This is a genomic window from Acidovorax sp. SUPP1855, from assembly GCF_030158955.1.
Taxonomy (GTDB): Bacteria; Pseudomonadota; Gammaproteobacteria; order Burkholderiales; family Burkholderiaceae_C; genus Paracidovorax.
This window is the reverse complement of the sequence record NZ_BQXI01000007.1, coordinates 55,640-112,124: the sequence shown is the minus strand read 5'-3', so window position 1 is coordinate 112,124 and position 56,485 is coordinate 55,640. Positions and strand designations below refer to the sequence as shown.

Annotated in this window: 50 protein-coding genes (2 of these 50 cut by a window edge); 42 read left to right on the top strand and 8 right to left on the bottom strand. The window is 65.7% G+C overall.

The genetic code is table 11. The annotated features are described in order from the left end of the window. On the top strand, positions 1–1,165 hold the 3' portion of the coding sequence (fabB, locus tag AVMA1855_RS08395) for a beta-ketoacyl-ACP synthase I (protein WP_284425358.1). It extends 62 nt beyond the left edge of the window; 1,165 of the gene's 1,227 nt are visible here — the last part of the coding sequence; the start codon falls outside the window, past its left edge; its stop codon occupies positions 1,163–1,165. A 96-nt stretch (positions 1,166–1,261) separates the two neighbouring features. Here fabB and AVMA1855_RS08390 read toward each other — a convergent pair whose 3' ends face one another. Further along, positions 1,262–2,284, bottom strand: a complete 1,023-nt coding sequence (locus AVMA1855_RS08390; protein WP_284425357.1) for a c-type cytochrome — start codon at positions 2,282–2,284, stop codon at positions 1,262–1,264. A gap of 377 nt (positions 2,285–2,661) precedes the next feature. On the opposite strand from AVMA1855_RS08390, the gene glyQ reads away from it, so the two are divergent. The 6 genes from glyQ (at position 2,662) to AVMA1855_RS08360 (ending at position 8,955) form a co-directional block, all read left to right on the top strand. After that, positions 2,662–3,600: a glycine--tRNA ligase subunit alpha gene (gene glyQ, locus AVMA1855_RS08385; protein ID WP_284425356.1), complete on the top strand. Its 939-nt coding sequence runs from the start codon at positions 2,662–2,664 to the stop codon at positions 3,598–3,600. Positions 3,601–3,636: 36 nt separating this feature from the next. Beyond that, complete coding sequence (glyS, locus tag AVMA1855_RS08380; RefSeq protein WP_284425355.1) at positions 3,637–5,940, top strand: glycine--tRNA ligase subunit beta; 2,304 nt, start codon at positions 3,637–3,639, stop codon at positions 5,938–5,940. A 58-nt stretch (positions 5,941–5,998) separates the two neighbouring features. After that, a complete protein-coding gene (gene gmhB, locus AVMA1855_RS08375) occupies positions 5,999–6,595 on the top strand; it encodes a D-glycero-beta-D-manno-heptose 1,7-bisphosphate 7-phosphatase (RefSeq protein ID WP_284425354.1) in 597 nt (198 codons plus the stop codon). Between the two features lie 79 nt (positions 6,596–6,674). Further along, complete coding sequence (locus AVMA1855_RS08370; RefSeq protein ID WP_284425353.1) at positions 6,675–7,421, top strand: lysophospholipid acyltransferase family protein; 747 nt, start codon at positions 6,675–6,677, stop codon at positions 7,419–7,421. Further along, positions 7,421–8,425 carry a M48 family metallopeptidase gene (locus AVMA1855_RS08365; RefSeq protein ID WP_284425352.1) on the top strand — a complete coding sequence of 335 codons (1,005 nt, stop codon included), beginning with the start codon at positions 7,421–7,423 and terminating at the stop codon, positions 8,423–8,425. Before AVMA1855_RS08370 ends, AVMA1855_RS08365 begins: the two co-directional genes overlap by 1 nt. 74 nt (positions 8,426–8,499) lie before the next feature. Beyond that, positions 8,500–8,955, top strand: coding sequence for a rhodanese-like domain-containing protein (locus tag AVMA1855_RS08360; RefSeq protein ID WP_284425351.1), 456 nt, complete (start codon positions 8,500–8,502; stop codon positions 8,953–8,955). Between the two features lie 10 nt (positions 8,956–8,965). Here the strand turns inward: AVMA1855_RS08360 and AVMA1855_RS08355 are convergent, their stop codons facing one another. Continuing rightward, a complete protein-coding gene (locus AVMA1855_RS08355) occupies positions 8,966–11,074 on the bottom strand; it encodes an OmpA family protein (RefSeq protein ID WP_284425350.1) in 2,109 nt (702 codons plus the stop codon). A 151-nt stretch (positions 11,075–11,225) separates the two neighbouring features. Then, the gene (gene lysM, locus AVMA1855_RS08350) at positions 11,226–11,708 is read right to left on the bottom strand and encodes a peptidoglycan-binding protein LysM (protein WP_284425349.1); all 483 of its coding nucleotides are present in this window, start codon (positions 11,706–11,708) and stop codon (positions 11,226–11,228) included. 214 nt (positions 11,709–11,922) lie between these two features. On the opposite strand from lysM, the gene AVMA1855_RS08345 reads away from it, so the two are divergent. Next, positions 11,923–12,726, top strand: a complete 804-nt coding sequence (locus AVMA1855_RS08345) for a type III pantothenate kinase (protein WP_284425348.1) — start codon at positions 11,923–11,925, stop codon at positions 12,724–12,726. Positions 12,727–12,735: 9 nt separating this feature from the next. Here AVMA1855_RS08345 and AVMA1855_RS08340 read toward each other — a convergent pair whose 3' ends face one another. The 3 genes from AVMA1855_RS08340 to AVMA1855_RS08330 all read right to left on the bottom strand — a co-directional run bounded on the left by AVMA1855_RS08340 (position 12,736) and on the right by AVMA1855_RS08330 (position 14,916). Continuing rightward, on the bottom strand, positions 12,736–13,512 hold the full coding sequence (locus tag AVMA1855_RS08340) for a tetratricopeptide repeat protein (protein WP_272565187.1): 777 nt from the start codon (positions 13,510–13,512) through the stop codon (positions 12,736–12,738). A 33-nt stretch (positions 13,513–13,545) separates the two neighbouring features. Further along, positions 13,546–14,214, bottom strand: coding sequence for a TetR/AcrR family transcriptional regulator (locus tag AVMA1855_RS08335; RefSeq protein WP_272565186.1), 669 nt, complete (start codon positions 14,212–14,214; stop codon positions 13,546–13,548). 150 nt (positions 14,215–14,364) lie between these two features. Continuing rightward, positions 14,365–14,916, bottom strand: a complete 552-nt coding sequence (locus tag AVMA1855_RS08330; protein ID WP_284425347.1) for a phasin family protein — start codon at positions 14,914–14,916, stop codon at positions 14,365–14,367. Positions 14,917–15,136: 220 nt separating this feature from the next. Here AVMA1855_RS08330 and rfbB point away from each other — a divergent pair, with 220 nt between their 5' ends. The 4 genes from rfbB (at position 15,137) to rfbC (ending at position 18,692) form a co-directional block, all read left to right on the top strand. Beyond that, on the top strand, positions 15,137–16,243 hold the full coding sequence (gene rfbB, locus AVMA1855_RS08325; protein ID WP_284425346.1) for a dTDP-glucose 4,6-dehydratase: 1,107 nt from the start codon (positions 15,137–15,139) through the stop codon (positions 16,241–16,243). Beyond that, entirely contained in the window at positions 16,240–17,130 is an 891-nt protein-coding gene (gene rfbD, locus AVMA1855_RS08320; RefSeq protein ID WP_284425345.1) for a dTDP-4-dehydrorhamnose reductase, read from the top strand. The genes rfbB and rfbD overlap by 4 nt, the downstream gene beginning before the upstream one ends. 24 nt (positions 17,131–17,154) lie before the next feature. After that, positions 17,155–18,039 (top strand): glucose-1-phosphate thymidylyltransferase RfbA, encoded by an 885-nt coding sequence (rfbA, locus tag AVMA1855_RS08315; RefSeq protein WP_272565182.1) that lies wholly within the window; start codon positions 17,155–17,157, stop codon positions 18,037–18,039. 107 nt (positions 18,040–18,146) lie between these two features. Next, complete coding sequence (gene rfbC, locus AVMA1855_RS08310; protein ID WP_284425344.1) at positions 18,147–18,692, top strand: dTDP-4-dehydrorhamnose 3,5-epimerase; 546 nt, start codon at positions 18,147–18,149, stop codon at positions 18,690–18,692. A 48-nt stretch (positions 18,693–18,740) separates the two neighbouring features. On the opposite strand, the gene AVMA1855_RS08305 is transcribed toward rfbC, so the two are convergent. After that, the gene (locus AVMA1855_RS08305; protein ID WP_284425343.1) at positions 18,741–20,585 is read right to left on the bottom strand and encodes a hypothetical protein; all 1,845 of its coding nucleotides are present in this window, start codon (positions 20,583–20,585) and stop codon (positions 18,741–18,743) included. A 235-nt stretch (positions 20,586–20,820) separates the two neighbouring features. Here AVMA1855_RS08305 and AVMA1855_RS08300 point away from each other — a divergent pair, with 235 nt between their 5' ends. From AVMA1855_RS08300 to AVMA1855_RS08215, 18 genes are all read left to right on the top strand, one after another. Then, positions 20,821–22,563, top strand: coding sequence for a GspE/PulE family protein (locus tag AVMA1855_RS08300; protein ID WP_284413851.1), 1,743 nt, complete (start codon positions 20,821–20,823; stop codon positions 22,561–22,563). Further along, the gene (locus tag AVMA1855_RS08295; protein ID WP_284425342.1) at positions 22,556–23,830 is read left to right on the top strand and encodes a type II secretion system F family protein; all 1,275 of its coding nucleotides are present in this window, start codon (positions 22,556–22,558) and stop codon (positions 23,828–23,830) included. The genes AVMA1855_RS08300 and AVMA1855_RS08295 overlap by 8 nt, the downstream gene beginning before the upstream one ends. Positions 23,831–23,858: 28 nt before the next feature. Continuing rightward, entirely contained in the window at positions 23,859–24,314 is a 456-nt protein-coding gene (gspG, locus tag AVMA1855_RS08290; protein ID WP_092745333.1) for a type II secretion system major pseudopilin GspG, read from the top strand. Between the two features lie 26 nt (positions 24,315–24,340). Continuing rightward, positions 24,341–24,787, top strand: a complete 447-nt coding sequence (locus tag AVMA1855_RS08285) for a GspH/FimT family pseudopilin (RefSeq protein ID WP_284425341.1) — start codon at positions 24,341–24,343, stop codon at positions 24,785–24,787. Beyond that, the gene (locus AVMA1855_RS08280) at positions 24,784–25,194 is read left to right on the top strand and encodes a PulJ/GspJ family protein (protein WP_349817097.1); all 411 of its coding nucleotides are present in this window, start codon (positions 24,784–24,786) and stop codon (positions 25,192–25,194) included. The genes AVMA1855_RS08285 and AVMA1855_RS08280 overlap by 4 nt, the downstream gene beginning before the upstream one ends. After that, positions 25,191–25,871, top strand: coding sequence for a prepilin-type N-terminal cleavage/methylation domain-containing protein (locus AVMA1855_RS08275; protein WP_284425340.1), 681 nt, complete (start codon positions 25,191–25,193; stop codon positions 25,869–25,871). Before AVMA1855_RS08280 ends, AVMA1855_RS08275 begins: the two co-directional genes overlap by 4 nt. A 47-nt stretch (positions 25,872–25,918) precedes the next feature. Beyond that, a complete protein-coding gene (locus AVMA1855_RS08270; RefSeq protein WP_284425339.1) occupies positions 25,919–26,728 on the top strand; it encodes a type II secretion system minor pseudopilin in 810 nt (269 codons plus the stop codon). Between the two features lie 14 nt (positions 26,729–26,742). Next, positions 26,743–28,077 carry a PilN domain-containing protein gene (locus AVMA1855_RS08265; RefSeq protein WP_284425338.1) on the top strand — a complete coding sequence of 445 codons (1,335 nt, stop codon included), beginning with the start codon at positions 26,743–26,745 and terminating at the stop codon, positions 28,075–28,077. Then, the gene (gene gspM / locus AVMA1855_RS08260; protein ID WP_284425337.1) at positions 28,074–28,631 is read left to right on the top strand and encodes a type II secretion system protein GspM; all 558 of its coding nucleotides are present in this window, start codon (positions 28,074–28,076) and stop codon (positions 28,629–28,631) included. Before AVMA1855_RS08265 ends, gspM begins: the two co-directional genes overlap by 4 nt. After that, entirely contained in the window at positions 28,628–29,239 is a 612-nt protein-coding gene (locus AVMA1855_RS08255) for a hypothetical protein (RefSeq protein WP_284425336.1), read from the top strand. The genes gspM and AVMA1855_RS08255 overlap by 4 nt, the downstream gene beginning before the upstream one ends. A 47-nt stretch (positions 29,240–29,286) precedes the next feature. Further along, positions 29,287–31,722 (top strand): type II secretion system secretin GspD, encoded by a 2,436-nt coding sequence (gspD, locus tag AVMA1855_RS08250; protein ID WP_284425335.1) that lies wholly within the window; start codon positions 29,287–29,289, stop codon positions 31,720–31,722. 37 nt (positions 31,723–31,759) lie between these two features. Further along, positions 31,760–32,176 (top strand): hypothetical protein, encoded by a 417-nt coding sequence (locus AVMA1855_RS08245; RefSeq protein ID WP_284425334.1) that lies wholly within the window; start codon positions 31,760–31,762, stop codon positions 32,174–32,176. A gap of 205 nt (positions 32,177–32,381) precedes the next feature. After that, positions 32,382–34,097 carry a cell surface protein gene (locus tag AVMA1855_RS08240; RefSeq protein WP_284425333.1) on the top strand — a complete coding sequence of 572 codons (1,716 nt, stop codon included), beginning with the start codon at positions 32,382–32,384 and terminating at the stop codon, positions 34,095–34,097. 85 nt (positions 34,098–34,182) lie between these two features. Continuing rightward, complete coding sequence (locus tag AVMA1855_RS08235) at positions 34,183–35,115, top strand: peptidylprolyl isomerase (protein ID WP_284425332.1); 933 nt, start codon at positions 34,183–34,185, stop codon at positions 35,113–35,115. Positions 35,116–35,222: 107 nt separating this feature from the next. Next, on the top strand, positions 35,223–36,023 hold the full coding sequence (locus AVMA1855_RS08230) for an ABC transporter permease (protein WP_284425331.1): 801 nt from the start codon (positions 35,223–35,225) through the stop codon (positions 36,021–36,023). Next, positions 36,020–37,378, top strand: a complete 1,359-nt coding sequence (locus AVMA1855_RS08225; RefSeq protein WP_284425330.1) for an ABC transporter ATP-binding protein — start codon at positions 36,020–36,022, stop codon at positions 37,376–37,378. Before AVMA1855_RS08230 ends, AVMA1855_RS08225 begins: the two co-directional genes overlap by 4 nt. 182 nt (positions 37,379–37,560) lie before the next feature. Beyond that, on the top strand, positions 37,561–38,451 hold the full coding sequence (locus tag AVMA1855_RS08220) for a class I SAM-dependent methyltransferase (RefSeq protein ID WP_284425329.1): 891 nt from the start codon (positions 37,561–37,563) through the stop codon (positions 38,449–38,451). A gap of 82 nt (positions 38,452–38,533) precedes the next feature. Continuing rightward, complete coding sequence (locus tag AVMA1855_RS08215; protein ID WP_284425328.1) at positions 38,534–39,391, top strand: SAM-dependent methyltransferase; 858 nt, start codon at positions 38,534–38,536, stop codon at positions 39,389–39,391. A 123-nt stretch (positions 39,392–39,514) separates the two neighbouring features. Here AVMA1855_RS08215 and AVMA1855_RS08210 read toward each other — a convergent pair whose 3' ends face one another. Continuing rightward, on the bottom strand, positions 39,515–43,408 hold the full coding sequence (locus AVMA1855_RS08210) for a methyltransferase domain-containing protein (protein ID WP_284425327.1): 3,894 nt from the start codon (positions 43,406–43,408) through the stop codon (positions 39,515–39,517). 76 nt (positions 43,409–43,484) lie between these two features. Here AVMA1855_RS08210 and AVMA1855_RS08205 point away from each other — a divergent pair, with 76 nt between their 5' ends. From AVMA1855_RS08205 to AVMA1855_RS08150, 12 genes are all read left to right on the top strand, one after another. Beyond that, positions 43,485–44,270, top strand: coding sequence for a glycosyltransferase family protein (locus tag AVMA1855_RS08205; protein WP_284425326.1), 786 nt, complete (start codon positions 43,485–43,487; stop codon positions 44,268–44,270). Beyond that, positions 44,267–45,370 carry a glycosyltransferase family 4 protein gene (locus AVMA1855_RS08200; RefSeq protein ID WP_284398141.1) on the top strand — a complete coding sequence of 368 codons (1,104 nt, stop codon included), beginning with the start codon at positions 44,267–44,269 and terminating at the stop codon, positions 45,368–45,370. The genes AVMA1855_RS08205 and AVMA1855_RS08200 overlap by 4 nt, the downstream gene beginning before the upstream one ends. A gap of 150 nt (positions 45,371–45,520) precedes the next feature. Beyond that, positions 45,521–46,414 carry an acetylglutamate kinase gene (gene argB, locus AVMA1855_RS08195; protein WP_092745378.1) on the top strand — a complete coding sequence of 298 codons (894 nt, stop codon included), beginning with the start codon at positions 45,521–45,523 and terminating at the stop codon, positions 46,412–46,414. Positions 46,415–46,499: 85 nt separating this feature from the next. After that, on the top strand, positions 46,500–47,207 hold the full coding sequence (locus AVMA1855_RS08190) for a response regulator transcription factor (RefSeq protein WP_272565155.1): 708 nt from the start codon (positions 46,500–46,502) through the stop codon (positions 47,205–47,207). Between the two features lie 57 nt (positions 47,208–47,264). Beyond that, complete coding sequence (locus tag AVMA1855_RS08185) at positions 47,265–48,707, top strand: ATP-binding protein (protein WP_284425325.1); 1,443 nt, start codon at positions 47,265–47,267, stop codon at positions 48,705–48,707. Positions 48,708–48,830: 123 nt separating this feature from the next. Next, positions 48,831–49,487 carry a nucleoid occlusion factor SlmA gene (gene slmA, locus AVMA1855_RS08180; protein ID WP_272565153.1) on the top strand — a complete coding sequence of 219 codons (657 nt, stop codon included), beginning with the start codon at positions 48,831–48,833 and terminating at the stop codon, positions 49,485–49,487. Between the two features lie 329 nt (positions 49,488–49,816). Continuing rightward, positions 49,817–50,485, top strand: coding sequence for a TetR/AcrR family transcriptional regulator (locus AVMA1855_RS08175; protein WP_284425324.1), 669 nt, complete (start codon positions 49,817–49,819; stop codon positions 50,483–50,485). 74 nt (positions 50,486–50,559) lie between these two features. Further along, on the top strand, positions 50,560–52,365 hold the full coding sequence (locus AVMA1855_RS08170; protein ID WP_284425323.1) for an acyl-CoA dehydrogenase C-terminal domain-containing protein: 1,806 nt from the start codon (positions 50,560–50,562) through the stop codon (positions 52,363–52,365). 46 nt (positions 52,366–52,411) lie between these two features. Further along, positions 52,412–52,846, top strand: a complete 435-nt coding sequence (locus AVMA1855_RS08165; RefSeq protein WP_284425322.1) for a DUF2147 domain-containing protein — start codon at positions 52,412–52,414, stop codon at positions 52,844–52,846. A gap of 21 nt (positions 52,847–52,867) precedes the next feature. Further along, positions 52,868–55,288, top strand: a complete 2,421-nt coding sequence (locus AVMA1855_RS08160; protein ID WP_284425321.1) for a 3-hydroxyacyl-CoA dehydrogenase/enoyl-CoA hydratase family protein — start codon at positions 52,868–52,870, stop codon at positions 55,286–55,288. Positions 55,289–55,307: 19 nt separating this feature from the next. Continuing rightward, entirely contained in the window at positions 55,308–55,826 is a 519-nt protein-coding gene (locus AVMA1855_RS08155) for a DUF4442 domain-containing protein (RefSeq protein ID WP_272565149.1), read from the top strand. Between the two features lie 49 nt (positions 55,827–55,875). Next, positions 55,876–56,485, top strand: the 5' portion of a protein-coding gene (locus AVMA1855_RS08150) for an acetyl-CoA C-acyltransferase (protein ID WP_284425320.1). 590 nt of this gene lie beyond the right edge of the window; only the first 610 of its 1,200 coding nucleotides appear in the window; it begins with the start codon at positions 55,876–55,878; its stop codon lies beyond the right edge, outside the window.

Below are 56,485 nucleotides of genomic sequence, written 5' to 3'. Positions count from 1 at the left end.
CCAGCAGGCAGTGACCACGTCGCTGCGCGAAGGCAAGTCCGGCATCCGCGCCATGCCCGAGTTCGCCGAACTCGGCCTGCGCAGCCAGGTGGCGGGCGCGCCGCAGATCGATCTGGACGCGCTCATCGACCGCAAGCAGCGCCGCTTCATGGGCGATGCCGCGGCGTACGCCTACCTGTCGCTGAAGGACGCCATCGCCCAGTCCGGCCTGTCGCCCGCCCAGGTGTCCCACCCCCGCACCGGCCTCATCATGGGATCGGGCGGCGGCTCGCCGGCCAACCAGATCGAGGCGGCGGACACGCTGCGCTCCAAGGGCATCCGCCGCGTTGGGCCCTACCAGGTCACGCGCTGCATGGGCTCCACCGTGTCGGCCAACCTGTCCACGGCGTTCGCCATCAAGGGCATCAATTTCTCGATCACCTCGGCTTGCAGCACCTCCGCGCACTGCGTGGGCATGGCGGCGCAGCAGATCGCCTTCGGCCTGCAGGACGTGATGTTCGCCGGCGGCGGCGAAGAACTCTCCTGGGGCCTGGCCACGCTGTTCGACGGCATGGGCGCCATGTCGGCCAAATTCAACGCCACGCCCGAGACGGCCTCGCGCCCCTACGACGTGGACCGCGACGGCTTCGTGATCGCCGGCGGCGGCGGCGCGCTGGTGCTGGAGAGCCTGGAGCACGCCCAGGCCCGCGGCGCCACCATCCTGGCCGAGATCGTCGGCTTCGGCCTGTCGTCGGACGGCGAAGACATGGTCGCGCCCTCGGGCGACGGCGCCATCGCCTGCATGCGCCAGGCCATCGCCGAAGCGGGCGGCGGCACGATCGACTACGTGAACACGCACGGCACGTCCACCCCCGTGGGCGACCTGCCCGAGCTGCGCGCGCTGCGCGAGGTGTTCGGCGACGCGGTGCCCCCGTTCTCCTCCACCAAGTCGCTCACCGGCCACTCGCAGGGCGCGACGGGCGTGCAGGAGGCGATCTACTGCCTGTACATGCTGCAAGGCGGCTTCATCGCCGGCTCGGCCCACATCGAAAACCTGGACCCGGCCGCCGAGGGCATGCCCATCGTGCGCACCTCGCGCGATGCGGCGCTGACCACCGTGCTGTCCAACAGCTTCGGCTTCGGCGGCACCAACGCCAGCCTGGTGCTGCGCCGCTGGGAAGGTTGAGGGCTCTCCAAGGTGCCCGGGGGTGCAGCAGAGTGTGCTGCGCCGGAACCGCGATCTGGCGGCCGGGGCGCTTCCCCCGGCCCCTGACCCGTTGGCTCAGTAGTTTTCGTTGACGTTGCGAAACGGCCCGAACTTCGCCCGAAGGTACATCTGGGGTTGACCTGGAAAATGCTCCGGAATCGCAAAGCCTTGCGGACGCAGGGCAGGATCTGGGTAGAGGCGCGCGCGGTTGGGATTTTGCAGGCGCGGCATGGCATCGTCATTCAGAAACGCAGCGATGTCGAGGGCCTGACTTGGTGTGAGCCGAGGCCGGTCGTAGGTGGAACCCAGGGGCATGGAGGCCCGGATATAGCGCGCCAGGAGCGGGACGGCGAACATGTGGCCGGCGTTGTCATAGGTATCGGGGCCGGCGATGGGCGGAAACAGGTACCCGCCGCCGGTTTTGAAGTCAGGGCGCTGCTGGCCGCCCGCGTCCCCGCCATGGCATGCACTGCACTGGGCAGCGTAGAGTTTGGCCCCGCGCCGCGGATCGGCGGCCCGCGCGACGGCGGGCATGGGCAACAGCCCCGTGCGTTCCATGGCCGAATGCGGCGGGGTGTCGCGCGCCAGCCAGCGGAGATAGGCGACGATCGCCTTCAGTTCCGGGGTGTCCGGCGTGACCGGCACACTGCCCGGGCCGAACATGCCGATGATGCGCTGCTCCAGCGAGATGATCTTGCCCGACTTGGCGTCGAACTTCGGATAGTCGTTGACCGCATTCACCAGCGGCAGTGCGAAGGGCTTGGTGCCGGGCAGGCCGGATGCGCCTGCCTGATGGCATTGCACGCAATGGAGGTTGTTCCAGCCCATCCGTTTCGCGGCATCGGGCGCCAGTTTTCCGACCCGCGACGACGTGTTGCGCAGCAGATCGATGCCATCGCGTATCGCGTCGCCCTCGGGCCCGGACGGGATGCGCTTCTCGTCGGGCTCTTGCCAGGGCTGGGGTGGGCGGGCGGCATAGCGTGCCAGCAGCGCGCGCGCCTGCGGGGTGGTCAGGGCATCGCCCACCTGGTGGGGGGCAATATCGAAGGCGTGCGCGGACACCGCGAAGGCCGAAATGCTGAAGAAAAGTGCGCCCATCCGGGACATGCTGGTCTTACGAACGCGTTGCGCTGGCGCCGGCCGGATGCTCTGTACCGCATCCCGTCCGGCGGATCGCGCAAGCCTGGGGAGTTCGTCCTGTGTTTGTGTTTTGAAGAAAGAATGCAGGACTCCGCAGGCACTGGCGAATGCGCTCGAATTCCGCGCTGCGGATTCTGCCCATGGCGCCCGGGCACATGGGTTTCGTTTTGTAAGCCGGGCTTCTCCGGCCTCTGCGCGGCAAAGGGGATCGGCTTTCATGGGCCGGTTCCTCCAACCCTTAGAATCCGCAATTCCGCGCGCCGCGCTCCCATTCTCATGATCGCGCCCGGGTCAGGGCCCCAGGCCATCGAAGCCCCGAGCGCCAGGACACACGCATGTTGACCTTCCAGCAAATCATCCTGAAGCTGCAGTCGTACTGGGCCGAACAGGGCTGCGCGCTGCTGCAGCCCTACGACATGGAAGTGGGCGCCGGCACCTCGCACACCGCCACCTTCCTGCGCGCGCTGGGCCCCGAGCCCTGGAAGGCCGCCTACGTGCAGCCCAGCCGCCGCCCCAAGGACGGCCGCTACGGCGAGAACCCCAACCGCCTGCAGCACTACTACCAGTTCCAGGTCGTGCTCAAGCCCGCGCCGGCCAACATCCTGGAGCTGTACCTGGGGTCGCTGGAGGCCCTGGGCTTCGATCTCAAGAAGAACGACATCCGCTTCGTCGAGGACGACTGGGAGAACCCCACGCTCGGCGCCTGGGGCCTCGGCTGGGAGGTGTGGCTCAACGGCATGGAGGTGACGCAGTTCACCTACTTCCAGCAGGTCGGCGGCATCGACTGCAAGCCCGCCACCGGCGAGATCACCTACGGCCTGGAGCGCCTGGCGATGTACCTGCAGGGCGTGGACAACGTCTACAACCTGACCTGGACCGACGGCCTCTCCTACGGCGACGTGTACAAGCAGAACGAGGTGGAGCAGTCCACCTACAACTTCGAGCATTCCGACGCCGACTTCCTGTTCACCGCGTTCAGCGCGCACGAAAGCCAAGCCCAGCACCTGATGGAGCAGCAGCTCGCCCTGCCGGCCTACGAGCAGGTGCTGAAAGCCGCGCACAGCTTCAACCTGCTGGATGCGCGCGGCGCCATCAGCGTGACCGAGCGCGCGGCCTACATCGGCCGCATCCGCAACCTGGCCCGCGCCGTGGCCAAGAGCTACCTCGACAGCCGCGCGCGGCTGGGCTTTCCCATGGCGCCCCAGGAATGGGCCGCCGAAGTGCTGGCCGACCTGGCCCGCGCCGACCAGCAGCAACAGAAGAAGGCGGCCTGAGGCACGCACGCGCATCAGGAAGGAACACAGACCACCATGACCCATCCGAATCTTCTCGTTGAACTGTTCGTCGAAGAACTGCCCCCGAAGGCCCTGCAAAAGCTGGGCGACGCCTTTGCCGGCGTGCTGTTCGAGCAGCTGCAGGCTCAAGGCCTGGCCGCGCCGGGCTCGCGCCTGACGGCCTTCGCTTCGCCGCGCCGCCTGGCCGCGCACATCACCGAAGTGGCGCCGCAGGCCGCCGACAAGGCCGTCTCACAAAAGCTCATGCCCGTCGCCGTGGGGCTGGATGCCACCGGCAACGCCACGCCCGCGCTGCTCAAAAAGCTGGCCGCCCTGGGCGCCGACGCCTCGGCTGTGGCCGCGCTGCGCCGCGTACCGGACGGCAAGGCCGAGGTGCTGTTCCACGACAGCACCGTGCGCGGCGCCACGCTGTCCGAGGGCCTGCAGAAGGCCCTGCACGAATCCATCGCCAAACTGCCCATCCCGAAGGTGATGCGCTACCAGCTCGCCTCCGGCTGCGAGCAGCCCGGCTGGACCAGCGTGAGCTTCGTGCGCCCCGCGCACGGCCTGGTGGCCCTGCATGGCACCGAGGTGCTGCTGTCGGTGAAGGCACTGGGCCTGACCGCCGGCAACACCACGCACGGCCACCGCTTCGAGGCGGCCGTGGACCCGGTGGTCGTCACCAGTGCCGACAGCTACGCCCAGCAGCTGGCCGAGCAGGGCGCGGTGATCGCCAGCTTCGCCGAGCGCCGCGCCGAGATCGTGCGCCAGCTGCAGGCCGCGGCTGCGCGCGTGGGCGGCGGCGTGCGCCCCATCGAGGACGACGCCCTGCTCGACGAGGTGACCGCGCTGGTCGAGCGCCCCAACGTGCTCATCTGCGAGTTCGAAAAGGAGTTTCTCGATGTGCCGCAGGAGTGCCTGATCCTCACGATGAAGGCCAACCAGAAGTACTTCCCGCTGCTGCAGGCCGATGGCCGGCTGTCGCACCAATTTCTGGTGGTGAGCAACATCACGCCCGCCGATGCGAGCGCGGTGGTGCAGGGCAACGAGCGCGTGGTGCGCCCGCGCCTGGCCGACGCCAAGTTCTTCTTCGACAAGGACCGTCAGAAGAGACTTAGCTCCCGTGTCGAGGGCCTAAGTACAGTGGTTTATCACAGCCAATTAGGCATGCAGAGTGAGCGTGTAGCGCGTGTGCGCGCCATTGCACGAGAAATTGCATGCCTCATAAATCAAAAAACTGTGTCGAATGACGGCAGTTCCTCCCTGGAACAAGACATCGCCATGCGTGAGGCTGGGGTCGCGCTTGAAGTGAATGCGGACATCGCTGTTAAGTTATCTAAGGCAGACCTTCTGACCGACATGGTGGGTGAGTTTCCTGAATTACAGGGCACTATGGGTCGTTATTACGCGCTTCACGATAAGTTGCCCGTTGAAGTCGCTAATGCTATTGAAGATCACTACAAACCGCGGTTTTCCGGTGACGATTTGCCGCGTGAGAATATTGGTCTTGTCGTTGCTATGGCTGATAAGTTGGAAACGCTGATTGGCATGTTCAGTATCGGCAACCTGCCCACGGGCGATCGCGACCCGTTCGCGCTCCGCCGTCATGCACTTGGCGTAATCCGCATGCTTGTCGAGCGTGATTTGCCTCTGGATGTAGACGTTCTTTTGAATAAGTCCGCATTAGCGTTCAATGACGAGCGCATTCAGCGAGCCGTTTGGGACGCGCAGCAGGCAAAAGAGATTGAGGCGAAGAAGCAAGCAGGCCGGATTTTTGTTCATGCGTCTGGTTTTTCTCCCCGAGAATTCGACGCTGCAACAGTGTCTAACCTCACCGACTTCATGTACGACCGCCTCGCCGGCAGCCTGCGCGAGCAGGGCTACAGCGCGCAGGAAGTCGATGCCGTCATCGCCCTGCGCCCGCAGCGCCTGTCGCTGGTGCAAAAGCAGCTCGCCGCCGTGCGCGCCTTTGCCGAACTGCCCGAAAGCCCGGCCCTGGCCGCGGCCAACAAGCGCGTGGGCAACATCCTCAAGAAGGCCGAGGTGGCCGGGCCCGTGGACCCGCACGTCAACCCCGACCTGCTGCAGGAAGAGGCGGAAAAGAACCTCTACGCCGCGCTGCAGCGCTTCGTGCCCGAGGCCGATGCGCAGTTCGACGCGGGCGACTACACCGCCAGCCTGCAGACGCTGGCCGTGCTGCGCGCGCCGGTGGATGCGTTCTTTGACGACGTGATGGTCAACGCCGAGCAACTGGACCTGCGCCTGAACCGCCAGGGCCTGCTCAAGCGCCTGCACGTGGCCATGAACCGCGTGGCCGACCTGTCCCGGCTGGCGGCCTGAGGCAGGGTGCCGCGCTGGTGGTAGGCTGGCGCAGTCTTTCACCAGGCGCTCCCACACCATGAAAATCGCCATCCTCGACCGCGACGGCACGCTCAACCCATCGGGCGAGAGCTTCATCGCTTCGCCCGACGAGTGGACCCCGCTGCCCGGGGCGCTGGAGGCCGTGGCGCGGCTCAACCATGCCGGCTGGCATGTCGTCGTCGCCACCAACCAGCCCGGGCTGGGGCGCGGGCTGTTCGACGTGATGGCGCTCAACGCCATCCACGCCAAGCTGCACCGCAAGCTCGCGGCGGTGGGCGGTCGCATCGACGCCGTGTTCTATTGCCCGCACGCACCCGACGACCTGTGCGCCTGCCGCAAGCCGGCGCCGGGCCTGATGGAGCAGATCCGCGACCGCTACGGCGTGGAGGGCGACGAGGTGCTGGTGGCCGGCAACTGCGTGGAGCACCTGCGGGCCGGCGCGGCCATCGGTGCGCAGCTGCATCGGGTTGGTGCGGCCCAGGCCGTCGAAGCGACCCTGGTCGCCTCGGGCGATGCCCTGCTGCCCAGCCCCTGGCCCGAAGGCACGCAGTTCCATGCCAGCCTGGCCGACTTTGCCGACCACGTGGCCGCGCAATCCGCCGTGGCGGCGCCGGGCCTGAACATCGCCGTCTGATGTGCTATTAATTTAATAGCTGCAACGGCATATATTCCTAGGGCATGAGACCGAAAACACCCATTTTTTCCTGATTGCCATGGCCCTGATCCGCTCCATCGCCCACCTGCTCTGGATGGGCATCACCGTGGTGCCCTATACGCTGCTCATCCTGCTGGTGCGCCTGTTCGGCGCCAGCAGCCGCACGCGCTACCGCATCGCGCGGGCATGGCTCAAGCTCAGCACCGATGCGGCGCGCGTCATCATGGGCATCCGCACGCGCATCACGGGCATGGAGCACCTGCCCACCGACCCCGCGCAGGGCGTGGTGCTGCTGGTCAAGCACCAGTCCACCTACGAGACCTTCCTGATGCCGGCGATCATGCCGCGCCCCCTGGCCTACGTGTTCAAGAAAGAGCTGCTGTACGTGCCGTTCTTCGGCTGGTCGATCGGCAGCCTGGACATGATCCACATCGACCGCGGCCAGCGCGCCCGGGCCTTCGTGAAGGTGCTGCAGCAGGGCCGCGCGCTGCTGGCCAAGGGCACCTGGGTCATCATGTTCCCCGAAGGCACGCGCGTGGAGCGCGGGCGCAAGGGCCAGTACAAGAGCGGCGGCACGCGGCTGGCCATCGAGGCGGGCGTGCCCGTGGTTCCGATCGCCGTCACGTCGGCCAAGGTGTGGCCGCGCAAGGCCTTCATCAAGCGGCCGGGCACGGTGGACGTGTCCATCGGCCGCCCCATCCCGACCGAAGGCCGCAAGCCCGACGAGCTGATGCGCGAGGTCGAGGCCTGGATCGAATCCGAAATGCAGCGCCTCGACCCCGAGGCCTACGCGCCGGGCCGGTGATGCAGCGGCTGGTGCAGCTGGCGCTCGATCTGTTCGGCGGCGCGGCGCCGGCCGAGCCGCCGACTGCGCCTGCCTCCGCGCCCCGTGCCAGGAATCCCAGGCCGAATGCCGCGGATGCCGGCGGTTCGATTGCCGATAGTGCTATTAATTTAATAGTAAAAGAGGCTGCCAAGCCAACGCCAACGCCATCGCCCGCTCCACCGGTGGCGAAAGCGCCGCCCGTTCCCCTGGGCACGCTGCTCAGCCCCGCGATCTTCCGCCACCCCCGCGCGAGCCGCGAGGTGCTGCTGGGCGATGCCGTCGTGGCCTATGCACTGCAGCGGGCGCGGCGGCGCACCATCGGGTTCACGGTGGGGGCGGACGGCCTGGCGGTGCGCGCGCCGGGCTGGGTGTCGCTCGCGGCCGTGGATGCGGCGCTGCAGGAAAAATCCGCCTGGATCCTGCGCAAGCTGGGCGAGGCGCAGGACCGCCAGCAGCGCGTGGACGGCGCCCGCATCGCCTGGGGCGACGGCGCCGTGCTGCCGTACCTGGGCGAGCCGCTCACCGTGGTGCTGGACCCGACGCACGGCTTTCGCGGCACGGGCGGCGCGCTGGTCGAGGGGCCCGAGGGGCAGCGCCAGTTGCACATCGGCCTGCCCCGCGCCGCCTCGCCCGCGCAGGTGCGCGATGCGGTGCAGGCGTGGCTCATGCGCGATGCGCGCCAGCGCTTCACCGCGCGGCTGGACCACTTCGCGCCGCTGCTGGGCGTGCGCTGGAGCAGCCTGCGCCTGTCCAGCGCCCAGACGCGCTGGGGCAGCGCGCGCAGCGACGGCTCCATCCGCCTCAATTGGCGGCTGCTGCACTACCGCCCCGCGGTCATCGACTACGTGGTCGCCCACGAGCTGTCGCACCTGCGCGTGATGGACCACAGCCCGCGCTTTTGGGACACCGTGCGCAGCGTCGTGCCCGACTACGCCGACCTGCGCGGACGCCTGCGCGACGAGCCCGCGCCGCCCTGGGATTGACCGGCGGCCCAAGCCCCTGACGCCAGTGCTTGAACCCCGTGCGGCCCGCCGCCGGTGCTGACAGAATGCCCCGCATGACTTCCAACGCTTCTTCTTCCTCCTCGTTCTCCTCTTCTGCCTCGGACCGGCCGCAGCCGGCCGAGGGCTACGCGGGCGATGTGTCGCCGGAGCTGGCATGGCAGTGGGTGCAGTCGGGCCGGGCCGTGCTGGTGGACGTGCGCACGGATGCCGAGCGCGACTGGGTCGGCTTCGTGCCCGGAGCCGTGGCCGTGCCCTGGAAGCACTGGCCCGGCATGGCACCCAACCCCCAGTTCGACGCCGCCATCCAGGCCGCGGTGCCGCCGGACGGCCAGGCCGTGCTGCTGTGCCGCAGCGGCGTGCGCTCGGTAGCGGCGGCGCGCCGGGCCACGGAACTGGGGCTCACCGCGTACAACATCCTCGAAGGCTTCGAGGGCGATGCCGACGAGAACGCGCACCGCAACGTGAAGGGCGGCTGGCGCTTTCGCGGCCTGCCGTGGCGCCAGGGCTGAAGCAGCCGTTTCAGGACCGGGCTGGGCGGTCAGGAGGCATGCACGAGACGGCCGGCCCCTCTCCATCGACGGACGCGCGCTCGCCCTGTCTGAACAGTGCATGCTTTTCTTCGCCGTACAAAGACGGTTTGCGGGTGAAGATCAGGCGCACGGTCACCCGCCGGTTCCTCTCGTGGCATGCCGCGAGGTTCTCTGTGCGTCCTTCGTGGGGGCATGGTGTGGCCGATGGGTCTCGGGCTCCCTGGCCCAAAATCTCCAGCCGATAGGTTGCTTTCAACGGGGTGCTGCCCAGTGCTTTGCGGACCAGCGAATCCGCCACGCAAGTGGCCCGCCGTTCGGACAGCGCCTGGTTGCCGGCATCGGACAGCGGCATTGGGTCCGCGTGGCCGGTGACAAGGACCTTGTCGAGTTGCCAGGCGGTTTCGCCCGAACGGTCGGGTGAAGCGGGCGGGTACATGGTTTTCAGGACATCGGCGACCTCGCCCGTGAGTTCGTCCATCCGGTTCACGCTGGCGACCGAGTTCGAGCGGAAATAGAGGGGGTGTTCGATGTCGTGGCACCGCGCGAGCGCGTGGCGCACGATCTTCACCTCGTCGCTCTGAACCTCGATCGCGGTGCTTCTGTCCACGCCTTTTGCGCCTTGCGGCGCCGTCCCGATCCTCAGCAGCGATCGCGTGCCCATGCCATGCCACAGCGCATCCACCGGGGCCACAAGGGCCGCGCCGCCGGGTTCCGCGCAAAAGCTCAGGCGAATCCCCGCGTTGTCGGCTTGCGAGCGCACCAGGGCCAGCGCTGCGCCTTGCAGGCGCAGGGTCTGCTGCTCTGCGCGCAGGCCTAGGCTGCGGAAAATACCCGAACTGAGCTGGCCCTGGAGCTGGAAATCCACAACGAGCGTGAGTCCGTAGAGCACGAGCAGGACCAGGACGGAGAAATAGAGCTTCGACTCCAGCACATAGGCGCTTTGGATGGCCGGTAGCCCGGTGGGTTCTCCCGCGTGTTTCTGTGTTTCGCGGGGGGTGGGGTCAGGGGTTGGGGGAGGGGCTTCGCGCCTCGGCCGATGAAAGGCCATGGCGAGAAATGCCCCGAGCAATGAGACGAATGCGAAGGCGGCAAGCCAGAAGATCCAGATCGTGGCTGTGGTATCGGCGCGCGCCGGGGCGTGCTCGAATGGCCATGCTATCGCTGCGGCAAGCACCAACAGCACCAGCGCCGCACCGCCTGCCCAGCGCGCAAGCACCGGGATGTCTGTGCGGGGAGGGTGTTCGGTTTCATCATGCGTGTCTTTTTGCCGGGCAACGGGTGGGCGCGTCCAGATCGACATGAGCATCCATGCCAGCAAGCCTGCGACCCAGGGAACGATGAGGAGGTAGATTGCGTAATGCGGTCGCAGGGCGCTGAACCAAGGGAGGGCCAACAGTTCGATGAATCCATAACAGCACCCCAGGACGATCCAGTCGGAACCCTTCCGGATGCTTGTTGTTCCATTTTTCCAGGCGCACCATGCCATAAAATCCCCTGCCGCCAAGGCGACTGCGGCAGAAGCGATGAAGCACCATTGGATGGTGGAAGCAGAAGCCGCCGGCAGCAACTCGTAGAGGGTCCAAAGCATCAGAAACGAAGCAGCCTTGGCAAATGCGGGCCCAACAATCCAGAACACCGCATGGCTCTGCCGGTTTTCCTCTACCGCGTTCTTTCGCTCGGCGTCTTCAAAAATCATGAGCGGGATGAACGCTGTGCCTCCCAGCCCCAGCAGCACGAACGTCAACAGCCCGAATCCCAGCGCCACGAACACGAACAGCAGGTTGTCCCCCACCGACAGGCCCGAGGGGAAGAACTGGATGACCACGAAGCAATACAGAAACGTGGCCAGTACGCCGTAGCCCGCGGCAACGATGGGAATGGCGGTCTTCGCGGTGTCGATGTAGCCCGTCAGCCTTTTCGAGTGGCTCTCCAGCGCCTGCCGCCGCTCCTTCTCGCAAGTGGTCTTGCGAAGTTCCTCTGCGGCCAATTGGTTGGCGATCCGTGCCTCGCGCAGCCTGTCGATGGTCTCGGCCTGGGGCACGGAGGGCGCGGCCTCCTGGATGGCGGCACACAGCCACTTCCTGATGCGTGGAAACATGTCTTTCTCCCTGTCGTGTCGTTTTTATGCGGTTCTTGTGCGGACGGCTGGGCACGAATGTATCTGGGTGGCCTTGCGTTGGGAATTGCCATCTGGCACCGCCATAGAAAAAGGGCCCTTGAAGGGCCCTTGATCCGGATGCGCGCCGCTTTCAGAGCGGCGGAATGCGCAGCTTCTGGCCGGGGTAGATCTTGTCGGGGTGCGTCAGCATGGGCTGGTTGGCCTCGAAGATCTTGGGGTATTTGTTGGCATCGCCATAGAACTTCTTGGCGATGGCCGAGAGGGTGTCTCCGCGCACCACGTCGTGGTATTGCGCTTCGGGCTCGGGATTCGTGACGGACATCTGGTTGTCCACGCTGGTCACGCTGGCCACGTTGCCGCAGCACAGGGTCACCTTCTCCTTGGCGGCCTGCGTGGGCGCTTCGCCCTTCACGGTGACCTTGCCCTCGGGACCGGCGAACGCCACCTGCACGTTGCTCACGCCGAGGTTCTGCGAGGCGATGTAGGTCTCGATGGCCTTGCCCGCCTTGGCGTTCAGTTCGTCCTGCGTGGGGGCTGCCGCCGTTGCGGCCTGGGCCTCCTTGCCGCCGAACAGTTTTTCGCCGGCTTCCTTGATGAAGCTGAAAAGTCCCATGTGCTGGCTCCTTGGTATGGTCTGTGGATCGGATCGGCCACTGTAGCGCCATCGCCAGTCCGGCCTGTGTCGGACAGCCGCCCGAAGGGCCAGGCAGCTCCCGCGCGCGGTGCCGGGTGCCGCGATGGAAGTGCGCCGGCGCCGCAGAGTCCGCGCGTCGCGTGCGGGTAAACATGCGCGTCAAGGCGATTTGTAAAACTCGTGATAATCCCGCATGACTTTTCTGGCCATCGACGTCGGCAACACCCGCCTCAAATGGGCGATGTACGACGCTCCCCAGCCGGGCGCCGCAGTGCTCGCCCACGGCGCTGAATTCCTGGACAACATCGAGCGGCTGGCGGAAAGCTCGTGGGCCGGCTTGCCCGTGCCCGAGCGCATGCTGGGCTGCGTGGTGGCGGGCGACGCCGTGCGCCGCCGCGTCATGGAGCAGATGGAGCTGTGGGACGTGCTGCCGCAATGGGTGGTTTCGTCCGCGCAGGAGGCCGGCCTGGTCAATGGCTACGACCATCCGACGCGCCTGGGCTCGGACCGCTGGGTGGCCATGATCGGCGCGCGCCATCGCCTGCTGGCCCAAGGCCCGGCGCGGCCGCTGATCGTGGTGATGGTCGGCACGGCCGTGACGGTCGAGGCGATCGACGCGCAGGGCCGCTTCCTGGGCGGGCTGATCCTGCCCGGCCACGGGATCATGCTGAGGGCGCTCGAATCCGGCACGGCGGGCCTGCATGTGCCCACGGGCGAGGTGAGCCTGTTTCCCACCAACACGAGCGATGCGCTCACGAGCGGCGGCACCTACGCCATCGCCGGCGCGGTCGAGCGCATGGTGCAGCACATCACGCAGCACTGCGGCGAAGCGCCCGCCTGCATGATGACCGGCGGCGCAGGCTGGAAGATGGCGCCCAGCATGACCCGGCCGTTCGACCTGGTCGAGAACCTGATCTTCGACGGCCTGCTGGCCATCGCCGCGCAGCGCTTCGCAAAGACCGCCGCGGAGCGGGACGAGGGCCGGGACCGCCGCTGAAAGGCGGGGCTACCCTTCGGCCAGTTCCGTCTGGGCCAGCTCCACGCCCAGCCGCTCCAGCGCGTCGGCGGGCTGGGTGGTGGCGACTTCTTCATACAGGCGCGTGGCGTCGCCCATGCGCTGGTCGCCTTCCAGGATGAGCAGCGCGTTGGCGTATTCGATCTTGCCGATCACCGAGTCCGGGTTGATGGCGAAGGCCTCTTCGAAAAGCCGCAGGCTGCTGGCCTTGCGGGCTCCGTAGGTCATGCTGCCCACCATCTCGCCGACCTTGTCGATGATCTCGGCATGGAACACGGCCAGCGCCAGCCGCGCATCGGCATGGATGGGCGACAGCACGATGGCCTGCTCCAGCGTCTTGCGCACACGGCTGCCCAGGCCCTGCGCCATGGCCTTGGCCACGCTGATCCCCTGGCTGTAGCGGCCGATGGCGTAGGCATGCCAGAACCAGGCGCTGGGGTTGGTGGGTTCCGCCCGCATCTGCTCGCTGGCCCGCTCGGCGGCCTCGGTCAGCAGCGCCAGGCGCCGGTCCTCGTGCGGCTCCAGGTAGTTCGCATAGACGATGGTGGCCTTGTTGGCCACGGTGATGCCGGCACCGCCGGCCGCCAGCCCGGCGCGGGCGGCCTCCTCGAAGGCGCCGCGGTGAAAGAGCACCCAGGCGTCGAGCACGGCGGCATCGTCCGGACAGGGCTCGGCATCGCCCGCATGCAGGCGCTTCCATTGGCTGCGCACCGAAGCGGCGGTGAAGGGGTAGGCGTCGGAGTACGGGAAGGGCGTCCAGGGCTTCACGGTGCGTCTCCTCGGGGTGGGGTCGGATGGGTCTCAGGCGGCCAGGGCCTGGGTGCTGTAGGCGCCGCTCAGCGCCTGCAGGTGCTCGCGCTGGCTGTCTTCCAGGTAGGGCATGAGCAGGTCCAGCACATGGTGCGCGCCGCGCAGCAGGGCGCTCTGCGCGCTCTCGGGCTCCAGGGCGTGCCGTGGATCGCTCACGTATTCGAAGCTGAGCCAGTAGGTCAGCACCACCACCATGCTGGTGGCCATGGAGCCGGCATCGCGGGTGCCCAGGCGCAGCGCGCCCGTGCGCTCCATGCCGCCCAGCAGCGTGCGCAGGGCCTGGGTCTTGCGCCCGAGCAGGGTCTGGAAGTGGGTTTCCAGGCGGCGGTTGCGGGACAGCAGGTCGTTCAGGTCGCGGTACAGGAAGCGGTACTGCCAGATCAGCTCGAACAGCGTGTGCAGGAAGAACCAGGCGTCTTCGACGTCGCGCACACTGTCGGCCGCATCCAGCAGCTCGTTCAGTGCCGCCTCGTAGCGCGAGAACAGCACGTTGACCAGCTCGTCCTTGGCCGGGTAGTGGTAGTAGAGATTGCCCGGGCTGATGCCCAGCTCGGCGGAGATCGCGGTCGTCGACACGTTGGGTTCGCCAAAGCGGTTGAACAGCTCCAGCGTGGATTCCAGAATGCGCTCGGCAGTGCGGCGCGGCGCTTTTTTCACCATATCGGCGGCCTCCCGGTGCGTGGGTGGTTGTCTCTTTCACCCACTCTAACCGAGGTGGTCTGCCCGCACGGTGTTGCAGTGCATCATGCAAGGAATAGGCAATCCTTTGGAATGACCGCTCCTTGCGGGGCGGCCGCCCCGCCCGGGGTCTCAGTCGGCTGGCGGTTTGGGGGCCCGGGGGCGGGCCGCGGCGGCGGTCTTGCGGGCAGCCGTGGCGCGGCCGGTGGGCGGCTTGGCCGCGCCGCGCTTGGCGGCGGGGCGGGGGGCGGCCTGTGCCTGGGTGGCGGCCTCCAGTGCCCGGGTGAGCGCATCGATGCGCTCGTGCAGCGCCTGTACATCGCGCGCGGTGGGCACGCCCAGCCGGGCGAGCGCCTTGGCCACGCGGTCTTCGAAGATGGTTTCCAGCTTGTCCCACTGGCCCGCCGCGCGCGTGCCGAATTCGCTGGCCGCGCTGGTCATGCGTTCGGCCGCTTCGGACAGGCGCTCCTGGGCCGTGGACTGGCCCTTGCGCTGCATGGCCGCGCCTTCCTTGACCAGCGCCTCGAACACCTTGCTGCCTTCCTGCTGCGCCTTGGCGAACGCGCCCAGGCCCGCCTGCCAGATCTGCTGCGCGGAGTCGCGCGCCTTGCTGCCGTAGAACGGGCCACCGCCGGCCGGGTCGGCGTCGTCCGGTGCGTCGGGGTTTTTGGTGGATCGGGGCATGGATGGCTTTCCTTGGGGCAAGTGGTGCAACGGCGCCGCGCGGGCCGGGTGGTTTGCGGCGGCATCGGCTCGAGACTTTACGTGCGCGGCGCGCGCTGTGGGTAGTGTGCGCCCCCTAAACGGCGCGGCGGGCCCGCTGCGGCTCGTAACAGGGCCCCGGCACGCGATGGGATAATCCGCCGCTTTGACACAGCGGCGCCTTCGCGCGACCCCCCATCCCATGATTCTTGTCACCGGCGGCGCAGGCTTCATCGGCGCCAACTTCGTTCTGGACTGGCTGGCTTCGGGCGACGAGCCCGTGGTCAACCTGGACAAGCTCACCTACGCAGGCAACCTGCAGAACCTGGCGAGCGCGCAGGGCGACCCCCGGCATGTCTTCGTGCAGGGCGACATCGGCGACACGGCCCTGCTGACCAGGCTGCTGGCCGAGCACAAGCCCCGCGCCATCGTCAACTTCGCCGCCGAGTCGCATGTGGACCGCTCCATCCACGGGCCGGAGGACTTCATCCAGACCAACGTGGTCGGCACCTTCCGCCTGCTGGAGGCCGCACGGCACCACTGGCTGGCGTTGCCGGAGGGCGAGAAGGCCGCGTTCCGCTTCCTGCACGTGTCCACCGACGAGGTGTACGGCACGCTGTCGGCCAGCGATCCGGCCTTCGCCGAAACGGATGCCTACGAGCCCAACAGCCCGTATTCGGCCAGCAAGGCCGCGAGCGACCACTTGGTGCGCGCCTGGCACCACACCTACGGCCTGCCGGTGCTCACCACCAACTGCAGCAACAACTACGGGCCGTACCACTTCCCGGAAAAGCTGATCCCGCTGATGATCGTGAACGCCCTGGCGGGCAAGCCGCTGCCGGTTTACGGCGACGGCATGCAGATCCGCGACTGGCTCTACGTCAAGGACCACTGCAGCGCCATCCGCCGCGTGCTGCAGGGCGGCGCTCTGGGCGAAACCTACAACGTGGGCGGCTGGAACGAAAAGCCCAACATCGAGATCGTGCGCACGGTGTGCACCCTGCTCGACGAACTGCGCCCGCGCGCCGACGGCCAGAGCTACGCCGCGCAGATCCACTACGTGCAGGACCGCCCGGGGCACGACCGGCGCTATGCCATCGACGCCCGCAAGATCGAGCGCGAACTGGGCTGGAAGCCCGCCGAAACTTTCGAGACGGGCATCCGCAAGACGGTGCAGTGGTACCTCGAAAACCCCGAGTGGGTGGCGGCCGTGACCAGCGGCGCCTACCGCGAATGGGTGCAGACGCAGTACCAGGCCGTGCCCGGCGCAGCGGCTGCGGCACCGAACGCCGTGGTGGCCAGCGCATGAACATCCTGCTTTTCGGCAAGGGCGGCCAGGTCGGCTGGGAGCTGCAGCGCAGCCTGTCGGTGCTGGGCACCGTGACGGCGCTGGACCACGACAGCACCGACCATTGCGGCAACTTCTCCGATCCCGCCGGCATCGTGGACACCGTGCGCGCGCTGCGCCCGGACGTCATCGTGAATGCGGCCGCCCACACGGCCGTGGACAAGGCCGAGAGCGAGCCGGAGTTCGCACGCACGCTCAACGCCACCACGCCGGGCGTCCTGGCCGAGGAGGCCGCGCGCAGCGGGGCCTGGCTGGTGCATTACAGCACCGACTATGTCTTCGACGGTAGCGGCGACCGCCCCTGGGTGGAGACCGACACGCCGGCGCCGCTGTCCGCCTATGGCCGCACCAAGCTCGAGGGCGAGCGGCTCATCCAGCAGAGCGGGGCCCGCCACCTCATCCTGCGCACCAGCTGGGTCTACGCCGCCCGCGGCGGCAACTTCGCCAAGACCATGCTGCGCCTGGCCCAGGAGCGCGAGCGCCTGACGGTCATCGACGACCAGTGGGGCGCCCCCACCGGCGCCGACCTGATCGCCGACGTCACGGCGCATGCCCTGCGCCACCTGGAGCGGCGCCCCGAGGATGCCGGGCTCTACCACCTGGTGGCCGGGGGCGAGACCAACTGGCATGCCTATGCAAAATACGTGCTGGCGCAATCGGTACTAGGGGGTAATGCTATAAAAATAGTAGCTAACGACGTGGCAGCCGTGCCGACGAGCGCGTTTCCCACGCCGGCCGTGCGCCCGCACAATTCGCGGCTCGACACCCGCCGGCTGCAATCCACCTTCGGCCTCGTTCTGCCGCATTGGCAGGCGGGCGTCTCGCGCATGCTGGCCGAAATCCTTTAGCACCCAGGGCAGAGAGAGCACCACATGACCGCACGCAAGGGCATCATCCTCGCCGGAGGTTCGGGCACCCGCCTGCACCCGGCCACGCTCGCCATCAGCAAGCAATTGCTGCCGGTGTACGACAAACCCATGATCTATTACCCGCTCAGCACGCTGATGCTGGCGGGCATCCGGGAGATCTTGGTCATCAGCACGCCCCAGGACACCCCGCGCTTCGAGCAGTTGCTCGGCGACGGCAGCCAGTGGGGCATTCAATTGCGCTACGCCGTGCAGCCCAGCCCCGATGGGCTGGCCCAGGCGTTTCTCATCGGCGAGGAATTCCTGGCGGGCAGCCCGAGCGCTTTGGTGCTGGGCGACAACATCTTCCACGGGCACGATTTCGAGGACCTGCTGCGCAGCGCGCTGCAGCGCGAGGAGGGGGCCAGCGTCTTCGCCTACCACGTGCAGGACCCCGAGCGCTACGGCGTGGCCGAGTTCGATGCCCGCGGCAAGGTGCTGTCCATCGAGGAAAAGCCCAAGGCCCCGAAGTCCAGCTATGCCGTGACGGGCCTGTACTTCTACGACGCGCAGGTGGTGGAACTGGCCAAGCGCCTGAAGCCGTCCGCCCGGGGCGAACTCGAAATCACCGACCTGAACCGGCTCTACCTGGAGCAGGACGCGCTGCACGTCGAGATCATGGGCCGGGGCTATGCCTGGCTCGACACCGGCACGCATGAAAGCCTGCTGGAAGCCGGGCAGTTCATCGCGACACTGGAGCACCGGCAGGGCCTGAAGATCGCCTGCCCCGAGGAAATCGCCTGGCGCAACGGCTTCATTGACGATGCCCAGCTGGCCCGGCTGGCGCAGCCCCTGGCCAAGAACGGCTACGGCCAGTACCTGCAGCGGCTGCTTCGGGAGCCGCGCGAGTAACGCGACGGCGGCAACGGGCCTGGCGCTGCTGCGCCAGGCTGTGGTTGTCCGCGGCGTCCATCCCTTCTGCCGGTTTTCTTCTTCCTTTCGTTGTTGGCAATTCCTCCATGAACGTCATTCCCACCCGCCTGCCCGATGTCGTCGTTCTCGAACCCAAGGTGTTCGGCGATGCCCGCGGCTTTTTCTTCGAGAGCTTCAACCAGCGTGCCTTCGACGAGGCCACCGGCACGCGCCATGCGTTCGTGCAGGACAACCACAGCCGCAGCGCCCGCGGCGTGCTGCGGGGCCTGCATTACCAGTTGCGCCAGCCCCAGGGCAAGCTCGTGCGCGTGGTGCGCGGCACGGTGTTCGACGTGGCGGTGGACCTGCGCAAGAGTTCGCCCACGTTCGGCCAATGGACGGGCGAAGAACTGAGCGAGGAAAACCAGCGCCAGATGTGGGTGCCGCCCGGCTTCGGCCATGGCTTCGTGGTGCTCAGCGAGAGCGCGGATTTCCTCTACAAGACCACCGACTACTACGCCCCCGAGCATGAGCGCTGCATCGCCTGGAACGATCCCGCCCTGGCGATCGACTGGCGCTTCGACGGAGAGCCCAGCCTGTCCGCCAAGGACATGAAGGGCCTGCCGCTCCACCAGGCCGAGGTGTTTGACTGACTGACGCCCGCGGCGGGCTGTCCAGGGCAGGGCCCGGTCCGCAGCGGCTCACGGGCCCTTGGGCGCCAGCGTCTGCTGCGTGGCCCGGTACAGGTGGTCGGAGCCGAACTTCGGGTTGTCCGGATCGAACGAGAACATGTTGTGGCCCCGGGGCACCAGCGCGCCATGCCAGCGCGGCTCGGCGAAGAACGAGAGAAAGTCCGCCCCCCGCCCTGCATGGGCATCGAACACGCGCTGCAGGGCGGCCGCGTCCATCGCCTTCAGGGGATGGAACTCGGTGATGCCGTAGCGGGTGTGGCCGCTGCGGTCCAGCCAGTCGAAGTAGGAATGCCCGTAGGTCGGCTCGCCGTACAGGCTCACGCCCAGCCGGATGGAGCCCAGCGGCCGCAGCGATGCCTGGATCGCGAACTTGTTCTCGTCCCAGCCCGGGTTCGTGAACGGCACGATCTGGTGGGTGTAGCGGGGCACGTCCGCCAGGCAAGAGCGTGCCACCTCGCCATCGAAATACCGCAGGTAGTCGACCACCTGCTTCGCGCGAAAGGCATGCCACAGCGGCACGAGCGGGTTGTAGTAGTACGAGGACGCGTCCCGCGGCGTGTCGATTTGCGCCTGCACGCCGGGCCCGGCAGGCGTGCTGGCCGGCAGCGCTGCCTGGGGCTGCGGCTGCGGCGTGCTCTGCTGCCGGTCCATGATGGCCACGTCGCGGCGGCCCAGGTGGGTGAGGGCGCCCGGCCGCGTTTCCAGGAAGATGTCCAGCCGGTGCACCCCGGCCGGCAGGCGCCGGAAGTCCAGGTCCATGCGCCAGCCGGTGTTGGCATCGCCGAACTCCGGCTTGGCCGCCAGCACGTCCTGTCGCCCGAGCCGCACGGCGGTCTTGCCGGCCAGGTGGCCGTTGCGGTAGATGTGGATCCAGGCGGGGTGTTCCGGGGGGGCGCCTTCCACATGCGCCCAGCCCGAGATGGGCAGGCTGCCCTGCGCGAACGCATCGATGTGCTCGGTGTAGCGGCGCAGCGGCTCAGTGCGGATATCGCGGGACGGAGGCTCCACCTCGGAGAACGCGGCGTAGTCGCCGCCCACGGCGCGGTTGAGCGCCTCGATAGAGCCGAACTCGGCCTGCAGGTGGCGGCGGAAGCCTTCGACCGAGGCTGCGCTGTAGTCGGTCACCCGGTAGTCGCCATCGAAGCCCATGCCCGCCTGAAAATTGGGAAACAGGTGGTGCAGTTCCCCCAGCAGCGTGATGCCCCGGATCTTGGCGCGGTCCTGCGCCGGCAGCTGGCAGGCCGCGTCCAGCACGGCCTGCATGGCCTGGGCGCGCCGCTGCGTCAGGGTGTTGCGGGTGGTGGCGAACGTCCAGTTGAAGACTTTGGAGTCGTAATAGTCGTCGGTGCCCAATGCGCCATCCCGGGTGTGGCCCATGTTGGCCGGGTCGGCGGCCAGCGCGGCCTCGATCGGGGCCTCCGCCGAGAAATGCGTGGAGAACAGGTAGAGGATCGCCGGCCGGGGCGTGTCGCGCAACGTGCGCACCAGGCGCCCCACTTTCTCTTCGTCGATGCGCCAGTCCCCGTCCGCCGTCTGGTGGAAAAGACGCAGCAGCGGCACGGGCAGGGTGTAGCCTAGGGCTTCGCGGGGCGATGGCGGCGCTGTGGGCTGCAGCGTTTTCAGCGTGGATTCGATGAGCGCTGCGGCCGAGCCCTGCGGGCCCTGGCAGCGTTCGGCCAGGTCCTGCATCGCGGCCGGCAGGGTTTCGGGCGAGAGCACGCAGGGCTCGATGACACTGACCATCGGGGCCAACAGCAGGCGATCCGCGCGGGGCAGGTGCGCAGGCGCATGCTGCTGGAGCAGCGCCAGGCCGCCCGCGCCGGCCAGAAGAACACCCAGGGCCGCGAGGGCCATGGAAACGTGCAGGGCAGTCCGTCGGGGAGGGTTTTGCATGGGCGGGGCGGGCAGTCGCATCAATTGATCGGGGGGAGGCCCGCGACTTTAAGCGAAGGCCCGGCTGGCCCGCGGGGTGTGCGAAGGCCATGGCTTTGGCGGGAGTGGGCTCCACGCCGTCGCGGCTACACTTGGGCCCCATTGCGCGCGCCCGAGGGCGCGCAACGCCACTCGCGGCGAGCCATCCCACACCTCCATGACGACGAATACCCTTCCCGACCGCATCGAACCGCTGGCAGACGCGACGCCCGCGCCGCGTCCTCCGCTGGGAGAGCTGCTTGTCCAGTCGGGCAAGCTGAGCGCCCGCGACCTGGAGCGTGCGCTCTCCGCGCAGCAGGAAATGGGCGGACTGCTGGGCCGCGTGCTGGTGCGGCTGGGACTGGTGTCCGAGCTGGACGTGATCCAGTCGCTGTCGCGCCAGCTGGGGATATCCATCGTGCCGGCCGGCGAGTTTCCCGAACTCATGCCCGAGGTCGAAGGGCTGCTGCCGGAATTCCTGCACGCCAACAGCGTGTATCCGCTGCAGGTCAGCGAAGGCCGCATGCACGTGGCGATGGCCGTCCCGCAGGATGCGTTCGTCGTCAAGGCGCTGCATCTGGCCACGGGCCATGTGATCGTTCCGCACCTGGCGCTGGACAGCGACATCGAGAAAGCCCTGTCCGAGCCCGTGGTGGAGCAGGGGGCCGAAGACGACGAGGCCGACGACGGATTCGGCGATGGTTCCGATGGCGGCGACTTCGTCGAGCATCTGAAGGACCTGGCCAGCGAAGCGCCGGTCATCCGCCTGGTGAACGCCATCATCGGCCGCGTGATCGATCTGCGCGCCTCGGACATCCACCTGGAGCCGTTCGACGACGGCCTGCACGTGCGCTACCGGGTGGACGGCGTGATCCATGCGGGCGAACTGGTGCCGCCGCGCCTGAGCGCCGCCGTGAACTCGCGCGTCAAGCTGCTGGCCCACCTGGACATCGCGGAGCGCCGCCTGCCGCAGGACGGCCGCATCAAGACGCGCGTCAAGGGCCGCGAGCTTGATCTGCGGGTGTCCACCGTGCCCACCGTGCACGGCGAAAGCGTGGTGATGCGGGTGCTGGACCGGGCGAGCGTGCGCCTGCAGCTGGAAACCATGGGTTTCGAGAAGGACACGCTGGAGCGGTTCAACAGCCTGCTCGCACGGCCCCACGGCATCTTGCTGGTCACCGGCCCGACGGGTTCGGGCAAGACGACCACGCTGTATGCGGCTTTGTCGAAGATCGATGCGGGGGCCAACAAGATCATCACGGTGGAAGACCCGGTCGAGTACCAGCTGGAAGGCATCAACCAGATCCAGGTGCATCCGCAGATCAACCTGACCTTCGCCAACGCGCTGCGCTCCATCCTGCGCCAGGACCCCGACATCATCATGATCGGCGAAATGCGCGACGGCGAAACCGCCCAGATCGCCGTGCAATCGGCGCTCACGGGGCACTTGGTGCTCTCCACCCTGCACACGAACACGGCGGCCGGCGCCGTGATCCGGATGAAGGACATGGGCGTGGAGGGCTACCTGATCACCTCCGCCGTCAACGGCGTGCTGGCCCAGCGCCTGGTGCGCACGCTGTGCGGCCAGTGCAAGGAGCCTTTCGAGCCGGGCGAGGACGTGCGCCAGAGCACCGGGCTGGCGCGCTTCAGCGGCGTCGGCCAGGCCATCTACCGGGCCGTGGGGTGCGAGCACTGCCGAGGCTCCGGTTACCGGGGCCGGACCGGCATCCATGAACTGTTCGTGCTGGACGAGCCCATGCGCCGCGCCATCATCGAAGGCCGCGATGCCAACGCGCTCAACGCGCTGGCGGCGCAGGGCGGCATGCTCAACCTGTACGAGGACGGGCTGCGCAAGGTGGCCGCCGGCATGACCACGCTCGACGAACTCGCCCGCGTGACGCAGGACCAAGCCGATGCCTGATTACGTCTGGCGGGCGGCCGCCGCCTCGGGCAAGGTGGCCGAGGGCCGGCTCACGGCCATCAACGAAGCCCAGGCGCTCAAGCAGCTGAGGGCGCAGGGCCTCACGCCATTGACCATCAGCGACTCGATCGGTGCTTCGGCCGGCGCGGGCGCCAGCAGTGCCATGGGCACCGCCTCCGCCAACGAGGCCATCGGGGCCGCCGCCGTGCCCAAGGGGCGCAGCGGCAAGGGGCCGGTCAAGGCGGCCGATGTGCTTGCGCTCACCTCCGAGCTGTCCATCATGCTGCGGGCCGGGCTGGCATTGGACAACGCGTTGCGCGTGCTCATCGACATGAGCTACAAGCCCAGCATGGCCGAGCTGCTGCAAGGCATTCTGGATGCGGTCAAGGGCGGCACGCCGCTCAGCCGCGCCTTGTCGCAGCACCGCGAACTGTTCGGCGATTTCTACATCAACATGATCCGCTCGGGCGAGGCCAGCGGCCAGATGTCGTCGGTGCTGGAGCGGCTCGTGGAGCACATGGAACGGCAGCGCGCGCTGCGCGACAGCGTCATCTCCGCCACGATCTACCCGGCGATTCTGCTGGGCGTGGCCGTGCTGTCGCTCATCGCCATGCTGGGTTTCGTGGTGCCGCAGTTCGAAAAACTGTTCACCGACATGGGCGATGCACTCCCGATGCCGACCCAGATCGTCATGGCGCTGGGCCACGCCTTCACGCGCTATGGCCTTTTCATCGGCATCGTGGCGTTGGGCCTGGGCCTGATGGTGCGCCGCTGGGCGACCTCCCCCGCCGGTCGCCAATGGTGGCAGGCGCGGCTGCTGAAGCTGCCGCTCATGGGCCGCCTGGCGCTGAAGTACCAGCTCACGTTGTTCTCGCGCTCCCTGGGCACCCTGCTCGGCAATGGCGTGCCCATGCTGACGGCCCTGCACATCGCGACCGAAACCGTCAGCAACACGGTCTTGCAGCAGGCCCTGTCCCGTGTCGCGCCCATCGTGAAAGAAGGGGGCAAAGTGGTCCAGGCCGTTTCCGCGACGGGCATCTTCGAACCGTTGGCGATCAACCTGATCCGGGTGGGCGAGGAAACCGGCCGCATCGGTCAGATGATGCTCGAGCTGTCCAATATATTGAACCGGGAAGTCGAAACCGGTATCAAACGCCTTCTCACGCTGGTGGAGCCGGTTCTCATTCTGGTGCTGGGTATTTTGATTGCCGCCATCATTGTTTCCATCCTTCTCGGGATCCTGTCCATCAATGACCTCGCCGTATAATTTTTGTTTGTCCAAGGAGTCCTCTTCCATGGCGCATTCCCGTGCTGGCCGCTCCTGTGGCACCCCTATGCAACGCAAATCCGCCCGCGGCTTCACCCTCATCGAACTGTTGGTCGTTCTGGCCATCCTGACGCTGCTGGCAGGCCTCGTCGGCCCCCGTGTGCTGAACCAACTGGGTGGCGCCAAGGCCAAGACGGCCGGCGTGCAGATCGCCGACCTGGACAAGTCGCTCGAGTTGTTCAAGCTCGACGTAGGCCGCTACCCTTCGACCGAAGAAGGCCTGGAGGCGCTGGTCAAGCGCCCCGGCTCCGTGAACGGCTGGACAGGCCCTTACCTCAAGGGCGGCGTGCCTTCGGACCCTTGGGGCCATCCTTACCGCTATGCCAACCCGGGCCCGAACGGCGGCATCGAGATCCTGTCGCTCGGCTCCGATGGCGCCCCTGGCGGTGAAGGCGAAGCGGCCGACATCCGCAACACGCCCTGATCGCCTGCATCCCCAGGCGTCCTGCCATGCGGCGCGAGCGCGGCTTTACGCTGGTCGAGTTGCTGGTCGTGTTCGCGATCCTGGCGCTCGTGATCGGCCTCGCACCGCTGGCCTTCGATCGGCTGCGAGACTCGGCGCAGTACCGTGACACGGTCCGCACGATGATCAGCCAAATGCGAGCCGCGCGCTTTACCGCCATGGCGGAAGGACGCGAGGTCCGGTTCTCTGTGGACTTGAAGAATCGCATGTACGGCAACGACCTCGCCTTGAAGCCGTTACCTGAACCCCTGCAGTTGCGCGCCATCGTTGCTGGTACGGAGTTGAATGCACAGAGCCAAGCAGCGATCCGGTTTCTCCCTGCCGGTGGGGCGACGGGGGGGAGTATTGAGATCTTGCGAGCTCCTGGGGTCGGAACTCGATTGCGAGTGGATTGGCTGTCCGGGCGGGTGACCCAAGAGGCCCTAACCCAATGATGCAGCGTAGGCACCGCCACCAGCGAGGACTTACCTTGCTGGAGTTGCTGGTGGCTTTCGCCATCATGGCCCTTTCGCTGGGTATGCTTTATCGCGCCATGGGAGGCAGTGCCCGCAATGTCGCGGACGTGGATCGCTACCAGCGTGCAGTGGTTCTGGCAGAGTCGCTGCTCTCCCTGCGGGATGCCATACCAGAACAAGGCTTGAATCAATCGGGAGAGTCTGCTGGCTATCAATGGCGCCTGACCACCGCGCCTTACGCCACGGAGTTCAATGGGCCGGCCATCCCTCCGCTGCATGAAGTCAACATCATGATCTCATGGTCGGATGGCGTGCGTTTGCGCAGTTTTGAACTCAACACATTGCGGCCTCAACGAAAACCCCCTGAGCCGGGACGGGCACGATGAGACTGATGCAGCGCGGGTTTTCCGGAGCATTTCGCCAACGCGGCTTTACGCTGGTGGAACTGCTTGTGGTCATTACTTTGTTGTCCTTGGTGATGCTGGCGTTGGGTTCTGCTTTGCGCACGACGGCGCAGACTGAGGAGCGTGTGGATCGCCGGGTGCTGCAAACCGACGAATTGAGGGTCGCAAATGGCTTTCTGCGCTCGGTTCTCGGGCGGATATCCCTGCAGAAACGGGCAGCGGTCATTTCCGTCGGAGAGAGCCCTTATTTCTTCGTGGGCCTCCCCGACGAAATGGCGTGGGTCGGCATCATGCCCGCCCGTTACGGTTTGGGGGGGCGCTACCATTTTCGACTGGGAGTGGTAGACCAACCGGCTGGACGTGCGCTGGTTCTGCGGTATTTGCCATGGATCGAAGGAGGCGTGCTGCCAGACTGGAGCCAGGCCGCAAGCTACGTGCTGGTGGATGATGTGACCGGCTTCGCATTGCGTTACGAAGATCCCAATGAAGAGCCGCCTGTCTGGGGCGCGCCATGGACCATCGTGGACCGGACTCCTCAGCGAGTGTCGATGGCAATCGCGACGTCGTCCTCCGCGTGGCCAGACATCGTTATTCCGTTGCGGGTATTGCCCTCTAGCGACCCTGCCAGCAATGGTGCCACTTTTGGAGGCAGCAACTGATGAGCCGGTGTGGGGGGGGTAACTCTCGTGAGAAGACGCAATCTGGTATGGCCTTGCTGGCCGTACTTTGGATGGTTGCAGCCCTCACGATCATCGTTTCGGGACTTACCAAATCGGTCCGCGAAGAAGCCCGAATGATGACTTTGTCGCGTCAGAATGTTCAAGCACAGGCGCTGGGAGATGGCGCCATTCAACTGGCACTGCAGGCCATCGTTGCCACCAACACCCAAATGAACCGTACCAGACAGGCGCAGATCGCGTACAGAGGGGTGTCAATGCAGGTCCAGGCCATGCCGTTGAATGGACTAATCGATATCAACGGCGCTCCAGTCGCTTTGTTGGCAAGGCTGATTGCCGTGGCAGGAGGTGTGTCTCCTGATCTCGCTCAGGGACTTGCGCAAGCCACGGTGGACATGCGGGAACGTCGCAATCCACAAGGTGTTCCGCAGCGTTTTGAATCAGAGGAAGACCTACTTAAGGTGCCAGGATTCGACTACCCCCTCTATGCTAGACTTTCTCCGCTCATCACTGCAGATGTACGCGGGCGCGGCATGGTCAATCCGATGGCTGCTCCCGTTGAAGTGTTGACAGTCCTCGCCGGAGGCAATGCTGCAGTCGCCATGCGCATCGCGGCTGAACGGGAGTCCGGGGCGGAGGGCATCGATACCACGGCATTGGAGCCCGCATTTTTAGATAACTCGACGGTTCGGCGGGTTCGAATCCAAGCAAGGGTTCCCATGCCGGACGGTGTCTGGCTGCGCGTGTCGCGCAGCATCGATTTCAATGCCCGCGCTAAGGATGGTGTGCCGTGGCATACCTTTCGCACCAGTTCGAGCGTTGAGCCCGTGATACGTTAAACCCCTGAGTCACCATGCCCTCCATTTCCTCCGATGCCCGTTTTCTGGGAGTCGATCTGCACGCACTTTGGCGTGAAATCCGAAGTCCTTGGCAGGGCATGCACGCGTGGCCATTGTTTTCCTGGCTAACGCCATCAGCGCCTGTGGTGTTGTTGCACCCTGGTGATGGTCTTTCGTTCTGGCTTGGCGATGAGAAGCAATCCAAGGTGGCCGGCCCCATCAAGGCCAGCTTCACCGCTGTCGAATTGCCGGAAGAGCTTGTGCTGCGCCGGACCCTTACCCTTCCTCCCATGTCTGACTCCGATGTGGTCAAGGCGGGGGCTTTGGAAGTCCGTGCCATCAGTCCGTTTTCAGACTCGGATCTGGTTTGGGGCGGCAAAACGGTCGATGCGCCGGCGGGCAGTGCCAAGATCGAACTGGCTTTGGCGTCCCGTAAACAAGTTGCGCAATATCTTGCGTCGCAGGCAGCCCGACTGGGCGGTGTCTCGGATCCTGAAGTTTGGGTGCGTAGCAGCCAACTGCGTCCGATCGTCATGCGAGGCTATGGTGAAGGCTTGCGGCATGCCCATGCATTGAGATGGCGGCGGACAGGTTATGGGCTGCTGGCGGTGATGGCCCTGCTAACGGTGGCCATTGCCATGACTCCAACGCTTCAGTTGCGTGAGCGTGCGATTGAGGCCGCACAAAGCTACCAAGACGCTGCTCGACGAACGGCGCCGGTCGTTGCTAAGCGCGATGCGCTCATGCAGTCCGCAGAAAAAATCGGCATGTTGTCGGAGGTGCTCGGTACACGCATTGAGCCTTTGAAGGTGCTGGACAAGTTAACTCAGCTGCTCCCGGACGACACCTATCTTCAGAGCTTTCGTCTTCAGGGTGCCAAAGTGACCATTGTGGGTTTGACCAACAATGCAGCGGCTTTGATGCAACTCCTTGGGAACGAGCCCGGCCTGCGCGAGGTCCGCGCGCCGTCTGCTGCGACCCGTATGGGCAATTCTGCCAAGGAGATGTTTGCCATCGAGTTCATGCTGGATCCGCATGTTTTTGGTGTGGTGGGCAATACTCCGGGCGCAGCCTCCTCGGCAGCAGCTTCCGGGGCGGTGATCCCTGCTTTGCCAGCAAACGCTGTGGCTAGTGCTGCAGCATCAAGCGCAAGTAGTGCGGCGGCTTCGGCGGCGATTCCTACAACCATGGTGCCGGCCATGCCCGCAGCGAATACCGCTGGACCTGCGGTGTCTGCCCCCGCGGCAGGTAAGGCGGCTTTTGGCGGTGCCACCCCTACATTTGGCGGCAGCCCAGCAAAAGCCCCTGCCGGTCCTTCTTCATCTTCTGCGAACCGAACCCCGCCATGAAACGCCTCTCATCCCGTGAAGGAGTGATCCTCTTCTGCACAGTGGCTTTGGCGATTGTTCCTCTGGCGCTGCTGGGTTGGTACGTTCAGGAGAAGCATCAAAAGGCAGAGGCGCAGTTGGCGCAAATGGAGCCGCGCTATGCCCGCCTGTTGGGCTTGGAGGCCCAGCGGGCTGATATCGAAGCGCTGCTTTCCAGCGCAAGTGGTGCGAGAACGCAATATATCTATCCTGCGTCACAGGATGCCAATCAGACGGGTAATGCCGCTCAACAGCGGATCAGGGAAATCTTCAGTGCGGCTGGACTGCAAGTGATCAGCAGCCAGGTGCTCCCTGCGAAAGATGAAAAGGGTTTCGATCGGATCCCCTTAACCGTTCGCACCGAAGGTGAGATGTTGGCCCTTCAAAGCGCTTTGGCAGTTCTCACTAGTCAGTTGCCCATCATTCTCATCAACGATCTGGATATTCAGATACAAGGCTACGGCAACCCAGATCCGAAAGCCGCCCCCCGGCTGTCAGCGCAATTTGGCCTCAGTGTTCTGCGGGAGCGTATATGAAGCGCTATACCTTGCATCTGCTGCTGCTGGTCAATGCGGCTTTGCTCCTCCTCTTGGGGTGGATGTGGGTCGATATGGATGGCAGTGTCCGCAATGTGCACTGGCAACCGCCAGAGCCCCATCGAACCGATTTTGCAGCCATGCAACCGGCATTGCCTGGTGTCACCAATGCGGACACCGGGCAATTCATTGCCATGCTGGATCGCCCAATATTTGCTTTCACTCGCAGGCCTCCTCCTCCTCCCCCGCCACCCAAGGTCAGTGAAGAAGCGCCTGTCGACAACCTTAGCACCGCAAGGCTTTCCGGCGTGTTCGTTGGAGACGGCGCAGGCGGGATCATTATTGAGGTGGCAGGCAAACATCGCCGCGCCCGGCTGAACGACAATGTTGACGGCTGGACGCTTCAATCCATCGCCGGGCGTAACGTTACATTCGCCAAAGGTGGCCAGACCCGTGTTCTACAACTTCCCCGTGCCGCAGTAACCGCTTATACCGGCATGGCGCCGGTTGCGCCTGTTGGCGCTCCTACATCGATTGGCAGAGGGGGTGATCAGCCTGCCCGTCCCTCTGCCCCTCCTCGCGCGACATTCGGTGGCCGTGCTCAATGAGCGCAAAGACCATTTCGCCAGTCCCTTTCGTTTTCAGGCAAGTAGTCATGACCCCTTACCGACACGCACTTACCGCCATTGCGCTGGCTGCTTCCCAGATGGCAGTGGCTCAAACTTCACAGACGGTTCCCGCGCCCGGTGGCAGCAATATCGTCACGGAATCCAGTGGCGCTGTGAAGCCAGGGGCAGCAGGTGAGTCGTCCGCCAATACCAACCCCGCTAAAACAGACAGATCTTCCGGGGAGGGAAACCCTCCTGCTCCAGAACCCCGATTCATTCTTGGCAATGACCGCGTCATCGCTCCTGCCAAGCCAATTGCAGCCCTTCAGGGCGCTCCGTTGTCTTTTAATTTTGAAGAAGCTCCGGTATCCGAAGTGGTGCGTACCATTTTGGGCGATATTTTGAAGACGGACTATGTCCTGCATCCTCCTTTGAATGGCACCGTTACTTTGGCGACGCGCGTCCCGATCACGCCGGATCAGGCGGTGTTCCTGCTTGAGAGTTCTTTGCAAGCCAACGGACTTGCCATGGTGCGTGACGCTCGGGGAACCTACCACGTCGGTAGGCCAGATGCCCTGAAGGCCATTGGCGTCTCCGTTCGCCAAATCAGCTCTGCCCCCTTGACTCCCGGTTCTGGCGCCATCATCGTGCCGCTTCAATACATCGGCGCTGCGGAGATGGCATCGATTCTGCGGCCCATGGTGCCCCCGGACGCCATCGTGCGCGTCGACAATATGCGCAATCTTCTGATCCTGAACGGAACCCGGACGCAGGCAGAGGGTTGGCTAGATTTAGTGAACACCTTCGATATTGATTTGCTCAAAGGAATGTCGGTAGGTGTATTCCCGTTGAAACATGCATCTATCAACGAGGTGGAAACAGCCCTGCGCTTGGTCAGCGGCGGAGGCGCGGTGCCTACGGCCACGCCGGGTCGTGGGAGCACGACCGGTTCAACCGCGCCTGTTGCGGCGGGAAGTGCCAATGCGCAGGCGGCTGCCGGTGCAGCCTCGCTGGGTGAAAACAATCCCTTGTTTGGTGCTTTGCGCATCATGCCGATCGAGCGCATTAATAGCATCATGGTGGTTACGCCTCGAGCCTCCTATCTGGAGGAAGCCCGGCGGTGGATCGAGAAGTTGGACCAGCCCAGCGACAGCGGCAATGAGCCGCAATTGTTCATCTACCAAGTGCAGAACGGCAACGCTGCGCATCTGTCGAGTGTCCTGAACGGTATTTTCGGTGGAGGCTCAGGTTTCAGCCAGATCGCAAATAGCGGGGTTGCGCCAGGGCTTGGTGGTTCGTCTGCAAATTCCTTCGGTCAATCGGGTTCGACTGGGTTTGGTACCACTTCCAATGCTTTCGCTGGCGGTGGAGGGTATGGAGGTGGCTTTGGCAGATCATCCGGAAGTTCCTTGTCTGGGGGGGGCGGCTTTGGCAATTCCTTTTCGTCATCTAACAGCCTGAATAACAGCAACAGCACAGGAAACCGAAACTCCGGGCAGGCAAACGTTTCCTCCCTTGGCGGAAATTTGGGAATTCGGGTAATGGCGGATGAATTGAACAATTCGGTGCTCGTGTGGAGTACCCGAATGGAGTACGCCAAGATTGAGTCGAGCCTGAAGCGGCTTGACCTGCCCCCGACGCAGGTGCTTATTGAGGCCAGTATTATTGAGGTTACGCTCAATGACAATCTTCAGTATGGATTGCAATGGGCCTTCAGTAATGATGCGCGGTCTGGATATTCCGGATCGGGTTCGATATTTGGCACGCCAGCTTTTGGTGATAATGTCACGCCAGGATTCTCTTACACGTTGCGAAACGCCGCGGGAGCAATTAAAGCGACATTGACCGCTTTGGCTGAGAAATCGCTGGTGAAGATGATTTCCAGTCCCTCGCTCATGGTGCTGGACAACCACACGGCTGCGATCAGCGTGGGGGATCAGACACCCGTTCGAACCTCGACGACCTCGTTTGTAGACAATCCCAACGCTACGACAAGCAACATCCAGTACAAGGACACAGGTGTCAATCTTTCGGTTACGCCTTCTGTGAATGCAGGAAACATTGTTTCCATGCAATTGGATCAAACCGTGACTGATGTGGGCAATGTAGATACGCCCACAGGCCAAAGATCTTTCTTGCAGCGGCAGATCAGCAGCAAAGTCGCGGTGCGTTCAGGTGAGTCGATCGTGATGGGCGGGTTGATCAAAGACAACTCGAACACTGGCCGTTCCGGCGTGCCGCTTCTTCAGGACGTGCCGCTTCTGGGCAATCTGTTCCGATCCAATACGGTGACAGGGAATCGTACGGAGCTCATCGTCATCATCACTCCACGGGTTGTCAGGAACGATGTGGATATACGTGAAGTCAGTGAAGACCTGCGCGACCGGCTCAAGGGGTTGCGGGCCATCGAGCTACAAGAGCGCGGCAGCGCAGCGCCGCTGCCCTCGCCGCGTCCGCCGGTCCAGTCGCTGCCGACGCAGTGAATGATTTTTTAGTTTTTTGTATGGAGGTCTAATAGGCATGGCTAAATTTCACTATCGATCCGTGAGGGCGATAGCGCTTGTTGCGGCTGCTGTTGCGCTGGCTGGGTGTGCAAGCATGGGCGGTGGTACGCCCGAGCAGGTGGTTCAAAAACGAGCAGAGGCGTACTGGAAGGCTCGACTCGATGGTAAATATGAGGCGGCGTATGCGCTGTCTACGCCTGCGTACCGTAAACTACGTACCGCGGAGCAGTTCAGCAAGCAGTATGGCGCTTCGGTGGCTGCCAAGGCTGCCGAAGTGACCAAAGTGACCTGCGATGCTGTTCGATGCGAAACGCAGGTGAGGCTGGACGTGAAGCCTGGAATCCCAGGCCTGAACTTGCCCATCGTCCCCATGTATGTGAATGAAGTGTGGCTCCTTGAAGACGGCCAGTGGTGGCACTTTCAGGAGAGCTGAGAGCATTGTGGGTTGGCGCTTACCTCAGGTTGACGCCAAGCTGCATGGTGTCTTCACGCTTGCACTCTCAGTGTTGCGTATTTTCGACAACCTCTTTTTTCACGGCATGTTCGCTGTACTTCCATCCAAAGTGCTGTGCTACCATCCGTCAGCGTAATCAATCGTGGTAGTTGCGCTTACCAACTTTTCAACTGGAGTTCTTGATATGAGAAAAAATGTTCTGGCCCTGAGCATTGCTGCCATGATTGGTGGCCTGGGCTTTGCCGGTGCTGCATCGGCTGGCGTCGTGCCTGGCACGGGTACGTTCAATGGAACGAATCAACTGACCACCACGAACGCTACCGTGCTGCAAATCTCGGACGCCGGCGTGGGCCATAACCTGCTGGTGCCATATTTCACCGCTCAAAACAACAATATGAGCGTGTTCCATGTGGTGAACACCGACACCTCCAACGGCAAGGCCGTGAAGGTGCGTTTCCGCAGCGCTTCGAACTCTGACGACATTCTTGACTTCCAAGTCTTCATGTCTCCAGGCGACGTGTGGACGGCTGCTGTGACGCAAGGTTCTGACGGCGTTGCACAAATCGTGACCGCTGACAACACCTGCACGGTGCCTAAGCTGACCGCCAACGTGCCACAAAAGTTCATTCTGGACCGTCTGAATCCTAGCCTGGCTGCTGGTGACAAGGCGAACCAAACCCGTGAAGGCTACGTTGAAATCTTCAACATGGCTGACATTCCTCCAAACAACGGTGGCACGGCTGCTGCTCCTACGCTGTACGGCGCTATCAAGCACGCCAACAACGTGGCACCTTGCTCGGTGGACGGTTCCGTGGCGCAAACGCTGCTGAACACGGTTGCCGTGACGAACTACACCACGCAAGCAGATGCTGCTACCGCTGGTTTCAACACGCCTTCTACCGGCCTGATGGGTGACTGGTACATCCTGAACCTGCCACAAACGACGACGTTCTCCGGCGCTGCTACCTCGGTGGCTGCCCGCGTTGCTGTGAACGGCGCTGATGGTCGTGGCAATTTCGTGCACTTCCCGCAAACGAACGCTTCGGCTGGCAACGTGGACGCCTTCACGGCTGACCCACTGTTCCGTACGGATGCACGTCCTGCTACGCAAGGCACGACCGGTGGCGCGTATGGCGCACCTCTGGGCACCGCCACGCTGGCTGCTTCGTTCTTCGACCTGCCTGACATGTCCACGCCTTACACGGCTGCAGTTCCTGCTTCGGCAACGACCGCACCTCTGGAACAGGCTGACCTGCTGACCACCGCTCTGGCTGTGACCTCGATCACCAACCAGTACGCTTCGGACACGTCGATCTCTGCCAAGACGGACTGGGTGTTCTCTATGCCTACCCGTCGTTACAGCGTGGTCGCTAACTACGCCGCTACCGGTGTGGTTGGCAACCAAAACGTGGTTGGCATCACCGCTCCTAACTACCGTCTGTTCTCGCAACTGAACGGTGGCACGGTTGCCGGTGGTGAGTGGTTCCTGCCTGCTAACACCAGCGTGGACTCTGTCGGTAACATCTGCGTGAATGCTGACGGCCAACGCTTCTGGAACCGTGAAGAAACGACTGCCGGCGCAGTGGGTACGCCTCCTGTGTTCTCGCCAGGCAACCCGCTGGCTCCTTCCGTCGTGCGCTTCTGCGGTGAAACCAGCGTGCTGGCTTTCGCTGATGCAGGTGCATCTTCGTTGGGCGGCAATGTTGCTCGCACCACCATCACGGCTGGTACGTACACCAACGGCTGGGGCGTGATCAACACCACCAACGGTGGCAACGGTCTGCCAATCCTGGGCGCTTCGTTCATCAAGCTGTCCAACCCCAACGTTGGCAACGGCGTGTCGGGTAACTTCGGTATCACGTGGCCTCACCGTGGCACGCGTATCCAGACCGTTAACTAATCTTTTCGGCACTTAATCGCAGCAATGCGATCCAAGAAAGGCGGGGGTTTCCCCCGCCTTTTTTTTTAACTGTACGAATGGTCCGATGAGCTCATCCATGCATAGTGTTTTTGCCCCATCATTTTTTCTTCGTTCTGCAGCTCTTGTCATTGCGCTGCACGCTGGTTCCGCCGCACTGGCTGCTGGTTCAGACGTCCCACTGGTCAAGGGCAGCAAGAATGCGATTACCACACTTGATGTTGAAGCTGACGCTGAGCAGCGGATTCCGGCAGAGGCCCGAGCTCAAGTACTTTCACGGTCCAGCGCAGTGACGCAGATCGTTGGCAATCTATACGCGCGCCGCGCAATGGCAGACAAGGCGGAAGCTGAGGGACTGGCTACTGATCCGGCGGTCGTTGCGGCCATGCGCATGGCTCGGGACAAGGCGCTATCTGACGCTTGGCTTGCGAAGCTCGACGCTGCGCATACGCCGACTGATGCTGTAGCCGAGGCGCTTGCTCGCAACATCTATCAAGCCAAACCCGAACGGTTCAAGACGGCAGAGCAGGTGCAAATCCGCCACATCCTGATTGGCGGAACCGAGGCAGAATCTCGCGCTCAAGCGGAAAAAGCCCTGGAGGAATTGAAATCCGGTGCGGATTTTGCCCAGATGGCTCGTGAGCGATCTGTTGACAAGCGCAGTGGCGCCAAAGGTGGTGATCTGGGCTTTTTCGAGCGTGGACGCATGCTGCCTGAATTTGAAGTCGCTGCTTTTGCGTTGCAAAAGTCTGGAGATCTGAGCGAAATCGTCAAAACACAATACGGCTACCACATCCTGCAATTGCAGGATCGCAAACCTGTGACGACCAAACCCTTTGCCGACGTGCGCGAAGAGTTGATGAATGAAGTTCGCAACAATGTTCGCCAAGAAGCGCGTGTGGCTGAGGCTCAAAAATTGCAACAGGATATGACTGTGGATGCACAGGCCATTTCCAAGTTTGCGGCAGAGCATGCAACTGAGTTGAAGCCGCTCAACTGATCCTTGTGTTCGCTATTGAAGGACCGACTGGCTTGGCGTAAGACGGCTGGTCCTCGCAGTTTTCCAGGTCTGCTTTGAGGCGGACCTGCTCTTCTCTCTGTTCCTGCATGCAAACTTTATGGAATGAGTGGCGCTCCGTGTGGAGCGCTCGATCGTTGGTGTGGGTGTTGACTCGCCGCGAAGTGGCGGCACGGCATGCCGGAACGGCGGTTGGCGTGCTTTGGCCCTATCTGCAGCCTTTGCTGACTGTGGCGGCGTACTACCTGGTTTTCGACGTGGTGTTTTCCATGCGACTGGGCGAGGGGGCCCCTACGCATGCAGTAGGTACGTTTCTGATCGTGGGTGCACTTCCCTGGATGGCGTTCTGCGATGCCGTGTCACGGGGAATGAACAGCTTGATAGAAGCGGGCAGCATGTTGCAGAAAAATCCCCTGCCGCCCGTGTTGTTCACTACGCGATCGGTGATGGCCAGCTGCGTGATTTTCGGACCGCTGCTCGCATTGGTGGCCCTTGCCTACACTCCTCTGCATGGCTTTCGCCCTGCTGTCGCAGCGATCCTGCCGTTGATGGCGCTGCAATTGGTGCTGAGCGTTTTAATCGCCTACTTGCTGGCCATTTTGGCGGCGGCGCTGCGCGATACCGTCCAATTGGTCGGCTTTCTGCTGTCTGTGGGTATCTACCTCACTCCGATTCTTTTCCCATTGACGCTGTTCCCTGAGAATTGGCGCTGGGTGCTGTGGCTCAATCCGATGACTGCGCTGGTCATCGGATACCAGCAGGTGCTGCTGCAGGGCGTGCTGCCGCCACCGATTGTGTGGTGGGTCGCATTGACGTGGGTGGTGGTGGTGGCACTCGCGTTGGATGTAGTGGTCAAGCGCAGCCGCGACCAGTTGGTGGATTGGTTATGAGCGAGAGCACAGGACGCAGCCAAGCGGCTGGCGTAACAACCGGCAGCACGGTGCTGAAGGTTACGAATGTAGGCAAGGAGTACAAGCTCTACGCCTCTCCCCGCCAGCGACTCAAGTCCTTGATCACCGGGCGATCGGCGCACCGCAGCCATTGGGCCTTGAAAGGCGTCTCCTTCGAACTGCAGCGCGGCCAGTGCATCGGCGTCATCGGCGACAACGGGGCGGGCAAGAGCTCGCTGCTCAAGCTGCTGGCCGGCACGCTGCAGCCCTCCACGGGCTCGATCGAGCGGGTGGGCCGGGTCACTGCCATTCTGGAGTTGGGCGCGGGTTTCCACCCCGACTTCAGCGGCCGCGACAACCTGTATTTCGGCGGCAGCCTGATCGGCATCGACCGCGAAGAGATGGAGCGGCTGGAGCCGGAGATCATCGAGTTCTGCGAGCTGGGCGAGGCGCTGGACCGGCCGGTCAAAACCTACTCTTCGGGCATGTCGGTCCGGCTGGCCTTCGCGCTGGTGACCGCGGTGCAGCCCGACGTGCTGATCATCGACGAAGCCCTGGCGGTGGGCGATCAGCATTTCCAGAAGAAATGCGTGGACCGCATCATGGCGTTTCGCAATGCCGGCTGCACGATCCTGTTCTGCTCGCACAGCCCGTACCACATCCGCCATCTGTGCGATCTGGCGCTTTGGCTGGACGGGGGGCGCGTCAAGCAGTTCGGCCTGACGGAGCCCGTGCTGGGCGCCTATGACGTGCACTCCCGCCTGCGCAATGCAGAGAGCCAGCACCACGCGGCGGCGGGGCAGGAGGGCGCCAGCGATGCGCCCGCGCCCGACAACGGCGCTCCGCTGGACGACGGCGAAGCCGCCTCCAAGGTTTCGGGCGCCGAGGCGGCTTCCGCCGCCGGCCGCCGGCAGCGCAATGGCAATGCCCCGGCCCGCGACGATGGCTCCGCCCGCATTCTGTCGGTCGAGATCCAGAACCTGGGCGAACCGCAGGACGGCGGCTACGGCCGGCTGTCCGGCAAAGACCTGATCGCCCACATCACCGTGCGCGGCCGGGGGGGCGAGCGGCCCAATGTCGGCTTCATGATCGAGCAGTCCAAAGGGGTCGGCATCACGTCGCTGGCCACCCACGAAGAGGGCGCGGCGCCCGTGTCGCTGGGCGATGGCCTGTGGCGCTCGGTGCTGACGTTTCCCAGCCTGCCGCTGCACAGCGGGGACTACGTGATCAGTGCGTTCCTCTTCGACGAGAGCGGCCTGGTGGTGTACGACGAGTGGTTCCAGTTCCTGAACTTCAACTGGGTCGCTCCAACCCTCATGCCGGGGCTGGTGAAATTGCCGCACCACTGGGGGTGAGCATGCCGGCCGGCCCACTGCAGGGCGCTTGCGTTCTGCCGCCGTGGACGGCCGGGATCTCCCTCCAATGAGATGCTATATTTTTGATAGCTTAATGCCCTAGTAGAATATGCGCCGGAGCCATTTTTTGCCAATGACGGTTTTCCGCCTTTCGGCAGGATCTTCCCCCGGCCCTTGACCCCATGAACGATCTGACCGCCCCTCCTCAAAAGGCCTCCGACTGGCTGGCCCTCGGAATCCAGCACCTCGAACGCGACGAGCGCGTCCTGGCCGCAGAGGCCTTGCGCCATGCCTTGCAGGACCGCGAAACGCGCCTCACCGCCCACCAGCTCATCGAGCAGCACACGTTGCCGGGCGCCTTCTCCCAGATGATGGGGCTGAACTGCGAGATCGCGCGCGCCGACGACATCTTCCGTTTCTTCGAGGGCCATCCCTCCAGTACCAACCCTCTGCGCGACTATCTCGCGGATGGCTGGCGCACGCTGTCCGAGCTGATGGCGCTGCTGGAGGCCGTGGACCGGCCTTTGCTCAAGACCCCGCGGTTCATGGAGTTCGCGAGCGGGCACGGCCGCTTCACGCGGCATCTGGTGAAGGCGCTGGGTGCGGACCGGGTGACGGTGTCCGACGTCGTGCCGGACGCCATGGCGTTCGCGCAGCGCACTTTCGGCGTGCGGAGCGTGCTGTCTTCCACGGTGCCGGAGAGCCTGGTGTGGGATCAGCAGTACGACGTGGTGTTCGTGCTGTCGCTGTTCAGCCACCTGCCGCGCCGCACCTGGTCCCGCTGGCTGCATTGCCTGTACGACGGCGTGGCGCCCGGAGGGGTTCTGGTGTTCTCCACGCATGGCTTGAAGGCGGCGGCGCACGACAGCGTTGCGCTGGACGAGGACGGCTTCTTCTTCGCTCCGTCCAGCGAATCCCAGGCCATCGATGTGCAGGAATACGGCACCGCGTTCACGTCCGAGGACTTCGTCCTCGCGCGCATCGCGGAGACGGTGGGCGCGGACAAGCTCGTTCACCGCTCGCTGGTGCATTTCTGGAACCACCAGGATGCCTATGTGCTCGCCAAGCCCTGAGCGCAGGATGTGGTGGGTCTGACCCCCTTCCCGGCACCGAGCCCTTTGACCGATTGAAATCCCGCGACAGGCGTTTTCCTCCATGACCACTCTGTTCGATCGCATCCAGCAACGATTTTGGGGACCGCCCCAGTGGGATGCCGAGCGCATTTCCGACGAGTGGTTCCGGGCGCACTTCCACTATGCGGCCGACGTGGTCCAGCACTGGCTGGGTTCGGCGCTGGATGTGAAGACGGCGCGGCTCCTCAACTTCGGCTGCGGCGACGGCATCACGGACCTGGCCCTGGCCCTGCGCCACGGGGCGACGTCGATCCACGGCATCGACATCCGGCAGGAGTACGCCAAGCTGCCGCGCATCGCAAAGGAGCAGTTGGGGCTTCGCCGCGTGCCGAAGGCGCTGAGTTTCGAGACCATCGCACCCGCCACACCGCTGGCGGGCCGCCGGCCGGTGGACGGGATTTTCAGCTGGTCCACGTTCGAGCATGTGAGCCAGGACCAGCTCGAACCCATCGCCCGCGACCTGTACGCGGCGCTCAATCCGGGGGGTGTCTTTTTCCTGCAGATCGAGCCGCTGTACTTTTCTCCCTATGGCTCGCACCTGCGGCGCTATGACGAAGTGCCCTGGCACCACCTGCTGGTGAGCGATGACGAGCTGTGGGCCATCATCCAGGCGCACGAGGGCCCGATCGATGGCGCCGAACGCGATTTCGGCTTCGACGACTTCGGTGTCGAGGGGTACAAGAAGTTCGTCTTCAACGAGTACAAGGCGTTGAACCGGCTGACGGCGGACGAGCTGGTGGCCTTGATGGCCCGGGCGGGCTTCCACGTCATCCGCCAGGAGCGGCGCAGCGTGCAGATGGACATTCCAGCAGCCCTGCACGGCCAATACCCGGACGAGCTGCTGCTCAACAACGAGATCTTTCTGCTGCTGGGCAAATAGGGCCCGGATCGCCCTTCGCCGCCATCCATCGCGCGAGGGCGCCGACGGGTCTTTCGAAAACAAAAAGGGCTGCCGGAGAGGGCAGCCCTTTTTCGTTCCGGCGCCGCACGGCGCGGGGCCGGTTCAGGCTTGCAGCCAGTTCTTGACCCGGCGCTGCCACTGCGCCGGGATGCGCCGTGCCACGCCGCGCAGCACCGGCAGCGAGCGCAGATAGACCACCGCCGACAGCATGCCCGACTTGGCAGCGGCGCTGGGCGTGGCCTGGGGCAGGTAGGGCTGCAGGTCGGCCAGGGTCATGGGGGGCAGGGCGTTGGCGGGAGCGATGCCTGCCAGGTAATCGGTTGCATAGCGGAACGGCGCGGAGGATTCGTGCGGCACGGGTGCTTGCGGCTGCGCCTCGGCCAGGGCCGGGGCCTCGCCCTGGGCGAAATGCCGGTCGCGGACCTCGGTGAACCAGGCCAGCCATTGGGCGGGCGTGGCATCCCAGGGGTGCACCCAGCTCCAGGGCCGGCCCGCCAGCCGCTCGGCGAAGGCGCCGATGTCGGGCACGACCACCGGCAGGCCGGCCAGCAGCGCGGCGCTCAGGGTGTAGCTGTAGGTCTCCGGCCACTGGGCGGGAAACCAGACCAGGTCCGGCTCCAGCCATTGCAGCAGGCCGGGCAGGTCCTTTTCTTCGTACTCGCCATGGATGGTCAGGCGGGCGCGGGGCTGTGTCTGAAGGTGGCGGTAGCCGTAGCCGATCAGGTGGAAATCCACGAGGGCGTTGCGGCGGGCCGCCTCGGCGGCCACGGCTTCCAGCACGTCCGCGCCCTTGATGGCGCTCAGGGCGCCGATCACGACCACCCGCAGCCGTTGGCCAGGCTGCAGCGTGCGCGGCGCGGGCAGCGGCAGCGCCGCGCTGTCGGGCAGATCGGTGTGCGGCACGGCGTGCACGTGCGCCGCCGGCGCGAAGCCGGCGATGCGCCGCGCCGTGTCGTGGCTGGGCGCCAGCACCCGGCGTGCGCCGGTGAGCAGGCGCGCATTCGCGCCACGCCATTCGGCGACGGTGCCGCCCAGGGGGGAATGCATTTCCGGCGTGCAGCACTTGCATTGCCCGGGACCTATCTCGCCGGCGTACCGGTTGGTCGTGTCGGTCATCGAGATGTGCGTGCAATAGCTGTAGTAGTCGTGCGCGGTGAAGTCGTAGGGCACATCCAGCAGGTGCGGGATGTTGCGCACTTCCTGGCCGTGGCCCAGCAGGTGGTGAAAGTGCACTTGCCGCACGCCCAGTTGCCGCAGCACGCCGAGCAGGTCGTCGTACTGGTCGTTCAGGCGGAAGGTGAGTTCGAAGCCCTCGTCCTGCCCCGCCATGCGCAGCCGCACGCTGTGCCCGGGCGCGGGCGTGAGGGTCAGGAAGGTGGCCTGGTCCGCCAGGTGCACCGCCAGTTCGCGGACATGCCGGACCGTGCCACCGGCCCGGTCGTGCAGCACGGCGAGCACGGCCGGCACGCCGGCCTCGGCGATGCGGGCTACGTCGAGCGCCAGGCGGTAGGGCTGCGCCGGATCGGCCTGCACGAACGCGTGCACGTCGCGCTCGTAGCGCGGATGCAGGCGGCGCAGGGTTTCCATGGCCGCGAGTTCGCGCGGGCTCTTGCTGTCGCCGAAGCTGACCCCGCCGGTGTGCAGCACGAAGGTGTCCAGCAGGTGCAGGTTGCGCCAGCCGGCCGCGTGCGCGCGCTGGCAGAAATCGTTTTCCTCGCCGTAGCCCTTGCCGAAGTGCTCGGTATCGAACAGGCCCAGCTGCACCAGGCAATCGCGCCGGATGTACATGCAAAAGCCGACGCCCGTGGGCACGTCCACGACCGCGCCCGGATTGGTCCTGGCGCACAGCGCGTCCAGGCGGGCCGTGTCGTAGCCGGGTGGCAGGTCGTTGTCCTTGCAAAAGCGCGGGTAGCTGCAGATGGTGGCGTTGTTGGAGAACGGGGTGACCGAGGCGACCTTGGCGTCGCCGTAGGCGGCGTTGCGGATGCGGTCGAGCCAGTCGTTGGCGACCTCCGTGTCGCTGTTGAGCAGCAGCACGTCGTTGCTGCCGCTCAGGGCCATGCCGCGATTGACGGTGCCGACGAAGCCGAGGTTCTCCTCGTTCTCCAGCAGCACGATGCGCTCGTCCTGCGTGGCCCGCTCGCGCAGCCACGCGGTGACTTCGGGTTCGGGGCTGGCGTCGTTGATGACGATGAGGCGGTAGGGCGTGGCGCACGGGCTGGCCAGCACGGAATCGACGCACATCTGCGTGTCGGCCAGGCCCCGGTAGACGGGCACGATCACATCCACGGGGTGCTGCGGCGGCGTGACCTGCACGGGCCCCTGCGTTGCCGCCGCTGCGGCGGCATGCTTGGGCGCACGGCCCAGAAGGCGGTCCACGCGCATCTTGGTGTGGACGAGGGGGCGGGTCGCGCGGAACACGGTGGAGTTTTCGATCGTTTTCAAATGGTGGGCGAGGGCGCCGTAGTCGTGCTGCAGGCGGCCCAGTTCATGCTGCAAACGGGTGGCGTTGCGCTGGAACTGTGCGGACTCCTGCTGCAGGTCGGCCCGCTGGCGCAGCAGCGTTTGCGTGCTGTCCTTGAGCGTGGCGTTGTGTTCCTGCAAGGCCTGGTTGGTGTACTCCAGGGTGCGCTTGTCGCCCTCGAGCACTTCCTTTTGCTCGCCCAAAGCGCGCTTTTCCAATTCGAGCGCCTCGCGGGTCTGGTTCAGCCGCTGCTCGGCCTCGTGCCGGGCCCGGGCCGCGTCCTTTTCCAGCGTGGCGATGCGGTCCTGCAAGGGGAACACGGCGCCGGACAGGGTCAGGTAGTCGGCGGACATGGGCCATCCCAGGTCGATGTCCAGCGCGGCCCCACGGCCGGCGTGGGCGGCCAGCACATCCCGGGGGATCGGCAGCTCCAGCCAGGGGTCGTCGCCAGTGAGCAGCAGCAAGGTGGCGGGGGAGGCAGCCGGCATGGGCTGCTCCCACACGATCTGGCTGTGGGGCGAGCGGGCCAGCAGCGAACGCGATGCAGTGTCGGCCTGCCACGTCCACACCGCATCGCCCTGGGCATTGCGCAGGGTGATGCCGTGCAGGTGCATGAAGCCGGGGCGGTCCGCCGGGTCGAGCCTCAGGTTGGTGAGGGGGCTGGGCGTCTCGGGCAGGGTGAAGCGCACCGTCTGGCGTTCGCGGCCAATGATGCCGGTGGCGGTCAGCTTGCGGTCTTCGGCGTATTCGCCGTTCTGGCCCAGGTAGAGCTGGGCGGTGAACAGGGCATGGGCTTCCTCCGGGTCCGGCGTACCGCTCTGGTCCACGGCGATGGCCTGGGCGGCAGGCTGCGCCGCGGCGATGAACTGGTAGGCCATGGCATCGGGTGCGCCGAGCAGATGGCGGGACACGGCCGGTGGCAACAGGTCGAAGGCGGCCTTGAACTCCGATTCGGGCACTTCGCGGCGCACGGTGTCGATCTGGTCGACGGCCCAGCGCTGCTCGCCCAGGAACCGTCCCAGCGACCGTCGGGTGAAGAAGCGAAGGTGGGTGCGGTCCAACAGGCCTTCCTCGCGGTAGCGGAATTCGCCCTGCAGTAATTCGGCCACCAGGCCGCAATAGCCGGCGTTGGGTACCGAAATCAGCAGTTGACCGCTGTTTGCCAGAAGTTCGCGGCACTGGGTCAGGATGCCCTCCGGGCGGCGCAAGTGCTCGAGAACGTCGGCACACACGATGTAGTCGTAGCGCTGGCCGGTAAAAAGGGTAACCAGATCGCATGTCTCCAGATCGGACACTTCCACGCGCCGGTAGTGGGGGCGGGCGTGTTCGGCCTCGGCTTCGCTGAGCGTCACGCCATCGCTGGTGCAGCCCCGGGTTTCTGCCAGATATTGCCCGAGTGCGCCGCTGCCGCAGCCCAGGTCGAGCACCGTGGATCCCTCGCGGACAAGGCTCGCCAGCACGGAAAGGGAGGTGCGTTCGTCTTGCTTGATGGTGCGCAGATAGACGTGCAAATCCTCGATTGTTTGGGTCATCCCCGGATTATGACGGCCGCATGGCAGCGGCCCGCCGGGCGGGACGGTGTGCGAGGCAGACGACAATACCGGGTTCATGACGTCATCTCTCAATGCGGAACGGGGCCTGGTGGTCTCGCTGATCAGCCACGGCCACGGGCCCTGGGTGCAGGCTTTGCTGCAGGATTTGGCGCGCCTTTGCGGGGCCAGCGTGTCGCGCGTGGTGCTCACGCTCAACCGGCCCGAGGCCGAGCCGCAGGCCCCCGCCGCGGGCTGGCCCTTCGTGCTGGAGATTCGCCACAATGCGTCGCCGCTGGGTTTCGGCGCCAACCACAACCGCGCATTGCGCGGGGCGGTCGAGCCGATGGTCTGCGTGCTGAACCCCGACGTCAGCCTGCTCGGCGCGAACCCGTTTCCTGCGCTGTGCGAGGCCGCCCTGCCGGCGGACGTGGGCTGCGCCTACCCGGAGCAGGTGGACGACCGCGGCCAGTTGCAGGATTCCGAGCGCGAGCTGCCATCGCCCGCCGCGCTGTGGCGCCGCCGTGTGCTCGGGCACCGGGAGCACCGGGTGGACTGGGTGAACGCGGCGTTCCTGGTGATGCGGCGCGCGGTGTGGGACGCGCTGGAGGGATTCGATGAAGGGTATTTCATGTATTGCGAGGATGTGGATTTGAGCTTGCGCATGCGGCTGAGGGGCCTGCGGCTGCACAAGGGCGCGGCCCGCGTGGGGCACGTCGGGCAGCGCGACAGCCAGCGCCGCATGGCCTACCTCGCCTGGCATGTGCGCAGCCTGTGGCGGCTGTGGCGCTCGCCGGTGTATCGGCAGGCACGATCTTTGTTACCGGAGGGCACCCGCGGCCCGCATACCATCGGCGCTCCATGATCTGGTTGTCTCTGGTTGCGTTTCTGGTTTCCACACTGGTGGCTGCGGGCATCGTCCGATGGGGGCGCGACCACGCGTCCGTGTACGGCGACACCATGCCGCAGCGATTCCACCTGGGGGATATTCCCCGGCTGGGCGGGGCGGCGCTGCTGGCCGGCATGGCCTGCAGCTGGATGCTGGGGGTGGTTCAGACGTCGTGGATGGGCGATCCGGGCTCGCTGCGGCTCGGCGCCTGGGTGGTCTGGTGGATCGTGGCGCTCCTGCCGTCGGCGGTGGGCGGCATCGTGGAAGACCTGACGCAGCGCCTGACCGTGCGCTATCGCCTGTTGCTCACGGCGCTGTCGGGCGGGCTGGCGCTGATGGTGCTGCAGTTGAACGTGCAGCGCATGGGCCTGCCCTGGCTGGACGGCTTCCTGGCCCAGACGCCCTGGCTGGGCATGGTGATCGTGGTGCTGGCGGTGGCCGGGCTGCCGCACGCCTTCAACATCATCGACGGCTACAACGGCCTGGCGGGCATGGTGGCGTTCATCGTCTGCCTGGCGCTGGCGCACGTCAGCCTGCAGGTGGGGGACCGGTCGCTCGCGACGCTGTTCGTTTGCACGGCGGCGGCCACGGCCGGGTTCCTCGTGTGGAACTACCCGCGGGGCATGATCTTTGCCGGCGACGGGGGCTCCTACATCTGGGGCGTGGTGATCGCGCTGGGCAGCATCTCGCTCGTGCAGCGCAACCAGGACGTGTCTCCCTGGTTCCCCATGCTGCTGCTGATCTACCCGGTCTGGGAGACCGTCTTCTCCATCTACCGCAAGCTGGTGCGCGGGGTCTCGCCCGGCGTGGCGGACGCGCTGCATTTCCATCAGCTCATCTACCGGCGCATCGTGCGCGGGGTGTTCCACGACGACGAGTCCCGCCGGGTGCTCATGCGCAACAACCGCACCTCGCCCTACCTGTGGGGCTTCACCCTGCTGACGGTGGTGCCCGCGGTGCTGTTCTGGAGCAACACGGTCGTGCTGGCGATCTTCTGCGCCCTCTTCATGATCGCCTACGTCTCCGCCTACCTGGCCATCGTGCGCTTCAAGGTGCCCAGCTGGCTGCGGCACTGAAGGCCACCCGCGGGCTGGTGATCAACAGCGCCGCCTGGTGCCGTCCGGGCCCGTTCCCCCGCCCGTCCCGCCCCAGCGCCGTCCGGGGGCCGGGGCAAGGCACAATGCGCATCTCCATCGCTTAACCGCTCCTTCAGCCGCGAGCTCTTCATGACGACCGACCTTCTTTCGATTGCTCCGCGCGACAAGGCCGAAATCCTGGCCCAGGCGCTGCCCTACATCCGCAAGTTCCATGGCAAGACCATGGTCATCAAATACGGCGGCAACGCCATGACCGACCCGGCGCTGCAGGCCGACTTCGCCGAGGACGTGGTGCTGCTCAAGCTGGTGGGCATGAACCCGGTGGTGGTGCACGGCGGCGGCCCGCAGATCGAGACCGCGCTCAACCGCCTGGGCAAGAAGGGGCAGTTCATCCAGGGCATGCGGGTGACCGACGCCGAAACCATGGAAGTCGTGGAGTGGGTGCTGGCGGGCGAAGTCCAGCAGGACATCGTGGGCCTGATCAACCAGGCGGGCGGCAAGGCCGTGGGCCTCACGGGGCGCGACGGCGGCATGATCCGCGCCCAGAAGCTCAAGATGGTGGACAACAAGGACCCGAGCATCGAGCACGACATCGGCCAAGTGGGCGACATCGTCTCCATCGACCCGAGCGTGGTCAAGGCGCTGCAGGACGATGCGTTCATCCCCGTCATCAGCCCCATCGGCTTCGGCGAGAACAACGAGAGCTACAACATCAACGCCGACGTCGTGGCCAGCAAGCTCGCCACCGTGCTGCAGGCCGAAAAGCTCGTGCTCCTCACCAACATCCCGGGCGTGCTGAACAAGGCGGGCGAACTGCTCACCGACCTCACCGCCCGCGAGATCGACACGCTGTTCGCCGACGGCACCATCTCCGGCGGCATGCTGCCCAAGATCGCCGGCGCCCTCGATGCCGCCAAGGCCGGGGTGAACGCGGTGCACATCATCGACGGCCGCGTGCCGCACGCCATGCTGCTGGAAATCCTGACCGAGCAGGCCTACGGCACCATGATCCGCAGCCACTGAGATGCCGGTTTGCGCCTCGCCCGCCGTGCAGCGCGCCGCCCCCGGCGGTGCCGTGCCGGTCCGTTCCTGAGCGGGTGACAGGGCGATGCGCCTGCTGCTGGTCGAGGACGACGTCATGCTGGCCAGCGGCATCAAGCTGGGCCTGACCGACGCGGGCTATGCGGTGGACTGGGTGGGCAGCGGCGAGCGGGCCGAAGAGGTGCTGCGCACCGAATCGTTCGACGCCGCGATCATCGACATCGGCCTGCCGGGCATGGACGGGCTGGAGCTCACGCGCTGCCTGCGCCGCCCCGAGATGGCCCATCCGGCCATGCCGGTGCTCATCCTCACGGCGCGCGACGCCCTGCACGACCGCGTGCAGGGGCTCGACCTGGGCGCCGACGACTACATGGTCAAGCCCTATGAGCTGCCCGAGCTGCTGGCGCGGCTGCGCGCCCTGCTGCGGCGCTCTCAGGCCGCGACCACGGCCATCCTGAGCTTCGGGCCGCTGGAGCTGGACACCGCAGGCCGCACCGTGAGTATCCGCACCGCCAGCGATCCCCATGCGCGCCAGCCCATCGAACTGGGCCCGCGCGAGTGGACGGTGCTGGAATACCTGCTGATCCACGCGCCCAAGCCGGCCAGCAAGGAAAAGCTGCTGCAGGCCCTGACCGGGTGGGACAAGGAAATCACGCCCAATGCGGTGGAGGTGTACGTGTCCCGCCTGCGCAGCAAGCTGGAGCCCAATGGCGTGGCGCTGCGCTCCATCCGGGGTTTCGGCTACCGGCTGGAACTGCAGCCCCCTCGCGGCTGAGCGCCCCGCCGTCTCCGCGCCCGCCCACTCCTACACCCGCACACCCCGGCCGCCGCCATGACCTCCGCGCTGCGCATCCGGCTGCTGCTGCTGCTGATCCTGCCGCTGTGCGCCCTGGCGCTGGCGGGCGCGTGGCTCGACTACCGTTCGGCGGACGAGGCCGCCAGCCGGCACGACCAGCGCCTTCTGCGGCTGCTGCCGGCGCTGGCCGACTCGGTGGTGGCCCCGCCCGTGAGCGACGGCGGCCCGCCGCTGCTGCTGCTCGCGCCCCCGGTGGAGGAGTTCCTGCGCCAGAACAGCGGCTTTGCCGGCTACAGCGTGCAGGACCTGTCCGGCCGCGTGCTGCTGGGCGAGGACTGGGTGCAGAGCGCCGTGCCGGCCACGCACGACCCCGAGTTCCACAGCGTCGAGTACGACAGCGTCACCTACCGCGTGGCCGTCCAGCGCAGCCGCACGGGGGCAGGGGAGCTGGTGGTGGCACTGGCCGACGGCTCCGATCCGCGCCAGCAGTGGGGCAAGCAGATGCTGCTGCGCGTGCTGCTGCCCAACCTGGTGCTGGTGGCGGCCGCGGCGCTGGCCATCCACTGGGCCGTGCGCCGCGCGTTCAAGCCGCTGGTGGACCTGGCCGAGGCCGTTGCCCGGCGCTCGCCCCGGGACTTGAACCCCATCGACGAAGCCGCGTCACCCGTGGAGGTGCGGCCCCTGGTGTATTCGCTGAACCGGCTGTTCGCCCTGGTGAACGAGCAGGCCGAGGGGCAGCGCCGCTTCGTGGCCGACGCCGCGCACCAGCTGCGCACGCCGCTGGCCAGCCTGCAGGCGCAGGTGGAAGCCTGGGCGCTGTCCGCGCAGGCGGGCAGCGGCCGGGAGGGCCATGGATCAAAACAGGCTCCAGCACAAATGGTACTAGGGCATGGCGCTATATATTTAGGAGCGGATCAGATCGAGAAGCTACGGCAGGCCACGCGCCGCACCTCCAAGCTGGCGCACCAGTTGCTGGCCCTGTCGCGCGCGGATGCCCGCAGCCTGGACGCGCAGGCCATGCAGAGCGTGGATCTGAAGGACCTGTGTGAAAGCCTGCTGGAGGCGTTCCTCGACGCGGCCACCGCCAAGGGGCTGGACCTGGGGCTGGAGGTCGCGCCGGCCCGCGCCGTGGGCCACGGCTGGCTGCTGCGCGAGCTGATCACCAACCTGGTGGACAACGCCATCAAGTACACGCCGGCCGGTGGTGCCGTGACCATCCGGTGCGGCGGCGCTGCGAACGGCGGCGCGTTCCTGCAGGTCGAGGACGACGGACCGGGCATTCCCGAGGCGGAACAGGCGCGGGTGCTGCAGCGCTTTTACCGGGTGCCGGGGGCTGCGGGGGAGGGCACCGGCCTGGGGCTGGCCATTGCCGACGAGATCGCGCGCGTGCACGGCGCGGCACTGGGCCTGGGGCGCGGGCCGGCCGGCCGGGGGCTGGTGGTGACGGTGTTTTTCGCGCCGGCGCGCAAGGTTCGGTAGCCGCCTATGCCGCTGATGGTTCCGCCGCCCTGGCGGCGCAGCGTGGTGCTGGAAAGGTGGGGCCGTCTGCACCGAAGTCCGGCGGGACCGTGTGCGAGAATCAATTGCATACATCTGTTGCCCATGCCTGAACTCCAGTCCCTGCCTGAACCTGTCGCCACCACCGTGGCGCAAGACGTCCCTGCGGTCCGCAAACGTCCCAAGCCGGGGGAGCGGCGGGTGCAGATCCTGCAGGCGCTGGCCGGCATGCTGGAGCAGCCCGGCTCGGAGCGCATCACCACGGCCGCGCTGGCGGCGCGCCTTTCGGTCAGCGAGGCGGCGCTGTACCGGCACTTCGCCAGCAAGGCGCAGATGTTCGAGGGCCTGATCGATTTCATCGAGCAATCGGTCCTCACGCTGGTGAACCAGATCATGGAGCGCGGTGCGCAGTCCGACACCTCGGGCACGCAGCAGGCCGCGCGCATCGTCGCCATGGTGCTGCAGTTCGGCGAGCGCAACCCGGGCATGGTGCGCGTGATGGTGGGCGATGCCCTGGTGCTGGAGAACGAACGCCTGCAACAGCGCATGAACCAGTTCTTCGACAAGATCGAATCGAGCCTGCGGCAGTGCCTGCGCCCCGCCGCGCAGGCCGCCGGGGCCGATGCGCCCACGGTCGATGCCCAGGTGCGCGCCGCGGCGCTGTGCGATCTGGTGCGGGGGCGGCTGCAGCGGCATGCGCGCTCGGGCTTCCGGCGCGCGCCCAGCGAGCACCTCGAGGCCACGCTCGCGCTGCTGCTTTAACCCGCTGCCCCAAGCCGGCTGCGGGTCGTGCTGCCTGGGTGACGCCAAGCATTCCAGATTTTCTACTTCCCCCGAAGCGCGCAAGACCGGCCGGCCGGGCTGGCGGTGCCGCTCGGCGCGGTCGCACTGCGTTGCTTCGTTCAAGCGTTCAAGCGTTCAAGCGTTCAAGCGTTCAAGCGTTCAAGCGTTCAAGCGTTCAAGCGTTCAAGCGTTCAAGCGTTCAAGCGCGGCTAGGGGTTTTCCCGGTGCAGAGCCCCTCATCGCCCCGTGGGATGGGCAGGCCCGGCGTTTTCATGCAAAATAGCACGATCGTTCGTTTTATTTTCTCCATGCCGGTCACCCCCCTCCCATCACGCTCCGTTCGCTCCGCCAGCACCCGCGAAGGCCGTGCCTTGCAAAAGGGCCAGCAGACCAAGGCGGCGATCGTCGAGGCCGCGCTGGGCCTGGCCACGCACATCGGGCTGGAAGGCCTGTCGATCGGTGCGCTGGCGGACGTGACGGGCATGAGCAAGTCCGGCGTGTTCGCCCATTTCGGTTCGCGCGAGGAGCTGCAGATCTCCGTCATCCGCGAATACCACGCGCGCTTCGAGCAGGAAGTGTTCTACCCGGCCGTGTCCGCCCCACGGGGCCTGCCGCGGCTGCGGGCCCTGTTCGGCAACTGGATGAAGCGCACCTCCATCGAAATCGATTCGGGCTGCATCTACATCAGCGGTGCCGTGGAGTTCGACGACCGAACCGGCCCCGTGCGCGATGCGCTGGCCAGTTCGGTGCTGACCTGGCTGGCCGCCATGAAGCGCGCCATCGACCAGTGCAAGGAGCAGGGCGAACTGCGCGGCGACGTGAATGCCGAGCAGATGCTGTTCGAGATCCACGGCCTCATCCTGGCGCTGCACTACGAGGCGCGCTTCCTGCAGACGCCCGGCTCCATCGACCGGGCCAATGCCGGATTTGACAGCATCCTCACCCGCTATGGCGAACCGCCGCCCGCGCAGGATTGACCGATCCGTTTCGCGTTTCTCTCTTTCCCTCTTTCCTTTTCATTTCCCACCCTTTCCATCCAAGGAGCCTCCCCATGCCGACCTACACGCCGCCCCTTCGCGACATGCAATTCGTACTGCACGAGGTGTTCAAGGCGACCGAAGAACTGAAGGCCCTGCCCAAGCATGCCGACGTGGACGTGGACACCATCAACGCCGTGCTGGAAGAGGCGGGCAAGTTCGCCACCGGCGTGGCGTTCCCGCTCAACATCAGCGGGGATGAGGAAGGCTGCACGCTCGACAAGGTGACGCACGAGGTGACCACGCCCAAGGGGTTCAAGCAGGCCTACGCGCAGTACGTGGAAGGCGGCTGGGCGGCCCTGAGCTGCGAGACCGAATACGGCGGCCAGGGCCTGCCGTTCGTGCTGAACCAGTGCCTGTATGAAATGCTCAACAGCGCCAACCAGGCCTGGACGATGTACCCCGGCCTGTCGCACGGCGCCTACGAGGCGCTGCACGCGCACGGCACGCCCGAGCAAAAGAAGCTCTACCTGCCCAAGCTGACCAGCGGCGAATGGACCGGCACCATGTGCCTGACCGAGCCCCATTGCGGTACCGACCTGGGGCTGCTGCGCACCAAGGCCGAGCCCGTGGCCGGCGCGCCCGAAGGCACCTACAAGATCACCGGCAACAAGATCTTCATCAGCGCGGGCGAGCACGACTTCACCGAGAACATCGTCCACCTGGTGCTGGCCCGCCTGCCCGACGCGCCCAAGGGCAGCAAGGGCATCAGCCTGTTCATCGTGCCCAAGTACCACGTGAACGCCGACGGCTCGCTGGGCGAGCGCAACCCGATCTTCTGCGCCGGGCTGGAGCACAAGATGGGCATCCACGGCAACGCCACGGCGCAGATCGCCATCGACGGCGCCATCGGCACGCTGGTGGGCCAGCCGCACAAGGGCCTGCAGGCCATGTTCGTGATGATGAATGCCGCGCGCCTGGGCGTGGGTAACCAGTCGCTGGGCCTGACCGAAGTGGCGTTCCAGAACGCGCTGGCCTACGCCAAGGACCGCACGCAGATGCGCAGCCTGTCGGGCACGAAAGCCAAGGACAAGGATGCCGACCCGATCATCGTGCACCCCGACGTGCGCAAGATGCTGCTGACCGCCAAGGCCTACGCCGAAGGCGCCCGCGCGCTGCAGATCTACTGCACACTGCTGCTCGACAAATCGCACAGCCATCCCGACGAAAAGGTGCGCCAGGAGGCGGACGAACTGGTGGCGCTGCTCACGCCCATCGTCAAGGCCTTCATCACCGACAACGGGCACATCGCCACCAACGCCTGCATGCAGGTCTTCGGCGGCCACGGCTTCATCAAGGAATGGGGCATGGAGCAGTTCGTGCGCGACAACCGCATCAACATGATCTATGAAGGCACCAACACCATCCAATCGCTGGACCTGCTGGGCCGCAAGGTGCTGGGCAACAACGGCGCCACGCTCAAGAAGTTCGGCAAGCTGGTGGGCCAGCTGGTGCAGGAAGAGGGCGTGAACGAGAAGATGGCCGAGTTCATCAACCCCATCGCCTACCTGGGCGAGCAGATGACCAAGTTCACCACCGAGATCGGCTTCAAGGGCTTCCAGAACCCCGACGAAGTGGGCGCTGCCGCCGTGGACTACCTGCGCGTGGCCGGCCACCTGGTGTTCGGCTATCTCTTCGCCCGCATGGCCCAGGTGGCGCTGCGCGAGATCGCCAACGGCAACACCGACCCGTTCTATGTCGCCAAGCTGCAGACGGCGCGTTTCTACTTCGCCAAGCTGTTCCCCGAAACGGCCACGCTGATGCGCACCGCGCGTGCCGGCGCCAAGCCGCTGATGGACACCGACGCCGCGCTGGCCTGACCGCACCGGCCGCCCCCTTCCCCGCCTTTTTTGCACTGGAGCCGTTATGAATAAAGCGCTAGCAGCGATGTTGTGTGTGGCCGTGGCCGCCCCCGCGTGGGCCCAGATGTTGCCCGTGGGCGGGTGGCGCAGCATCGACGACAAGACGGGCGAGGCCAAGGCCGAGATCCGCATCACCGAGTCGGGCGGCGCGCTCACCGGGCGCATCGAGAAGTCGCTGAAGAAGGACACGCCCGCCGATGCGGTCTGCGTCGAATGCCAGGACGACCGCAAGGGCCAGCCCATCGCCGGCCTGGAGATCATCCGGGGCGGCAAGAAGGCCGAAGGCAAGGACGTGTGGGAGGGCGGCAAGATCCTCGACCCCGAAAACGGCAAGGAATACCGCGCCAGCTTCACGCCCATCGACGGCGGCGCCAAGCTGGAGGTGCGTGGTTACCTCGGCCCGTTCTGGCGCACGCAGGTCTGGCAGCGCATGCAGTAACCCATTCCAAAGAAACCAACCATGTCCCGATTCCAAGTGAAGAAAGTCGCCGTGCTCGGCGCGGGAGTGATGGGTGCGCAGATCGCCGCCCACCTCGCCAACGTGAAAGTGCCGGTCGTCCTGTTCGACCTGCCCGCCAAGGAAGGCCCGAAGAACGGCATCGTCACCAAGGCCATCGAGGGGCTCAAGAAGCTCAAGCCCGCACCGCTGGGCGTGGCGGAAGACGCCGCGCTGATCGGCCAGGCCAACTATGAAGAGCACCTGGAGCAGCTGCGCGGGTGCGATCTCATCATCGAGGCGATTGCCGAGCGCATGGACTGGAAGCTCGATCTCTACAAGAAGATCGCGCCCTTCGTCGCACCCGGCGCCATCGTGGCCTCGAACACCTCCGGCCTGTCGATCACGCGCCTGAGCGAGGCGCTGCCCGACGCCATCAAGCCGCGCTTTTGCGGCATCCACTTCTTCAACCCGCCGCGCTACATGACGCTGGTGGAACTGATCGACACGCCGACGACCCGGCCCGAGGTGCTCGACCAGCTCGAAGCCTTCGTGACCAGCGGCCTCGGCAAGGGCGTGGTGCGCGCGCACGACACGCCCAACTTCATCGCCAACCGCGTCGGCATCGCCGGCATGCTGGCGACGATGAAGGAAGTGGAGAACTTCGGCCTGACCTACGACGTGGTGGACGATCTCACGGGCAAGAAGCTGGGCCGCGCCAGCAGCGGCACCTTCCGCACCGCCGACGTGGTGGGCCTGGACACCATGGCGCACGTCATCAAGACGCTCCAGGACAACCTGACCGAAGAGAGCGATCCGTTCTACGGCAGCTTCGGCACGCCCGAGGTGCTGAACAAACTCATCGAGATGAAGAACCTGGGCCAGAAGGCCAAGGCGGGCTTCTACAAGAAGGTGGGCCGCGACATCCTGCGCTTCGACCTGGAAAGCGGCGAGTACGTGCCCGGTGGCCAGAAGGCCGACGAGGTGTATGCCCGCATGCTGAAGAAGCCCGCCGGCGAGCGCCTGAAGCTGCTGCGCCATGCCGAGGGCGCGCAGGGCCGGTTCCTCTGGGCCATCCTGCGCAACAGCTTCCATTACGCTGCCGTGCACCTGGGCACCATCGCCGACAACGCGCGCGACGTGGACCAGGCCATGCGATGGGGCTTCGGCATGAAGCAGGGCCCCTTCGAGCTGTGGCAGGAAGCCGGCTGGCTGGAGGTGGCGAAGATGATCCAGGAGGACATCGACGCCGGCAAGGCGCTCAGCAAGGCGCCGCTGCCCGACTGGGTGTTCAAGGGCCCGGTGGCCGAGGCCGGCGGCGTGCACACGGCCGAAGGATCGTGGAGCGCTTCGCGCGCCAAGTTCGTGCCGCGCCGCCAGCTGCCCGTGTACGAGCGCCAGCACTTCCCCGAGAAACTGCTGGGCGAGGCGCTGCCCGACTGGCGCACGGCCGGCACCACGGTGTCCGAGTCCGATGCACTGCGCACCTGGACGCTGGACAAGGATGGAGGCGCCTCCGGTAGCCGGATCCTGATCGCCAGCATCCAGAGCAAGATGCATGCGATCAGCCCCGACGTGATGGAGGGCCTCGTCGAAGCCATCGACACCGCCGAGCGCGAATACGACGGCCTGGTCATCTGGTCCGGCGACGCGCCGTTCAGCGTGGGTGCCGATCTGGCCGCCACCATGCCGGCTTTCGTCGTGGCCGGCATCTCGGCCATCGAGAGCGTCGAGCAGGAGCTGCAGAACCTCATGCTGCGCCTGCGCTACGCCCAGGTGCCGGTAGTGTCCGCCATCCACGGCATGGCACTGGGTGGCGGCTGCGAGCTGGCCGTGTATTCGGCCCGCCGCGTGGCGCACATGGAAAGCTACATCGGCCTCGTCGAAGTGGGCGTGGGCCTGGTGCCGGGCGCCGGCGGCCTGACCTACATCGCGCGCCGTGCGGCCGAGAACGCCGCCGCCTCCACAGGCAAGGACATCCTGCCCTTCCTGACCGAAGGCTTCACCGCCGCGGCCATGGCCAAGGTGGGCACCAGCGCGCTGGAATCGAAGAAGCTCGGCTACCTGCTGGACAGCGACATCGTCGTGCCGCACAAGGACGAGGTGCTGTTCGTCGCCCTGAACGAAGCCAAGGCCATGGCCGCCAGCGGCTGGCGCGCGCCGAACAAGCGCCTGTTCCCCGTGGCCGGTCGCAGCGGCATCGCCACCATCCGCGGCTCGCTGGTGAACATGCGCGACGGTGGCTTCATCAGCGACCACGACCAGCACATCGCCACCCTGATCGCCGAGATCGTGTGCGGCGGGGACGTGGATGCCGGCACGCTGGTGAGCGAGGAGTACCTGATGGCGCTGGAGCGCAAGGCCTTCTGCGCGCTCATCCAGCACCCCAAGACGCAGGAGCGCATCCTGGGCATGCTGAACACTGGCAAGCCCTTGCGCAACTGATGTGCCATCGGACGACCGCATGACGACCTCCACCGGCGCATTCCCGCCCAACCGCATGCAGCTCCAGCTGGAACAGGTGGACGAGTTTCCGAAGTTCCTGCGCCCCTGGGTGCGCAACCTGGTGCTGCGCCGCGCCGTGCCGTTCACCCGCACGGCGCGCGTGGAGTTCATCGAGATGTCGCCGAACCGCGTGGAAGTGCGCCTGCCCAACGAGCACCGCGTGCGCAATCACGTCGGCAGCATCCATGCCTCGGCCATGAACCTGCTGGCCGAGACGGCCACGGGCATGGCGATGGGCCTGAACGTGCGCGACGACTGCCTGCCGCTGGCCAAGGACTTGAAGATGGCCTTTCGCAAGCGCGCCACGGGCGCCTTGCGCGCGGTGGCGGTGCTGACCGACGCGCAGCGCCAGGCCATGCAGGACAGCGACAAGGGCGAGATGCAGGTGCAGGTCACCGTGACGGACGAGGCCGGCATCGAGCCGGTGGAATGCGAATTCACGTGGGCCTGGATTCCGTCCAGCCGCCCCGCCAAGTAACTGACTGATTGACTGACCGATCGATTGATCGATTGAAGGAGCCTTCTCCATGGCAAAACAAATGCAGGACGCCTACATCGTCGCCGCCACGCGCACGCCCATCGGCAAGTCGCACCGCGGCTTCTTCCGCAACACCCGCCCCGACGATCTGCTGGCGACCACCCTCAAGGCGGCCCTGGCCCAGGTGCCCGGGCTGGACCCGGCCTCCATCGAAGACATCATCTGCGGCTGCGCGATTCCCGAAGGCGCCCAGGGGCTGAACGTGGCGCGCATCGGCGCGGTGCTGGCGGGGCTGCCCACCAGCGTGTGCGGCATCACCGTGAACCGTTTCTGCGCCTCGGGCCTGTCGGCCGTGCAGATGGCGGCTGACCGCATCCGCGTGGGCGAGGCCGACGTGATGATCGCCGCCGGAGTGGAAAGCATGAGCATGGTGCCCATGATGGGCAACACGCCCTCGCTGTCGCCCAGCATCTTCGCCAAGGACGGTGACGTGGGCATCGCCTACGGCATGGGCCTCACGGCCGAGAAGGTGGCGCAGCAGTGGAAGGTGTCGCGCGAGGACCAGGACGCCTTCGCGCTGCAGTCGCACCAGAAGGCGCTGGCCGCGCAGCAGGCCGGCGAGTTCACCGACGAGATCACGCCCATCGAGGTGACCGACC

Coding starts and splice junctions, on each gene's coding strand:
- AVMA1855_RS08390 (WP_284425357.1), bottom strand. CDS start 2,284: ATGGGCGCACTTTTCTTCAGCATTTCGGCCTTCGCGGTGTCCGCGCAC.
- glyQ (WP_284425356.1), top strand. CDS start 2,662: ATGTTGACCTTCCAGCAAATCATCCTGAAGCTGCAGTCGTACTGGGCC.
- glyS (WP_284425355.1), top strand. CDS start 3,637: ATGACCCATCCGAATCTTCTCGTTGAACTGTTCGTCGAAGAACTGCCC.
- gmhB (WP_284425354.1), top strand. CDS start 5,999: ATGAAAATCGCCATCCTCGACCGCGACGGCACGCTCAACCCATCGGGC.
- AVMA1855_RS08370 (WP_284425353.1), top strand. CDS start 6,675: ATGGCCCTGATCCGCTCCATCGCCCACCTGCTCTGGATGGGCATCACC.
- AVMA1855_RS08365 (WP_284425352.1), top strand. CDS start 7,421: ATGCAGCGGCTGGTGCAGCTGGCGCTCGATCTGTTCGGCGGCGCGGCG.
- AVMA1855_RS08360 (WP_284425351.1), top strand. CDS start 8,500: ATGACTTCCAACGCTTCTTCTTCCTCCTCGTTCTCCTCTTCTGCCTCG.
- AVMA1855_RS08355 (WP_284425350.1), bottom strand. CDS start 11,074: ATGTTTCCACGCATCAGGAAGTGGCTGTGTGCCGCCATCCAGGAGGCC.
- lysM (WP_284425349.1), bottom strand. CDS start 11,708: ATGGGACTTTTCAGCTTCATCAAGGAAGCCGGCGAAAAACTGTTCGGC.
- AVMA1855_RS08345 (WP_284425348.1), top strand. CDS start 11,923: ATGACTTTTCTGGCCATCGACGTCGGCAACACCCGCCTCAAATGGGCG.
- AVMA1855_RS08335 (WP_272565186.1), bottom strand. CDS start 14,214: ATGGTGAAAAAAGCGCCGCGCCGCACTGCCGAGCGCATTCTGGAATCC.
- AVMA1855_RS08330 (WP_284425347.1), bottom strand. CDS start 14,916: ATGCCCCGATCCACCAAAAACCCCGACGCACCGGACGACGCCGACCCG.
- rfbB (WP_284425346.1), top strand. CDS start 15,137: ATGATTCTTGTCACCGGCGGCGCAGGCTTCATCGGCGCCAACTTCGTT.
- rfbD (WP_284425345.1), top strand. CDS start 16,240: ATGAACATCCTGCTTTTCGGCAAGGGCGGCCAGGTCGGCTGGGAGCTG.
- rfbA (WP_272565182.1), top strand. CDS start 17,155: ATGACCGCACGCAAGGGCATCATCCTCGCCGGAGGTTCGGGCACCCGC.
- rfbC (WP_284425344.1), top strand. CDS start 18,147: ATGAACGTCATTCCCACCCGCCTGCCCGATGTCGTCGTTCTCGAACCC.
- AVMA1855_RS08305 (WP_284425343.1), bottom strand. CDS start 20,585: ATGGCCCTCGCGGCCCTGGGTGTTCTTCTGGCCGGCGCGGGCGGCCTG.
- AVMA1855_RS08300 (WP_284413851.1), top strand. CDS start 20,821: ATGACGACGAATACCCTTCCCGACCGCATCGAACCGCTGGCAGACGCG.
- AVMA1855_RS08295 (WP_284425342.1), top strand. CDS start 22,556: ATGCCTGATTACGTCTGGCGGGCGGCCGCCGCCTCGGGCAAGGTGGCC.
- gspG (WP_092745333.1), top strand. CDS start 23,859: ATGGCGCATTCCCGTGCTGGCCGCTCCTGTGGCACCCCTATGCAACGC.
- AVMA1855_RS08285 (WP_284425341.1), top strand. CDS start 24,341: ATGCGGCGCGAGCGCGGCTTTACGCTGGTCGAGTTGCTGGTCGTGTTC.
- AVMA1855_RS08280 (WP_349817097.1), top strand. CDS start 24,784: ATGATGCAGCGTAGGCACCGCCACCAGCGAGGACTTACCTTGCTGGAG.
- AVMA1855_RS08275 (WP_284425340.1), top strand. CDS start 25,191: ATGAGACTGATGCAGCGCGGGTTTTCCGGAGCATTTCGCCAACGCGGC.
- AVMA1855_RS08270 (WP_284425339.1), top strand. CDS start 25,919: ATGGCCTTGCTGGCCGTACTTTGGATGGTTGCAGCCCTCACGATCATC.
- AVMA1855_RS08265 (WP_284425338.1), top strand. CDS start 26,743: ATGCCCTCCATTTCCTCCGATGCCCGTTTTCTGGGAGTCGATCTGCAC.
- gspM (WP_284425337.1), top strand. CDS start 28,074: ATGAAACGCCTCTCATCCCGTGAAGGAGTGATCCTCTTCTGCACAGTG.
- AVMA1855_RS08255 (WP_284425336.1), top strand. CDS start 28,628: ATGAAGCGCTATACCTTGCATCTGCTGCTGCTGGTCAATGCGGCTTTG.
- gspD (WP_284425335.1), top strand. CDS start 29,287: ATGACCCCTTACCGACACGCACTTACCGCCATTGCGCTGGCTGCTTCC.
- AVMA1855_RS08245 (WP_284425334.1), top strand. CDS start 31,760: ATGGCTAAATTTCACTATCGATCCGTGAGGGCGATAGCGCTTGTTGCG.
- AVMA1855_RS08240 (WP_284425333.1), top strand. CDS start 32,382: ATGAGAAAAAATGTTCTGGCCCTGAGCATTGCTGCCATGATTGGTGGC.
- AVMA1855_RS08235 (WP_284425332.1), top strand. CDS start 34,183: ATGAGCTCATCCATGCATAGTGTTTTTGCCCCATCATTTTTTCTTCGT.
- AVMA1855_RS08230 (WP_284425331.1), top strand. CDS start 35,223: ATGCAAACTTTATGGAATGAGTGGCGCTCCGTGTGGAGCGCTCGATCG.
- AVMA1855_RS08225 (WP_284425330.1), top strand. CDS start 36,020: ATGAGCGAGAGCACAGGACGCAGCCAAGCGGCTGGCGTAACAACCGGC.
- AVMA1855_RS08220 (WP_284425329.1), top strand. CDS start 37,561: ATGAACGATCTGACCGCCCCTCCTCAAAAGGCCTCCGACTGGCTGGCC.
- AVMA1855_RS08215 (WP_284425328.1), top strand. CDS start 38,534: ATGACCACTCTGTTCGATCGCATCCAGCAACGATTTTGGGGACCGCCC.
- AVMA1855_RS08210 (WP_284425327.1), bottom strand. CDS start 43,408: ATGACCCAAACAATCGAGGATTTGCACGTCTATCTGCGCACCATCAAG.
- AVMA1855_RS08205 (WP_284425326.1), top strand. CDS start 43,485: ATGACGTCATCTCTCAATGCGGAACGGGGCCTGGTGGTCTCGCTGATC.
- AVMA1855_RS08200 (WP_284398141.1), top strand. CDS start 44,267: ATGATCTGGTTGTCTCTGGTTGCGTTTCTGGTTTCCACACTGGTGGCT.
- argB (WP_092745378.1), top strand. CDS start 45,521: ATGACGACCGACCTTCTTTCGATTGCTCCGCGCGACAAGGCCGAAATC.
- AVMA1855_RS08190 (WP_272565155.1), top strand. CDS start 46,500: ATGCGCCTGCTGCTGGTCGAGGACGACGTCATGCTGGCCAGCGGCATC.
- AVMA1855_RS08185 (WP_284425325.1), top strand. CDS start 47,265: ATGACCTCCGCGCTGCGCATCCGGCTGCTGCTGCTGCTGATCCTGCCG.
- slmA (WP_272565153.1), top strand. CDS start 48,831: ATGCCTGAACTCCAGTCCCTGCCTGAACCTGTCGCCACCACCGTGGCG.
- AVMA1855_RS08175 (WP_284425324.1), top strand. CDS start 49,817: ATGCCGGTCACCCCCCTCCCATCACGCTCCGTTCGCTCCGCCAGCACC.
- AVMA1855_RS08170 (WP_284425323.1), top strand. CDS start 50,560: ATGCCGACCTACACGCCGCCCCTTCGCGACATGCAATTCGTACTGCAC.
- AVMA1855_RS08165 (WP_284425322.1), top strand. CDS start 52,412: ATGAATAAAGCGCTAGCAGCGATGTTGTGTGTGGCCGTGGCCGCCCCC.
- AVMA1855_RS08160 (WP_284425321.1), top strand. CDS start 52,868: ATGTCCCGATTCCAAGTGAAGAAAGTCGCCGTGCTCGGCGCGGGAGTG.
- AVMA1855_RS08155 (WP_272565149.1), top strand. CDS start 55,308: ATGACGACCTCCACCGGCGCATTCCCGCCCAACCGCATGCAGCTCCAG.